Source organism: Terriglobia bacterium (genome assembly GCA_020073085.1).
Lineage (GTDB): Bacteria > Acidobacteriota > Terriglobia > JAIQFV01 > JAIQFV01 > JAIQFV01.
The window spans coordinates 115,343-163,259 of sequence record JAIQFV010000014.1 but is presented as its reverse complement, the minus strand read 5'-3'; the positions used below and the strand labels follow the sequence as shown (position 1 = coordinate 163,259).

The 47,917-nt window shown below is 55.5% G+C and carries 35 protein-coding genes; 4 read left to right on the top strand and 31 right to left on the bottom strand.

Annotation, left to right across the window (positions count from 1 at the left end; all coding sequences use genetic code 11):
- The 15 genes from tuf to LAO21_15595 form a co-directional block, all read right to left on the bottom strand.
- On the bottom strand, nt 1–130 hold a 130-nt coding region (gene tuf, locus LAO21_15665), incomplete at its 3' end, for an elongation factor Tu (GenBank protein MBZ5554154.1).
- 153 nt (nt 131–283) lie between these two features.
- Complete coding sequence (gene fusA, locus LAO21_15660) at nt 284–2,401, bottom strand: elongation factor G (protein ID MBZ5554153.1); 2,118 nt, start codon at nt 2,399–2,401, stop codon at nt 284–286.
- Between the two features lie 24 nt (nt 2,402–2,425).
- A complete protein-coding gene (gene rpsG, locus LAO21_15655; protein MBZ5554152.1) occupies nt 2,426–2,896 on the bottom strand; it encodes a 30S ribosomal protein S7 in 471 nt (156 codons plus the stop codon).
- A 144-nt stretch (nt 2,897–3,040) separates the two neighbouring features.
- Nucleotides 3,041–3,415: a 30S ribosomal protein S12 gene (gene rpsL / locus LAO21_15650; GenBank protein ID MBZ5554151.1), complete on the bottom strand. Its 375-nt coding sequence runs from the start codon at nt 3,413–3,415 to the stop codon at nt 3,041–3,043.
- A gap of 274 nt (nt 3,416–3,689) precedes the next feature.
- Nucleotides 3,690–4,247 (bottom strand): ribosome recycling factor, encoded by a 558-nt coding sequence (frr, locus tag LAO21_15645; GenBank protein MBZ5554150.1) that lies wholly within the window; start codon nt 4,245–4,247, stop codon nt 3,690–3,692.
- A gap of 23 nt (nt 4,248–4,270) precedes the next feature.
- Nucleotides 4,271–4,993 (bottom strand): UMP kinase, encoded by a 723-nt coding sequence (pyrH, locus tag LAO21_15640; protein ID MBZ5554149.1) that lies wholly within the window; start codon nt 4,991–4,993, stop codon nt 4,271–4,273.
- A 2-nt stretch (nt 4,994–4,995) separates the two neighbouring features.
- Nucleotides 4,996–5,931 (bottom strand): translation elongation factor Ts, encoded by a 936-nt coding sequence (tsf, locus tag LAO21_15635; protein ID MBZ5554148.1) that lies wholly within the window; start codon nt 5,929–5,931, stop codon nt 4,996–4,998.
- Nucleotides 5,932–6,275: 344 nt separating this feature from the next.
- Nucleotides 6,276–7,196: a 30S ribosomal protein S2 gene (gene rpsB, locus LAO21_15630; GenBank protein ID MBZ5554147.1), complete on the bottom strand. Its 921-nt coding sequence runs from the start codon at nt 7,194–7,196 to the stop codon at nt 6,276–6,278.
- A 198-nt stretch (nt 7,197–7,394) separates the two neighbouring features.
- Nucleotides 7,395–7,778, bottom strand: coding sequence for a 30S ribosomal protein S9 (rpsI, locus tag LAO21_15625; protein MBZ5554146.1), 384 nt, complete (start codon nt 7,776–7,778; stop codon nt 7,395–7,397).
- Nucleotides 7,779–7,834: 56 nt separating this feature from the next.
- Nucleotides 7,835–8,269 carry a 50S ribosomal protein L13 gene (gene rplM, locus LAO21_15620; GenBank protein MBZ5554145.1) on the bottom strand — a complete coding sequence of 145 codons (435 nt, stop codon included), beginning with the start codon at nt 8,267–8,269 and terminating at the stop codon, nt 7,835–7,837.
- A gap of 177 nt (nt 8,270–8,446) precedes the next feature.
- Nucleotides 8,447–9,163: a class I SAM-dependent methyltransferase gene (locus LAO21_15615; GenBank protein ID MBZ5554144.1), complete on the bottom strand. Its 717-nt coding sequence runs from the start codon at nt 9,161–9,163 to the stop codon at nt 8,447–8,449.
- Between the two features lie 54 nt (nt 9,164–9,217).
- Nucleotides 9,218–10,243: a glycosyltransferase family 2 protein gene (locus LAO21_15610; GenBank protein ID MBZ5554143.1), complete on the bottom strand. Its 1,026-nt coding sequence runs from the start codon at nt 10,241–10,243 to the stop codon at nt 9,218–9,220.
- 15 nt (nt 10,244–10,258) lie between these two features.
- Nucleotides 10,259–11,302, bottom strand: a complete 1,044-nt coding sequence (locus LAO21_15605) for a class I SAM-dependent methyltransferase (protein ID MBZ5554142.1) — start codon at nt 11,300–11,302, stop codon at nt 10,259–10,261.
- 199 nt (nt 11,303–11,501) lie between these two features.
- Nucleotides 11,502–12,563, bottom strand: coding sequence for a radical SAM protein (locus LAO21_15600; GenBank protein MBZ5554141.1), 1,062 nt, complete (start codon nt 12,561–12,563; stop codon nt 11,502–11,504).
- 4 nt (nt 12,564–12,567) lie between these two features.
- Nucleotides 12,568–13,989: a B12-binding domain-containing radical SAM protein gene (locus LAO21_15595; GenBank protein MBZ5554140.1), complete on the bottom strand. Its 1,422-nt coding sequence runs from the start codon at nt 13,987–13,989 to the stop codon at nt 12,568–12,570.
- A gap of 550 nt (nt 13,990–14,539) precedes the next feature.
- Here LAO21_15595 and LAO21_15590 point away from each other — a divergent pair.
- On the top strand, nt 14,540–16,384 hold the full coding sequence (locus LAO21_15590; GenBank protein MBZ5554139.1) for a tetratricopeptide repeat protein: 1,845 nt from the start codon (nt 14,540–14,542) through the stop codon (nt 16,382–16,384).
- Nucleotides 16,385–16,536: 152 nt separating this feature from the next.
- Here LAO21_15590 and LAO21_15585 read toward each other — a convergent pair whose 3' ends face one another.
- The 9 genes from LAO21_15585 to LAO21_15545 all read right to left on the bottom strand — a co-directional run bounded on the left by LAO21_15585 (nt 16,537) and on the right by LAO21_15545 (nt 31,241).
- On the bottom strand, nt 16,537–17,376 hold the full coding sequence (locus LAO21_15585; protein ID MBZ5554138.1) for a class I SAM-dependent methyltransferase: 840 nt from the start codon (nt 17,374–17,376) through the stop codon (nt 16,537–16,539).
- Complete coding sequence (locus LAO21_15580) at nt 17,373–18,386, bottom strand: NAD-dependent epimerase/dehydratase family protein (protein ID MBZ5554137.1); 1,014 nt, start codon at nt 18,384–18,386, stop codon at nt 17,373–17,375. The genes LAO21_15585 and LAO21_15580 overlap by 4 nt, the downstream gene beginning before the upstream one ends.
- Entirely contained in the window at nt 18,379–19,713 is a 1,335-nt protein-coding gene (locus tag LAO21_15575) for a hypothetical protein (GenBank protein ID MBZ5554136.1), read from the bottom strand. Before LAO21_15575 ends, LAO21_15580 begins: the two co-directional genes overlap by 8 nt.
- A 265-nt stretch (nt 19,714–19,978) precedes the next feature.
- Nucleotides 19,979–22,156 (bottom strand): glycosyltransferase family 39 protein, encoded by a 2,178-nt coding sequence (locus LAO21_15570; protein MBZ5554135.1) that lies wholly within the window; start codon nt 22,154–22,156, stop codon nt 19,979–19,981.
- Nucleotides 22,153–22,875: a glycosyltransferase family 2 protein gene (locus LAO21_15565; GenBank protein ID MBZ5554134.1), complete on the bottom strand. Its 723-nt coding sequence runs from the start codon at nt 22,873–22,875 to the stop codon at nt 22,153–22,155. The genes LAO21_15570 and LAO21_15565 overlap by 4 nt, the downstream gene beginning before the upstream one ends.
- A gap of 178 nt (nt 22,876–23,053) precedes the next feature.
- A complete protein-coding gene (locus LAO21_15560) occupies nt 23,054–24,802 on the bottom strand; it encodes a glycosyltransferase family 39 protein (protein MBZ5554133.1) in 1,749 nt (582 codons plus the stop codon).
- Between the two features lie 240 nt (nt 24,803–25,042).
- Entirely contained in the window at nt 25,043–26,881 is a 1,839-nt protein-coding gene (locus LAO21_15555) for a hypothetical protein (GenBank protein MBZ5554132.1), read from the bottom strand.
- Between the two features lie 275 nt (nt 26,882–27,156).
- A complete protein-coding gene (locus tag LAO21_15550; GenBank protein MBZ5554131.1) occupies nt 27,157–29,172 on the bottom strand; it encodes a glycosyltransferase family 39 protein in 2,016 nt (671 codons plus the stop codon).
- A gap of 92 nt (nt 29,173–29,264) precedes the next feature.
- A complete protein-coding gene (locus tag LAO21_15545; protein ID MBZ5554130.1) occupies nt 29,265–31,241 on the bottom strand; it encodes a hypothetical protein in 1,977 nt (658 codons plus the stop codon).
- Between the two features lie 453 nt (nt 31,242–31,694).
- Between LAO21_15545 and LAO21_15540 the strand changes: the two genes are divergently transcribed.
- The 3 genes from LAO21_15540 (at nt 31,695) to LAO21_15530 (ending at nt 37,416) form a co-directional block, all read left to right on the top strand.
- Nucleotides 31,695–33,512: a tetratricopeptide repeat protein gene (locus tag LAO21_15540; GenBank protein ID MBZ5554129.1), complete on the top strand. Its 1,818-nt coding sequence runs from the start codon at nt 31,695–31,697 to the stop codon at nt 33,510–33,512.
- Between the two features lie 16 nt (nt 33,513–33,528).
- Nucleotides 33,529–35,370 carry a tetratricopeptide repeat protein gene (locus LAO21_15535; GenBank protein MBZ5554128.1) on the top strand — a complete coding sequence of 614 codons (1,842 nt, stop codon included), beginning with the start codon at nt 33,529–33,531 and terminating at the stop codon, nt 35,368–35,370.
- A gap of 186 nt (nt 35,371–35,556) precedes the next feature.
- Entirely contained in the window at nt 35,557–37,416 is a 1,860-nt protein-coding gene (locus LAO21_15530; protein MBZ5554127.1) for a tetratricopeptide repeat protein, read from the top strand.
- A gap of 494 nt (nt 37,417–37,910) precedes the next feature.
- On the opposite strand, the gene LAO21_15525 is transcribed toward LAO21_15530, so the two are convergent.
- From LAO21_15525 to LAO21_15495, 7 genes are all read right to left on the bottom strand, one after another.
- The gene (locus LAO21_15525) at nt 37,911–38,639 is read right to left on the bottom strand and encodes a glycosyltransferase family 2 protein (GenBank protein ID MBZ5554126.1); all 729 of its coding nucleotides are present in this window, start codon (nt 38,637–38,639) and stop codon (nt 37,911–37,913) included.
- Between the two features lie 85 nt (nt 38,640–38,724).
- A complete protein-coding gene (locus tag LAO21_15520; protein ID MBZ5554125.1) occupies nt 38,725–39,768 on the bottom strand; it encodes an NAD-dependent epimerase/dehydratase family protein in 1,044 nt (347 codons plus the stop codon).
- A 274-nt stretch (nt 39,769–40,042) separates the two neighbouring features.
- Nucleotides 40,043–40,627, bottom strand: coding sequence for an N-acetyltransferase (locus tag LAO21_15515; protein MBZ5554124.1), 585 nt, complete (start codon nt 40,625–40,627; stop codon nt 40,043–40,045).
- Nucleotides 40,627–41,649, bottom strand: coding sequence for a Gfo/Idh/MocA family oxidoreductase (locus tag LAO21_15510; GenBank protein ID MBZ5554123.1), 1,023 nt, complete (start codon nt 41,647–41,649; stop codon nt 40,627–40,629). The genes LAO21_15515 and LAO21_15510 overlap by 1 nt, the downstream gene beginning before the upstream one ends.
- Nucleotides 41,650–42,128: 479 nt before the next feature.
- Nucleotides 42,129–44,693: an IPT/TIG domain-containing protein gene (locus LAO21_15505; protein MBZ5554122.1), complete on the bottom strand. Its 2,565-nt coding sequence runs from the start codon at nt 44,691–44,693 to the stop codon at nt 42,129–42,131.
- Nucleotides 44,694–45,115: 422 nt separating this feature from the next.
- A complete protein-coding gene (locus LAO21_15500) occupies nt 45,116–45,937 on the bottom strand; it encodes a DUF1573 domain-containing protein (protein ID MBZ5554121.1) in 822 nt (273 codons plus the stop codon).
- 290 nt (nt 45,938–46,227) lie between these two features.
- Nucleotides 46,228–47,862 carry a hypothetical protein gene (locus LAO21_15495; protein MBZ5554120.1) on the bottom strand — a complete coding sequence of 545 codons (1,635 nt, stop codon included), beginning with the start codon at nt 47,860–47,862 and terminating at the stop codon, nt 46,228–46,230.
- Nucleotides 47,863–47,917: the final 55 nt, after the last annotated feature.

The window sequence follows — 47,917 nt, the reverse complement described above, 5'->3', positions numbered from 1 at the left end:
GCACCTTCGGATTGTGCTTCTGCAGCACCTTCGTGATCGCCGAGGTCAACGTCGTCTTCCCGTGATCAATGTGCCCGATCGTCCCAATGTTCACGTGCGGCTTGGATCGATCAAATTTCTCCTTCGCCATGGCGGTCTCCTCATGAGAATTATCAATCTAATTTATTGCGCTGCGGACTTCCGGTCGCCAACGCTCCCGGCTTTCCCGCCGGCATTCTATGAACCGCTCAATCCCGGACGCCGAATCAAAAAAAAATCCCCACTCCACCGAGTTGGGAAAAGACTATCTGCGAACCGTCCGGCCGGTCACCTTGGCAATCACTTCCTCCGCCACCAGCTTGGGCGCCTCTTCGTAGCGGAGGAAATGCATGGAATAGGTGGCCCGCCCCTGGGTCCGTGAACGCAGGTCCGTGGCATAGCCAAACATATCCGACAGGGGAACCCGCGCGGTAATCACCTGAGAACCGGCACGCCGTTCCATCCGCTCAATATGCCCCCGGCGCGAATTGAGATCCCCGATCACGTCACCCATGTACTCCTCGGGCACGACGACCTCGACCTTCATGATCGGCTCCAGCAGAACGGGATGGGCGCGGGCGACACCGTCCTTGAAGGCCATCGAGCCGGCAATCTTGAAGGCGATTTCTGAAGAGTCGACTTCGTGGTAGCTGCCGTCATACAGGGTCACCTTGACATCCTGCATTTCGTAACCCGCCAACACACCCGTTTCCATCGCTTCGGCGATACCTTTCTCGACCGGATTGATGTATTCCCTGGGAATAGAACCCCCGACTACCTTATTCTCAAACACAAATCCTTCCCCCGGCATGGCGGGCTCGACATAAATTTTCACATGGCCGTACTGGCCCCGGCCGCCGGTCTGGCGAATAAATTTGCCTTCCGCCTCGGCTCGCTTGCGGATAGTCTCCCGATACGCCACCTGGGGTTTTCCCACATTGGCATCGACCTTGAACTCGCGCATCATGCGGTCGACGATGATTTCCAGGTGCAGCTCACCCATCCCCGCGATAATGGTTTGACCGGTTTCGGTATCCGTCTTGACGCGGAAGGTGGGATCTTCCTGCATCAGTTTTTGCAGCGCGAATCCCATCTTTTCCTGGTCTGCCTTGGATTTCGGCTCGATCGCCAGCGAGATCACCGGGGTCGGAAAATCCATCGCTTCCAGCACGATGGGATGCTCTTCAGCGCAAATCGTATCGCCGGTCAACACGTTCTTCAAACCCACCGCCGCCGCGATGTCCCCGGCAAACACTTCCTTGATCTCTTCGCGCTTGTTGGCATGCATCTTCAACAATCGCCCGATGCGCTCGCGTTTCTGTTTGGTCGAATTCCAAACGCCCTCCCCGGTGCTGAGTTTCCCGGAGTAGACGCGGAAGAAGGCCAGTTGCCCGACAAACGGATCAGTCATGATCTTGAACACCAGGGCTGAAAAGGGCTCGTCATCGCTGGCACGCCGGAGCGGCACTTCCTCGTCCTCCTTCGAAATGACGCCTTCCACGGGCGGAACATCCACGGGCGACGGCAGGTAGTCAATCACGGCATCCAGCAGTGGCTGCACCCCTTTATTCTTGAAGGCGGATCCACACAGGACCGGGACAAGCTTCAGCCCGATGGTGGACCGGCGAATCGACGATTTCAAATCTTCGGCACCAATCGGTTTCCCGTGAAGGTACTTCTCCAGCATGATGTCGTCGCACTCGCACACCGTCTCAATCAATTTCTCACGATGCGAAGCCACCGTCTCCGCGTAGGCGGACGGAATTTCTTTCATTTCGTAAGCCGCCCCGAGGGTTTCGTCTTTGTAGACGATGGCTTTCTGCTGAATCAGGTCAATGACGCCCTGAAACTTATCTTCTTTGCCGAGGGGGAGTTGGATGACGAGGGGGTTGGCATGAACCCGAGTCCGGATCATATCCACACAATTCTCAAAATCGGCGCCCACGCGGTCCATTTTGTTGACAAACACCAATCGGGGGACGCGGTATTTATCGGCCTGGCGCCACACCGTTTCCGTCTGGGGTTCGACACCCTCCACGGCGCCCAGCAGCGCAATGGCGCCATCCAGCACGCGGAGGCTGCGCTCGACTTCGGCGGTAAAATCGACGTGTCCCGGCGTATCGATGATATTGACCCGGTGTTCTTCAAACTGGTTTTGCGAACCCGACCAGAAGCAGGTTGTGGCGGCGGAAGTGATTGTGATCCCCCGCTCCTGTTCCTGCTCCATCCAATCCATCGTCGCGGTGCCTTCATGGACCTCACCGATCTTGTAATTGACGCCCGTGTAATAGAGAATCCGCTCGGTACACGTCGTCTTCCCCGCATCAATGTGTGCCATGATGCCGATGTTCCGGGTTCGCTCTAAGGGTGTGGTCCGATCCATTTCGTATCCTTGAAACCTTACTCTTTACCAGCGGTAATGGGCAAAAGCCTTATTGGCTTCTGCCATCCGGTGGGTATCGTCTTTCTTTTTAATGGCTCCGCCTCGGTTATTCGAGGCGTCCAGCAATTCATTCGCCAGGCGCTCCCGCATCGATTTTTCATTGCGGTCGCGCGCATAATTGATCAGCCAGCGGATGGAAAGCGATTGCTGCCGGCTCCGGTTGACCTCGACCGGCACCTGGTAGTTCGCACCCCCGACGCGGCGCGTCTTGACTTCCAAAACGGGCTTGACGTTCTCCACCGCTTTTTTAAAAACCTTCAGCGGGTCGTCGTTCGCCTTCTTCTTGATGAGATCCATCGCCGCGTAAAAAATCCCCTCGGCCACTGTCTTCTTGCCCTGACTCATCAGGGAATTGACAAATTTCGCTACCAGGGTGCTGTTGAAAATGGCATCGGGATCGACCTCCCGGCGGGCGACAACTCTCCTTCTCGGCATAGACTTATCCTCGCGCTTATTTCGTTCTCAGGACGATTTCGTTCCGAAAGGTTTTGCGGGGTCGAGGCAACCGCCTTCGGCAAACCCGCCGCAACTGCTTTCGTCGCGACCTGATCAAGTTGTGATCAAAGGGTGGTCTGGACTTTAGGCTTTCGGTCTTTTCGCGCCGTATTTGGAACGGCTCTGACGACGCTCGGCCACTCCCACCGAATCGAGCGTGCCACGAACGACGTGGTATCGAACACCGGGCAGATCTTTGACGCGTCCCCCGCGAATGAGGACAATCGAATGCTCTTGAAGATTGTGCCCAATGCCCGGAATGTAAGTGGTTACTTCAATGCCGTTGGTCAGTCGCACCCGGGCGACTTTCCTCAGAGCGGAATTGGGCTTCTTAGGCGTGGTCGTGTATACTCGCACGCACACTCCACGTTTCTGCGGACAGCCTTGCAACGCAGGACTACTGGTCTTGTACCGGGGTCGCCTGCGCCCCATCCTCACGAGTTGACTAAAAGTTGGCAAAGAATCCCTCGAACAATTCTGTTCCGAAAGTTATATACCACGCTACGCACTAGCGCGTTACCCACCACCTGACAAACCTTACGAGTCTATCGACAGACTCGCAAATTGTCAACCCTCTCCATCAAAAAAAAATGCGTGGGGCGCTTAAGAATCTTTCTGATGCCCCCCTTCGCCGATCGCAGGGCCCCTGTGCTGAAACCCGCCGCATTCCTTGGAGGGTGGGTGAAGCATGGACACCCCGGTTTCTTCCCTCCGGTTTCGGGCGGGCACGAACTCAGACTTCCATGATTTCTTTTTCTTTACCCTTCCCGAACCCCTCCAGTTTTTCGATGAACTGGTTCGTCACCTTTTGGATCTCGTCGAGGGTTTTTTTCTCATCGTCCTCGGAGATCGTTTTATCCTTCAGGGCCTTCTTCACCCGCTCGTTCTCGTCCCGCCGGATATTTCGGATCGCCGTGCGGTGATCCTCCAGAATCTTATGGAGATGTTTCACCAGTTCACGGCGCCGTTCTTCAGTGAGGGGCGGAATCGGAACCCGGATAATCTTGCCGTCGTTAACCGGATTCAATCCCAAGTCCGAGGAGCGGATGGATTTTTCAATCGCCCCGAGCTGCGAGATATCCCACGGCTGGACGGTAATCGAGGTGGGTTCCGGAACCCCCAGCGACGCCAGCTGGTTCAGCGGGGTGGGTGTGCCGTAATAGTCCACCTTGAGATGATCGATGAGTCCGACATTGGCCCGGCCGGTTCGAATAGCAGTCAAGGTGTGCTTGAAGTCTTCCACTGATTTTTCCATTCGCGCTTTGGTCTGTGCAAGGATGTCCTTGATCATAAGGAATTGACTCCGAAGCCCGTTTAGAGATGGACGGTGGTTCCCACCGTTGCCCCCATCACCGTTCTCTTGATGTTGCCCCGCTTGAGCAGATTAAAGACGATAATCGGCAACTTATTATCCATACACAACGAAATCGCCGTCGTATCCATGACGGCCAGCCCCTTCTTGAGGACGTCAATGTAGGAGATCTCACGGAACATCTTGGCACGGCGGTTCTTTAAAGGGTCGCTGTCGTAGATGCCGTCCACCCGGGTCGCCTTCAAGATCACCTCTGCCTTGATCTCCATGGCCCGCAAGGCGGCCGCTGTGTCGGTCGAGAAGTAAGGGTTCCCCGTTCCCGCGGCAAAGATCACCACGCGTCTTTTTTCCAAATGACGCAGGGCCCGCCGGCGAATGAAGGGTTCAGCTACCTCGCGCATCTCAATCGCCGACATGACTCGGGTAATGACGCCCACTTTTTCGAGGGCATCCTGGAGCGCAATTGCATTAATCATGGTTGCCAGCATCCCCATCACATCCCCGGAGACCCGGTCCATGCCCCGGGCGCTCGCCGCCACCCCCCGGAAAATGTTGCCGCCGCCGATCACGATACTCAATTCCACACCGAGTCTGTGGACCTCTTTGACCTGTTCCGCAATACTGGTCGCCACGAGCGGGTCAACCCCGTAACCCTGTCGGCCCATCAGGGCCTCCCCGCTCAATTTCAGCAGGACTCTCTTGTACTTGACTTGAGGGTTTCTCATATCTACTTTACCTGGGCCGCGACTTCCGCTGCGAAATCATCAGGGGGCTTTTCAATCCCTTCACCCGCCTTGAATCGGACGAAGCGACGGACTTCCACCGCTCCCCCCAGCGCAGGAGCCTTTTGGGTCAACCACTGCCCCAACGACATCCCGGGCTCCTTCACAAACGGTTGCTCCAACAGACACACCTCTCCATAAAATTTCGCGAGTTGACCTTCCACAATCTTTTCGACCACCGGGGCTGGTTTTCCGGGAGGAACCTTGGCCCGGGCAATGTCTTTTTCGCGCTCCAGAACCGATGAAGGCACATGCTGACGGCTGAGGTACTTGGGATCGGAGGCAGCCACATGCATGGCCACATCGTGAACCAGGCCCTGGAATGTCTCTCCCCCGGTGTTGGTCCCCCCTGCGGCCCCTAACTCGACGAGCACCCCGATCTTCCCTCCCGCGTGGATGTAAGTTCCCAGTGCGCCCTGACCGCTTAACTCCATTCGTTCAAAGCGGCGGATGGAAAGGTTCTCCTTGATCTGCAAAATTCTCTCCAGCAGGATTTCCTGGACGGTCTTTGTCTCTTCCGCATGGAACTTCTGTGAGAGCAAGTGATCCAGGGATTCTGCTTTTTGCTGCAAGAGATGCTCTCCCACTCGGGAGACAAAGTTCTTGAAGTCATCCGTGCGGGCTACAAAGTCGGTTTCACAATTTACTTCGACGATGACTCCGACCGGGTTCCCCTGGACGGAGGCAACCCGCACGTCGACCAGGCCTTCCGACGTGACGCGCCCTGCCTTCTTGGCGGCGCTGGCCAACCCCCGTTTGCGAAGGATGGTGATCGCCTCATCGATGTTGCCCTGGGCCTCCACCAGTGCCTTCTTGCATTCCATCATGCCGGCGCCGGTCCGTTCCCGCAGCTCCTTAACATCTTTCGCTGAAATCTCCATAAGCTTGATTAACCCTCCAGAAAAGCAGCAATCAACTATTAGCTGTCAGCCATCAGCAAACACCTTTTGGATATTCAGGTCAAAACAGTCGCTGACTTGTGTCCCCCGGCCGCGGCACGATACCGAATGTCTATTCAAACTGGCCGGAGGGTTCGCTTGCCGATAGCTGAAAGCTGACCGCTGATGGCTCCCTTACAAAAATAAACCTAAAAATTGTTCCCCTTCGGTAACGGCGAACAATTTTTAGGTTGGATGAATTCTTTAATTTGATTCACCCGGTGGCTCTCGATTTCACCATGATCAGGCAGGTGAATCTCGCGGTCACAGTCCCGTCCAAGACGGGATCAGCGAACCGTCGAAGATTGTGTCAAGGGTCGGGGCCTTCGTGGCCGGCGCTTGCGGCCTGCTTCGTCGAGTCCGCCGGTTCCCTCCGAACCTCCCGGGCCGACCGTGGGACTTTCACCCCCCGCCGTCGCAGTCTCCGTCTTCATAGCGGCTTCAGCCGGGACACCGACTTCACCCGTTCCATCCGTGGTGGCCTGCTCTTGAGCCACCTTTTCAGCTTCCGCCTCCTGGGCCAGACGGAATTGTTGCCCTTCGAGGATCGCATCGGCCACCTTCTGCGTGAACAGCCGAATGGCGCGAAGGGCGTCATCATTGCCCGGAATGATATAGTCGATAACATCCGGGTTGCAGTTGGTGTCGACGATGCTGAAAACCGGGATGGACAGCTTCCGGGCTTCCAAGATTGCAATCTCTTCCTTCCCGGAGTCAACCACAAAGAGGGCGTCGGGCAGCCGGGGCATATTCTTAATGCCGGAGAGATTCTTCTCCAATGCTAATCGTTCCCGTTCCAGTCTCGCTACTTCCTTCTTGGAGCGAAGTTCATAACTCCCGTCGGCCTTCATGGCCTCCAAATCCTTCAGCCGCTTGATGGACCGCTGAATGGTGGCAAAATTGGTCAACAAGCCCCCCAACCAGCGTTGATTCACGAAATACATGCCACAGCGCTGCGCTTCCTCCGCAATGGCATCCTGGGCCTGCCGCTTGGTTCCCACGTATAGAATAATCTTTCCCTGGGCCGCCAATTCGGTAATGGACTGCAGCGCTTCCTTGAACATCTTGAGCGTCTTTTGCAGATCAATGATGTAAATCCCGTTCCGCTCCCCGAAAATGTATTCCTTCATTTTCGGGTTCCAGCGTCTCGTTTGATGCCCGAAGTGAACGCCTGCCTCGAGCAGTTCCTTCATTGTGACTTGAATCAAGTATTCCTCTCTTCTCTGCTGGAAAATTCGGTGGACCGCAACCCGGCCCCCCCGCGGGGAGATTTACTGCTGCCGCATCCCTTTCCAGTCCCCCGGTCTGCGGCGTCGAATTCTAATGGTGAAGCGGACGTCCTCGTCCGCCAGAGGAGTTCATTCCCAGGGCAGACGAGGACGTCTGTCCCACAAGGTGCCTCGGAACTAACGCTTCGAATACTGGAACCGTTTCCGGGCGCCCTTCTGCCCGTACTTCTTTCGTTCCTTGATCCGCGCGTCCCGTGTCAGGAATCCGCCTTCCCGCAGTTTCTTTCGCAATTCGACGTTGAACTCGAGCAGGGCCCGCGAAATTCCCAATTGCACGGCGTCGGCCTGACCTGAAAGGCCGCCTCCCTGGACATTCACCAATACATCGAACTTCCCTGCCGTCTCAGTCGCTTGTAATGGCTGACTGATAATTTTGCGCAAGGTTTCGGTCTTGAAGTAGTCTTCAAATTTCAGGTCGTTGATCTTGAAGTGCCCCATACCCGGGCGCAAAAAAACACGGGCCACCGCCGTTTTGCGTTTGCCCGTTCCGTAATATTGCACCGTCGGTGTCGATAACTCTGTGGACAAATTCAAACTCCTTGAAAAGGGTGCAAACCCTATGGCTTGATGAGAAAGGGTTCCAGTTTCTGTGCCGAGTGCGGATGCGACGGAGCCGCATACACACGCAGCTTCTTCGCCATGGCCCGGCCCAGTTTTGATTTGGGTAACATCCCGGTAACGGCATCCTCCACGACGCGCGTCGGATGCTTGGCCAACTGGTCTTTCAACGAAATCGATTTCATTCCGCCGGGGTAACCCGAAAACCGATGATAGAATTTTTGGTCCAACTTTTTCCCGGTGATCTTCACCTTGTCTGCGTTGACAATGACCACATGGTCGCCACCGTCAAGGTACGGGACATAATTGGCCTTGGTCTTACCTATCAACAGCTTGGCAACGGTCGTGGCCAGACGACCCAACACTACCCCCCTGGCATCGATCAAATACCACTTGCTATTGATTTCTGAAGCCTTCGTAAAATGCGTTGACATCTCCTCACTCCGCGTAGCGCCTGTGGGCCAAAGTATCAAAATTATACGACAAGCTCTTCTTTGTCAAGCGCTAGCTTGCCATTCGGCTGAACCAACGCACGGTTTCAGTCGGGTCACCCGCAAAGAAAAACGCCGTCACCCCCGTCGATGGCCCTCACAAGAACCCGCAATGCGTCCCTAGCCCTCCCGGCTGGCCTCGCAAATATATCCCAATGTGAAATCCTTGCGTCGATCCAACCGGTCGGCAAAATAGAAGAGGATCGGAATCAAGAATCCCAGGAAGGGCGCCAACAGAAGGAAAATCACCCATTTCAGGCCGCCCTGGAAAAACGTCAGCAAATTGATGGATCGACGGGACATCAGCCAGAAAAAACCCCCAATGGCCTCAACCCGCTGGATGCGGAACCCGCTCTTCACCAGCAGATGTTCCAGCCCGTACCGTGTGAATCGGAAATAGTCGTACGGGGCCTGGTGAACTTCCCATTGATTCGGGACCACAATGAAGAATCGTCCGCCCGGTCGAAGGACACGCGCGGTCTCGCGCATCACCTCCTGGGGCTCCCGCACATGCTCCAGCACCACGATGCTGATCGCCGCATCGAACGCCGAGTTGGCGATCGGCAGTTTTTCCAAATCCCCCAGAATGTCCAATTGTGAATAATCCCAGGAGGAATCGCCGACGGAAATATCCAGGGCAACATACCGGTGTCGAAGAAAGGCCGAGGCATAACGGCACTGTCCTGCTCCGGCATCCAAAACATGCGAACGGTCGGGGAGGGTCGCCACAAAGGCTGCCAGTCGATCTGAGATCAGAGCCTCAAACGGATCGAGGGCGCGGAGCAGGGCACCCGGCAACCATCGTTCTGCAAGGCTGTGGAGGCGCGCATTCAACATATTTCCTCACACTCCAGTCCAGGCGGGGCGGCCCGGAAGCGCCGGACACCGGACCTATTCAAGAGCCAGCTCTTTTAGCCCGATCCGGAACTGGGACAACAACCGCCGGAGTTCCTCGTTCGATATCTTCTGCCGGCGCTTTACCTCCCCCCTTTTTCTCCACATCTGAGGCAGCCGCACGAGGGCCGACAGGTTGGCCCGAAGAATGGTCCACAACAAGCGGAGTATGGAATACTCCCGGGCGAAACTGCCGGCGGGTCCTTTGCGCAGGACGGAACCCATCATGCCAACGAAAAAACGGAGCCCGGCATAATACGGGTTCAGCAGCAGGATGGAGAGGGGAAAGAGCTTCACGGCCAGCCACACCCGGTTCCGTTCGACGTAAAAAATCTTTTCCGGGGAATAGGCCCCGAGGGTTTGGGAATGGCGATGGTAGACAACGGCTCGTGGAGAGTAGAGGGCGCGCCATCCGCCGAGCCGGGCCCGCAGCCCCAACTCCGCATCATCGCCATAGGCAAAGAAATCCTCATCAAACAGACCCACGGCATCAAAGACCGCCCGGCGATAGAGCGCGGCGCACCCATCCGGGAAAAGTGTTTCCTCTTCCTGGTCAAATTGCCCCCGGTCGGTCTGGCCCGTTCCACGGCCTCGATTCTGGCCATCCAGGTAAATAAGGTGTCCCACCTTGTCGATCACATCAGGCTGATCATGCTTCAGGATTTTTGAAGCACACATGCCGATGTCCCCGGCGCGCTGGATCGCCAGCGTCATCTCTTCCAGCCACGTTGGCTGCGCCTCGGCATCATTATTCAGCAGGGCCACGTATTCCGAGGCGGAAGCAAGGATGGCCTGATTCACCGCCCGGCAGAACCCGTGGTTACGCGAGTTCTTGATCAAGTAGGCGAACCCGCCAAATTCATTCTCCAACATCTCGAGGGACCCGTCGATCGAACCGTTGTCCACCACGATTACGTGAAAGTTCCTGTACGTCTGCCGCCGCAGGGAGAAGAGACACTCCCGCAACAAGTCGCGGCTGTTCCAGTTCACCACAATGACCGTCACGGACTTTTCATTTTCCATTCAAGCTGCCGGTTGTCACAAAGATTCAGGGTGGTGTTGAAGATGACGCGTGGAGGGCTTCGACGATCGCCGGGCCTCAACCATGAGGGTTGCCCCACGACCCGCCAGCGAATCGAAGAGCGCCACCGGAGTGGCTGCCACCAATAAAACAAAATAGACGAAATTCTTAAAAATGCCAAGGGCCGATGGCTCCCCGGCCGGACGCTTTCGCGAGGTCTTGCGGATGGCCCGGGCCAACGGGTCCAGTGAGGGAAAGGCGCTGGAGACCCACGCGGCGGCATCGTCGCGGAGCGAAAATCGCTTCTCCCTCTGGATTTCAAAACCTGTCTCCTGGAGCAAACGGATCAGTGCCCGGTCGCTGAAGTTGACGAGGTGTCTCGGGGGGTCCAACCCGTACCAATGGGGACCGAACAGGCGACATTGCCAGCTCCGGATATTGGGCACCTGCAACACAATCCGACCCCGCTCGACCAGTGCAGCCTCTGCCGCCCTCAAAAAGGCCCGGGGCTCCGGGACGTGCTCCAACACATGAAAACACGTGAGGAGTGAAAATCGTTTTCCCGGCCACGGAGCTTGAGTCAAATCCCCCACGCGGCAGTCCAGCTGGTACACCCGAATGGCGTGCGCCACAGCCTCCTCGGAGAAGTCGAGACCGCGCCCCAAGATTCCGCGACAGGAAAGCTCGTGCAGCAGGGTTCCGCCCGAACAACCGACGTCCAGGACATCAACCGCTTCACCTTCTTCCGAAACATGGCGGGCGGCCTCGAGGACAAATCGGACGTGATCCCGCAACACCAATCGACGGTACAACGACTCCAGTCGTTTTCCCAGGTTCGACAAGAAACCCGGCGCACGGCTCGTCTCGCTCCACCAGTACCCGGAAGGATAGTAAGCCCGCAACTCCTCCGCGGATGGGATGGGAGCCAGAAAAACAATTCCACAGGCCGTGCACTCCCGAAGCGAGAACACTTTCTCCGTGGTCTTCAGCAGGTAGTCGGTGCTGTAGGCAAAGAACCCAGTTTCCTCCGTTGAACAAAGCGGACACGCCTTTTCACTCATGAATTCGCCAGTGCCGGCCCACCAGACGTCCCCTTCTCTCAAAACTCAGTTCCATTCGGGACACAACAGGGTAAGCGCATGAAAATCTAGCCAAGCGTACTCGAAGGGCGGAACGAACGCAAGAGGCAGCGGATGAAAATGGAGGAAATGACAGCGGTTCGCGGGGCCGGAGGAGACGACAAGGAGGGGACGAACCGTCTCAACCGCGGATGTTGGCATCCACCTTGGGCGATTCGACGGCACGATGCTCAAACACGGAGATTTTAAAGAGCAGGGACAGCTTCTCGAAGACCGGGATCCATTTCCGAACGGCGAGGCTATTGATGACGAAGCTCCCCAGGATCACCGGCAGGCGCGGTTTCGGCGCATGGCAGTTGACGCAGTCGGGGTAAGCCTCAATCTTCAAGTCGAGATGAGCCTGCCGCAGACGCTGCATTTTTTCATTGTTCCAAATCTCGGCCAGCGGCTGCTGGTTGGCATTTCCGAGCGGCTCGCCACGCCACATGTAACAGCACGGAAATACATTGCCGTCATGATGAATGTAGACGGGCCCCTGCCAGAGGTAGTGACAGGGGTTCCGGCGTTTCAGGATTTCCCGGGGCCGCGGGATCCCTACCCCGTCAAACTGGAGTTCGTCTTCCTTGATCCGGACCTGGTCAACCCCCGGAAGATTCCACATTCTCCGGAATGCTTCCACCTCGCCCGCATTGTCCTTCAATCGAACCATCTGCACGATGGTGAAGATCTTGGATTGCTTCTCTTGCTTCATCCTCAGGAATTCCAGGATCTTGTCCCGCGTTTCTTCAAATTTCGCCCCTTTGCGGTACTTCTCGTAGCTCTCCTTGGTGGCGCCGTCAAAGGCAAAAATAATATAGTCCAGCCCCGAATCCAGAAGCTGCCGATTACGCTCGGGGTTATTGAGGGTCCCGTTGGTCGAGATGCCGATGCGGATACGGCGTTCGCGACAGAACCGGACCATCTCGAAAATGCGCTTGTTCAGCAGCGGCTCTCCCGCACCGTAAGGAACCGTGAATTCCAGGTAATCACGGGCCTCCTCAATCACCTTCTGGAAAAGCGGCATGGGGATGTCCACCGGCTCAAAATGAACCAGCTCGCGGGGACACATGGGACAGAAGAGATTGCACTTCCCGGTGGCCTCCAGAAGGACGTATTTGGGGCCGCCTCGAACCACGGTCTTTCGTCCCACATAACTCCAGAAGATCACCATCCGGTTCTTAATATGCGACAGGGATTGGTTCATAAAATCAGTTGATGCGCGAGGTCTTCGCCCCGCCGTAGGCCAGGAAATTCCGCTCAATGGCCCGCAAGTATTTCATGGAGGAGTTCACGTTCACCAGTTTCGGGATCATCCGGAGGTACCGGAACTTTGACAGGAAGAAGGACCGGTACGCCTTGCGCTGCAGTTTGCGCAATGTATGGTAGTCAAACTGTTCGGTCTTGATCAGCTGAAATTCCTCTCCGCCCCGGCTTACCAGGTCCGGGTCATAGAGACTCATCTCCATGACCTGCTTGTTCAATTCAGTCCCGGGATATGGCGTCGCGATGCTGAACAGGGCCTCATCGAGATCGAGCTGGCTGGCGTATTCAATGGTCTGCTGGATCTCCTCCAGGGTCTCGGTCGGAAAACCGAGCATGAAAAATCCGAGCGTGCGAATTCTGTGTTTGCGCATCCAGCGCAGCGCCTCCGCCGACTTATCCAGCTTCAGATTCTTCTTAATCATTTTTTGAATGCGCGGACTCGCGGACTCAATGGCGATGCAAATATAATGGGTCCCGCCTTCCGCCATCTTACGGACAAGTTCTTCATCAAACCGCTCCAGCCGCAGACCGTTCCCGAACTGGAAGTACACCCCCGGCAGATTCTCTCTAACCAGGTCGAAAATCTTCTTCGCCCGCTCCATATCCAGATTGAAAATATCGTCTTCCACCATGTATTCGCGGATGCCCCACCGGTCGTACAACAGCTTCAATTCGCCCAGCACGTTTTCGGGGCTTCGTCCGCGAAATGACTTGCCGAACAAATCGTGGCAGTAGGTGCACCGCCAGGGACACCCGCGGCTCGTGAAGACCTGCATGCAACGCTTGTGTTTGGTGGTTGCCCGCGCTGAACTGGCCGCAAAATACTGCTCCACCTCCAGAAGGTGGTAGGCCGGATAAGGCAAGCCGTCCAAGTCCTGGATGAGTTCCTGATCGGATGTCTGGACGATCTCGCCATTGCGTTTGAACGCCAAACCTCTTACATCGTCCAGGGAGCCTCCATCGGACAGCCTGGTGACCAGCTCCGAGAAAACGCTTTCTCCTTCGCCTTTGACCACAAAGTCACAGAAATCCTGGGAGAGGACCTCTGTAACCTTAATGGTGGCATGTTGCCCTCCAAAGACGACCGGGACCGCCGGGTCCGACTGTTTCACCATGCGGGCCGCGCGGGCCGCGGCCTCATATTCGACAGTCATGGCGGTGAGGCCGACCAGGTCGAACTTCTTCGTCTGCAACAGACTCTGCAACCGCCGGTCCGCCGCGTCCTGAGTTTTTTCGAGGGCCAGGTCCAGAATTTCGACCTTGTGGTTCAACCGCTCTGCCATTGCCCCGACCATGGTTAATCCAATGGGGATTCCGATCACCATGTCCATAAAGTCTGGCTTCGCGCGGAGCAATAATATCTTCATAACCCTCTTCCCACCCAGTTTCGCGGGGCTTCTCCCCCGGTTACGGCTCAGAGCTGTCCCGGAAAACTCAACCATACCGTAACCTATAGAAATTTTGCAAGTTAAATTCAGTAATCGGGCGCTGCTCAATGCCTCGACTCACATCAGAATCTTCCTCGATAAGGAACAATTCATCTCCGGGAAGGACTTTTCCCCCGTCAAGGGTCAAGTGCGCCTGCAGAACTCCCTTCTCTTCGCCGATCTTGAGACGAGGGTTTGGAAGAGGTGAGCGGAGGCACCCTCTTCGGCAACATCAATCAAATCCATACAAACCCAGGTTTGAATTTGGTCGAACCTCGACAAACGGGGATTTTGAGGTCGGGACGGGAATACCTGCGGCACCGGAGCGACGGAGCTTGAGAAAGCCGGAAAATCAAATCGCAAAAGCTGAAGACGGCGCCGCCCACGTCGTTTGCAAAAAGTGTTGCTTTAGTCCAAATTCTGTCGATATGATGAATTCAATTGGCTTCCTGGGATGGGGGGAGCTGTTTAACTGGAAAAGACCAAACGAATGAATGCAAGAACCCACTCGGCACACTTTAGAACACACAAGGACCGCTCCCACGGGGGAGTCTTGCTGAGACGATTTCTCCGCTGGGAATTGCTCATTATCCTTGCAGCCCTGGTTTGCGACTGGAACAGCTGGGGACATCAATTTGCAATGGATGACACGACCAAAATTGTCAATAATCTCTTCCTCCAGAATCCCAGAAATGTCCTCCGAATGTTCATATTGCCTTTTGATCCTGTTTTATTTTCCAAGGGCCATATGTACCGCCCCCTCACTTCACTTTCCCTGGGCTTAAATTGTTGGATCAACGGCCTGAACCCTGACGGGTTCCATGTTGTCAATCGCCTCCTGCATGTGATGATCTGCCTGGGAATTCTCTGGGTTCTTCGATCCCTGCTTTCAGATGTCACCGCCGCTTCCCTGACCGCGCTGCTATTCGCGGTTCATCCTATCCAGACTGAAGCCATCACCTACATTGACGGCCGCAGTGATGCCCTGGCGATGCTGTTCTTCGTCTTTGCATGGCTTTTTCATATTCGTGCCCGACGGTCGGCGGAAGGACGAAGAGGCTCCTTTGTGGTGGCGCTGATATTGTATTTGTTTGCCATGCTGTCCAAAGAGAATGGCGTGACGTGGATCGGTGTCATCCTGCTCACCGAATTTGTCTATTTTTCCAAAGGCAGCCTGGCGTCTCTCTGGGATCACCTGCGAACGGGGCTTTGGAAAGTTTTTGCAGGATATTTCTCCGCCATTTTCGTCTTCCTGGCGCTGCGTACCTTTGCCCTGCGAGAAATCCCACGAGGATACACCCTTCTGATCGACAACCCCCTGCTGCACGTCCCGCTGGTGGTCCGTGAACTGACCGCGCTCAAGGTCCTGTTTCAATCGATCGGGCAACTGGTCTGGCCCATGCATCTCTCGGCCGACTACTCCTACAATCAGATTCCGCTGATCACTCGATGGAGCAGTTCGGCAGGACTTGCCATGATAGCGCTTTCCCTGGTCCTGCTCCTCCTTCTGGCCTGGAGCTACTTTCGGGCGCCCAACGCCTTCTTCGGTTTGGCCTATTTCCTCACCACTTACTCCATCATCAGTAACCTCATCATCCGCATCGGGACAATTCGAGGGGATCGGCTCCTTTACATGCCTTCGCTCGGGATTCTCTTGATGGGGGGCGCCCTTCTTGCCGGACTGGATCGGCAGTTCCAGCGGCCCTCGTTCAAAAAGGCCTTCCGAATGACTGTAGCGGTGGCAGTGATACTGCTTGCGGTGCGGACGGTGCGGCGCAATAACGACTGGCGAGATGGGATGACCCTTGCGCTTCAAACGGTCCGCAGCTCTCCGAACAGTTCTAAGGCCCATCACTCTTTGGGCGTCGGTTACTTCGCCCGGAAGGAATATGGTCCCGCGCTGGAGCAATATCGGATTGCCGAGTCCATCTATGCGGACGATCCGATGCTTTTGAATGATCTCGGGATTGTCCTTTCACGACAGGGGAAGACGGAAGAGGCGATCCAATATTTTCGTCGAGCGGTCGACCTGGCCCCCATGTATCCGGTGATTCGGTTCAACTTCGCTTTGGCCCTTCGCACCCAGGGTGATTCCGCCGGTGCAAAGCTGCAGGACGAGGCGATCATCGCTTTTTATGATGACTTGATCCGAAGAGATCCCTCCAGTGCGGACCATCACTATTACAAGGCCAGTGCCCTCTATTTCCAGGGGCAGCTCAATGAAGCCCTCTCGGAGTACGAACAGACCCTCCGAATCGATCCTCACTATACCGACGCCCAGAAAAGCATCGACCTGATCAATCGAAAATTGGCCGCCCCTCCGGGGCCAAAGTGAGTCACCTTGGGAGTGCGAAGGCTTGCCTGCGCTTTGGTTTGGTACAGCTTGCTCCATCCTCGCCCTGCGAAAGCGGGAATACGCTTCCGGACTTCAAGGGAAGTAAGGATGGAAGGCGTGGGTCTCGAACATCGATGATGCCGAACGCTGTTCTATGATTCCTTTTCAACCACCAACGCCAACAGGTAACCGAAGAGTCCGGGCCATTCCCAGTGGGTCTCCAGGTAGTCAAACGGCCACAGGAGAAGGGGGGTGAGTTTATAGGCGGGGATGTTGCGGCGGAAGAAGAAGAGGTCGGCCATGCGGATGATCCCGGGAACCGTCAGGATACCGGCACGTCGGCAGACCTTGAATCCTGCCCTCTCCACCACCTGACGAAGCTCCTTGGAACTGAACGATTTCTCCGGGCTGTAGGGATACTTGTCGAAAAAATCCAGAACACTGACCATCAATGGCCGAAGAAAAATATTCCACTTGTGAGGGACGCCGACAATCGCCTTTCCCCCGACCCTGAGTGTGCGGTGCACCTCGCACAAAGCCTCATGGTACTCATCGATGTGCTCAATCGTCCCCATGGTGTACACCAGATCGAAGGAATCATCTTCGAAGGGAAGATTGCGAATATCGGCCTGAGACAAGTGGAGCGGGCCACCGTTCAGGACCGAATTCCCCAGGGCTCGACTGGTCGTCACGTAGCTGATGTCAATGCCGAAGGCTTGAGCGCCCTCAGACTTCATCCAATTGAGAATCCGGGTGTTCACGGCTTCATTCCAGAGATCAAGCTTCAAGACCCGTTTGCCTTTCAACGAGCCAAAGGAGCGCTGAATTAATGCGATTTCACATCGACGGTAATAAGCCGTCGATGAAGCGGGCAGGAGGTCAGGCATCGCACTGGCCAGCGTGTCCCATTGTTCGCGCTGCTCGCGGCGCTTCCTCAACTGAGCTTCCCAGTCCAAATCGAGAACTCCTTGTGGCACTTGAGCCTTGGTCATTGAACCTCACCCTTGATAAAGGAAATGGTTTTCAAAAGGCCACTCCGAATGGGGTTCCACTCATAACCCAAAACCCGGGCGGCTTTCTGAGAACTGTACTGCCATCCCGCCGTCAGCACCTTCACGGCACTCTCATATCCAGAACACCGCTCATGATTCAAGAGCCTGTCCAGCCACCGCGTGGAGGTGCGCGCCAGCCACGGCGGAATTGACAGGCACATCGGAGGTTTCCGTCCTGAGAGTGTCAAAATCATCTCATCAAACGCCCGGTGGGAGATGTCTTCCCCTCCGAGGATAAATATTTCTCCGTAGTTTCCAAGCTTTTCAGCCAAAAGCATACCGCGAATAACATCGTCCACAAAAACAAGATTCCTTTTCTGAACCCCACCCGCCACGACAACGTCACGACCGGAGCGAACTATCCGGCGGATGTGCGAGGTAATCTTATTTGGAGAGGACGGATGATCCGGGCCGAATACGATCGTGGGACAGAGCGTGACGAGGGGAAGCCCTTCGTTCACCATGACCCCTTGCATCGCACGCAGAGAACGCACCCTCGACGCGATATAGCAATCCCCCATCATGCCTTCACTGAGACCGCCTGCTTCACTGACAGGACTCCCGAAGGAGGGTCCAAATACAACCGCCGAGGACACGTACACGAATTTGCGCACGGCCACCTGCACGGATGCGCGTGCCAGCTTCAAACTCGCCATCTCGTTCACCTTTCGGAATAGCTCGGGCGGGGAACCCGGCCGACTCCTGACGGCTGCCAGATGAAAGATGGTGACTTCCTTTTCGAGGTAGGGCACGTAGGACCCGGGATCTTCCAAGTCGACCTGATAAATCTGAAGTACAGGGTTTTTCAAATCAGAAAGAGCTTCAGGCCGGCGGGAGAAGGCAATGACCTGCCTATTCATCTGCAATAGAGTCTGGATCAAACGCCGGCCGATGAACCCCGAAGCCCCGGTGACCAACGTCGGAGAGTACTGATTCCCATCATCAGGCACGCGGGGATCCCTCCCGGTCTTCCGGTATGGTCATGGGGCCTGTCAAATCCGAAAATTCCTCGCGGCGGCGGATCAACCGCATCGTTCCGTCCAGCTGAAGCAAATAGACTGCCGGACTCAGGCCTGCGTACCGACTGGCACGAGAGATGGTGTAAGCGCCGGCGTCGGCAAAGCAGAGGACATCGCCGACCTCGAGCCGAGGCAGCCGCCGCCTCAAGTCAAGGACGTCCATCGTATTCAAGGTGTTCCCAGAAAGATGATAGTATCGCAGTCGCTGCCTTTCCCCACCGACGAGCGGAAGAATCCTGCGCCTGAAGAACAGGACTGATTCGCCGAGATAATTGTGACTTGCATCAAGAAATGCCCAATCTTCTTCCAGCGCGTGGACGCGCGTCAAGAGGACTCCGGCATTACTCACAATGGATCGGCCAGGTTCGGCTGCCACCGCCGGCCGCGGGTCAAGCCCGGCTTTGTGAGACTCCTGAATGAATTGTCCAGCGAGGGCTCGACCAAATTGCTCCAGAGCCAGCGCGGGTTCTGACTCCTCCAACCGATCCCCCCACCGATCCCAAAACCTGGGAAGTCTTACCCGGTTCAAGGAATGCGAAGGAATTCCTCCACCGAAATTAATCTCCACGGGAGCAATGCTAAACCGGCTCCTTATCCTCAAGCAGATTTTGACGACCGTATGGATCAGGCCCTTAAAACTCGACGTCGATTCCTGCTGGGTCCCGCAGTAGAAATTGAGCGCGTGCAGTTTCAAGGACCGGGACCCGACAATTCGCTCCACCGCCGCATCGATTCCGCTCTCCTGAAACCCCAAACGGCGCGACAAGAGATTCAGAGGAGAGAGCCGCAGGAGAAACGAATCATTTCGGACCCGAAGGGAAATCCGGATTTCTTTTCCGAGCTTTGCCGCAACCTTTTCGAGTATCTCCAAATCCTCCTGCCGGTAGGCATGCACGAGGGTTATTCCCCCCTTCAACACGTCTTCCACTTCATGTTCCATCAGAACCGGCCGCTGATAGGCAATTCTTTCAGGGGTAAAGCCGCACTGCAAGGCCAGCTGAACCTCGGCGGGGTGAGAGGCCATGATCTGGCTTCCACAAGAGGCCAGCACCCTCAACACCCCCGCTTCGTTATTTGTTTTGGCGCAGTACCGAATGGCAGCCTGACCTCCAGGTTGTGAGAGACCGCGCTCCAGGGCGGCATAATTGGCGCGCAGTTGGGCCTCGCTGAAGAGAAAGAAGGGCGTCTCCGCCTCGTCGACCAAGTTCTTCAGCCGCCTCTCATCAATAAGCAAAATCCCGTCCTTGTACCTCAACATGAATGCTTGCCTCGTCTCAATCTGCGCGGCATTGGACCCTGGAACTCACTTCCGATGACGTCCGCCCCCACTGGATTCTTCGCCGCCCCTGGCCCGTCACGAACTCAGTCCGTGGGCCCCGGAAGAATGAGTTTGATCCCCTTCCGGCAAAATTCAAAAAGACTCTCTTGGTCTCTCCTTCAATCCATCAGAAAATACTACAGGGTCCTGAATGTCCGTATCCGCATTAATATCCTCACAGAATCGAGGCCGGCACAAGGGTCTCTTAATGGGGATCCGGGATCCACTGCAGATTCCACAGCGCAACTCCCGGACAAAGGCGTTCCGTGTCTGGGGCCCTCTTTATTTCGAAACTAAGTTGAACCCGCTGATCCTCAAAAGTACCCAGCTCGCAGGAAAACCGGACCGGTGGAACAGGCTCCTTCATTGCCGACCGTCGCGGACTGAGAATGACTTCCCGGCAAGGTGCTTCGGGTGAGGCATATCCAGGATGGACGGAAACGAGAAGCTCCACTTTGCACTGTGAGCCGGCTGTTGACGAGTCGTCAATCGCAGCTTCTCCAGTGAGCACGGATCCTTTGGGCACTATCACAGAGTAAGACAACCGTGCCCGGGAAGACAGGACAATAACAGTCCGCCGCACTCCCCCAATGGTCATCATCGTCTCATGAATTTCATTCCTTGGAAATGCTGAGGCGATTGCATCTTGCGAACCATAGGCAAAGACGTTGTATCTGTAAACTTCAATCTGATCCAGAGGCGCCAAAGAAATCGCGTATGGAAGAAGCCCGACGTTAGTCCCATGAAGACCCGCATGGGCGGCCGGGCCATAGGTGCGGATTGGAAACGAGGATGTTAACCTTCTGGAGTCAATCGTGGCCGACAGTTCCAAATCGGGAGTGAGGTCGTAACGGAGGAAACTGGCGGGCCGCACGAGCAAATCGTTCAGCCCCGGCTTCCCGAAATGGGCCTCCCCCCACGCCGTGCCGGGCAGCACACCGGGGAGAACAGGACTGTAGGCATTGACGAGGGGATGGCCGCCCACCCGCTCCATGTAATAACGCAACCCGGCCTCGCTTCCCACCCAAATTCTTCCGCCGGGCTGACTGTACTTCCCCGAGAACCACTGGGAGAACTCCCGATAGGAACCCACATACTGCGAGTCCGCATAGGCGATTCCAGCGGCCAAAAACCAGGTGGCAAAGGTTGTCACTCGAATGAAATTGTTCCATGGTCTCCCATCCCTCCGTGAAAACTCCTCGATACGCCTCATAAAACAAATTGCGAGGGGAGGGACCAGCGGGGCAACATATCTTGCTGCCGTAAATTCAGCCAGGAGAACCGTGTAAATCGCTACGCCTAATACCCACAAGACCAGGAGAAGATCGTTGGCCTGAGAGGAGTCATCGGAAACTAATCCTTTCAAGGCTTGAGCCAGGGCGCTTGTCATGAACCACAGCACCATCATCCCCGTGACGGCAAAAAGGAAGAACTCCGCCCGCTCAAACGGCGAATAGCCCGCTGGCAAGAAGAGGTTCGCAACCACCGCCAGCAACCCCACGATACAAGATTTCTTCCATCCGGCCGACCTCCCAAACACCCACAGCAGGGAAAGGCAAAAAATGGTCGTGGCACCAAGGGTGGACAACATCCCCAGAAATTTCTGTCTGAAGTACTCCAGGCCAAATATATTTGAGAGCGCGAGGTACTTTCCGCTCCGGGTGGCCGCGAAAAAACCATAATGGACATAGCCGGCATACCAGTACATTGCAAGAAAGACAATGGGTAAGGCAAGACACGCGAAGACTCTTGCGCGATGCTCCCCGCGAACCCGCGCGTAGACCGCCAGCAAAACGCTCATGAATATCGCCTGATAACTGATCAACGTTGCACAAATCAGGAGTATACCGGCCAGGAACAGTTTCCAGAACTTTCCATCGTCAAGGCCCGTCAGAAAGCTCAGGGCAGCAAAGAGCCAGAAGGCGGTCATCGGAAGATCCGGCATCAAGGTGGGAGAGAAGACCAGGACGGCCGGCGTCGCCATCATTAAAGCGGCGGCCCAGAATGGAGACTTCGTAAAACGACAGGCCAGGAGGTACCCCGCAACCGAGTAACCAAGAGGAAACACCAGAAATCCCAGACGCAACGGCCATTCCCCGCCATGAGGGGAAATGTCGAGGAGCAGGGCCAGATAATACGCCAGGCCGACCGGGTGTGTATGCCCGCTGAAGTTCAAAACCGGAATCCCAAACCAGAGGCCGTTTAAGTCCTGGGGAAACCAGAAATGAGTCGATACATTTCGCGCCAGGGTCAGGTAGGTATTCTCGTCCAGGTGAATGGCACGATGAAGGAAGGGCAGCGAACTCAAAAGGACCAGGAGGATCAGAAGGGTGAGGTCTCGCCATCTCTGATCTTTCCCGATTCGGAGGGATGATTCCTTCATGGGGCTGCTGTCTCGTTATCGGGTGACTTGAACCAGTGCCGTCGCCAGACCAACCACCGCTTCCGGAAGAGGTAGACCAGGTTCTCGATCCCATCTCTCCACGGTTGCAGTTTCTTCTCTCCCACCCGGGTGGAGTACTCAATATGGATTTCCTTGAAACCTATCTTGCGATGGGTAATCGCTTCGATCTTGATCTCTTCGGAAAACGGCATCCCATCGCTGTAGAGCTGCATGTATTCCAGCCCCCACTTATAGAATACCCACATCCCCGACTGAGAATCCCGCACCCACCGCCAGAACAGAGTGGAAAACACCAGTGAAAGGATGGAATTTCCGATATGGTGCTTCATCGACATGGACTGAGGATTGAGAATAGGAAAGCGGGAGGCGGATACAAAGCCGACCTTTTCACGAAGCAACGATTCAATCAAGTAGGAAATGGCGTCCACCGGATAGGAGTGGTCGCCGTCCAGGGTCACAATGACGTCACCCGCGGCGTGAAGGAGTCCCTTCTTGTATGCCCTTCCATAGCCACGCAGCTCCTCGGTGATTACTTTGGCCCCCATCGATTGCGCGACTTCCGCGGTCCGGTCGGTCGAAGAGTTATCGACGACCAGAACTTCATCGACAAACGCCGGGACATTGCTTAAGACCTTCCGGATGCCATCCTCTTCGTTTAGACAGGGAATGACCACAGTGATTTTCAGTCCCTTGTACATAAACCCCCAGTGGAACGGGCGGATTATACTACAGTGGTTGCACCGGCATCGGAAAAGGTCCATCCGGGAGCGGGAGCAGGTGAAATCCTCAGCTTCTGCTCCAGGAAGTCGGACACACCGGACCCCAGAACCTACGGCTCGCCTCTCGGCCTACCGCCGCATGACTCGAGAACCCTCCTCATGAAATCTGGAACACGAGCATCGAGTTTCCGAGGTTTGCTATAACGGGAAATCGTTTCATCCAATCAACACCCAGGGCCTTCTGTCGGGCCAACCAGTGTGCACTGACGGCATAAAACCCGTGGGGTGGAGCGGGGTTTGTTACGATGGCAGCCCATTCAAAACGAGTCGGACGGATACAGTGGATTCCATAATATTCGGGATTGTCAAACCTCGAAAATGAATAGAGCGTGACAGATGAGATACCGCGTTCATCCAGGACTTTTCTCAAAGACTTCAGCTCCTGGCCCCAGTCCACGTTGGAGTCATCCAACCAGTCCATGCCATGAGTAGGTCCTCCGACAAATTCGTTGAAGTAGGATAGATGATGTGGAAATGCCATCACGGACGATGCAACATGCCACCCCAGAAGAATCCAGAGCGTCCAGAAAGCTAGTTTCTTCGGGGCCAGGAGACTCAGAGCTCCGGCTGCATAGACCATGAGAAATGGAAAAACGGGAAGCAGGTAGCGCACCCCCAGTGGATCGGCAAGTGCCGAGACTGCCGCAAAATAAACGGCAGCCGGAAGGGTGAGAAAAGCAGCGGTTTTCCACTCTTGCTTCCAGTTCTTCACAAAAAGAGCACCCCGGAGCAAAACCAGAATGATGAAGGGAGACGTCGCTTTAACCAGGAACGCGGCAAGAAAGTAATACCACCAGCCCCCCTCTTTGAAGGTGCCATAAAAGTAATAAAGGAAATCGGGGCGATGGTTTTTGTTGACCTGCTCCATTCCCTTGTAATAGAGGGTGGGGTCGTGAGATCCCAAATAAGCACCCTGCACCACCAGAAGGCAAACGCCCACCAGGATGGTCAGGGCGAATAGTTTCGACCGATCTAATCGCAGAAATGACTTCCAGGATCCTTTTGGGAGGCGAAAAGACTCGTTCCTCTTCCGGGGTCTTCTTTGAGCTTTCGCATTCCGATGCTTCTGGGGATCTCCGGAGGTTGACGCCGCCACAGGGGCATTGGCTTTAGAATCGGCTCGGGGAAATACCCACAGAAGAATGAGTGCAACAGGAAAGAGGACGATTGCGCTGAATTTTGCAGCGAGGGCCGCTCCCATTGTCAGCGAACTCCAGTAGAGCGCTCGCCGGTCCCCCCGACATAAATGCCGCCATAAAAAATAAAAGGCGATTGTGAGGAAGGCGGTGACCCCGGCATCGGTGGTCACAAAATGAGAATGGGCGACGAGATTAGGCGAAAAAGCAAATAACCCCAAAGCGAATAACCCGGAAGTGCTTCCATAAAGCTGTTGAGCCCAACGAAAAACGAAGAATCCCAGGGTGGTGGAAATTAGAACAATCGGCAGGCGGCCCCAAAAAAGCAGGCGGTCCGCATCGTTGGAGTACAACAGATGCGATCCAAACTCTGACTGGTGGGGTGGAACACTCCACGCCGGGTCATTGAAATCGACCCGGGGACGGAGGGCCAGCAACGGGAGGGCACACAGCACCTTGAGGAGCGGAGGATGTTCCGGATTCAAACGAAAATCTCGTTTCAGCAGGTAGGTGAGGCCGGCCGGAAGGTGCACCACCTCATCACTCGTGCAACTCTCGCGACGCATCTCGTAGATGTTTTGCGCTGCAAAAAGCGTCAAGAGGAGGGCGGCCGCGACCCACACCTTGATGGAAACGGTCCGTGGGCCCGGCTCGGAATGCAACAAGGTTCCCGGCTGCCTGTCATTTTGGATTGGCGAATCCGATTTCATAAGGTCTTTCAAAAAAGCTTTTGACGCGCCCTCGATATCATGGCCGATTGTCCCCCATGATGACTCTGCTCGAAGCGCGTATCGTCCCGAAGAAATGGCAGCCTCGGACTGCACAAGAGACTCAGCAAGGAATGGCCTCGCGCATGGCTTCCGTTGAAATAAATCACACCAGCCCGCTTGGTCCGCTCAGCACGGGAGGAGCGATCGAGCCCGGCCCGCCAAGTTCATGAACAGAATTTTTCATGGGTGCGGTGTGGCAAGTTCCAGAAGGTGACGCTGAACCGCATTCCGATTCTCCTCGCTCGGCTGCAGCGTGAGGTAAATCCGAAATTGTTCCACGGCGGCGTCGCGAGATCCGATGGTCTCGTAGATCTGCGCCAGTTGCAGACGCACGGCCCGCTCCTGATCCCGATTCTGCTCCCCCTGTGACAGATACCGCCGCAGGGTCTCCACCCCCTCTCCCACCCTTCCCCGTTCCACCTGCAGCCGCGACAGCTTCAGCGCCGGACTGGCATAATTCGGCACCAACCTGACTGCTCGAGAGTAACACTCCAGGGCCCGCTCCTGATTGCCTTTTGCCGCTGCCCGGTCTCCCTGGCGTTCGATCGAGATTCCATACACGGGGTACGTAAAGATTTCCTCGCGCCGTTGATGCGTCAACGTTTCGTACAACCAAAAATGGGCTGACCCCAGCTGTGAACGAAAAAACGGATCATCCGACAACGTGAAATTCATCTCAATCGGAGGATACGACACCACCGGGGAGGTCAGCGTACCGTTTTCCAATGCTTCCAGGGAGAAGGGGATCCCGAAATACCTCAGCCTTAAAAGCCAGACGTGGCCCAGGATGGGGCTCAGGGCCGGGACATAGTTGGTTGCAGTGTATGGTCGAAACCAGCGTTTCCCATCGTGTTCCACATACAACTTCGGACTACGCCCTCGAATTTGCAGGGGAAGACGAATCGTGTTGGTGTCGACCGCGTTCAACCAGGTGAGAAAGTTGACTGAAACCCCGAGAAAGTTAACTAGAACCCCCAAAGTGACACAACTCACAAAAGCCGGGAACGAACCATGGATGGACCCAAGCAGCATGGAGGCACAAACTGTCAGGAGAGGGATGATGGGCATCAACAAGCGCGGGCCCCAGGACGCTCCCCCTTCCCACGCAAACCATTTTGCTATCAGAACGATCTGGATCAGGAACACCGCTGAAAAAAAAGTCAGTTCCCGGCGATTGCTCTTGCGGAGCTTCCAAAGAGACCATGGAACCAGAATACTCAGGGGCGCATAGAAGATGATCCCTTTGTTCGGACTAAGCAACAGGCCGTACAAGCCGCTCAACAAGGGCGTGTTGAATTTTGAATCGAGGCGTTCATAACCGGACGCGAAGATCGAGCCGAATCGATAGAGATTAAGAGCGGCGATCGCACCCCCCCAAACGATCATGGGAAGCAGAAACCACCCCAGGAGGCGACGCTTCGGCAGTCCGGGACCGGGAATGGCAATCCAGAAGTAAAGGATGTAAGCTGGAACTAGAATGACAAGTTGCTGTTTCGTTAGAACTGCAAACCCCAAGGTAAATCCTGCCGCAGCCACCCAGAGAGAGGAGCGTGGAAGGACTTTTGTTGCGTGCAAGAGGAACCAGAAGGCTGCAACCAGACAAAGAGCTTGCAAGGGTTCGCTGAAGTCGTACGACACGTAAGGCCATGCAGGGGTTGCAAAAGCGAACCCCACAGCTGCCCACCATTGCCATGCGGATCGAAAGCCCAGATCCTGCAGGCAGAGTGCCACCAGCAAGGCGGTCAGAGCCGTGACGATCATATTCATCATCGGAAAGAGGACGTTGCTTCTGCCCTCACCGAAGATCCTCTCCACCGGCGTCACCAGCAAGAGTGGAACCTGTTCCACCACCGAGAGTCCGAGGCCATATTTTCCATAATGGTCGGAGGCATCATCTAAGGCGGTTGGTTTCTGGACCGACTCGGGACTGATGCCTAGTTCTCCGAACTCGTGCAAGCTGACCGCCGTGTCGAACATCACCTGACCATCAGTGATCCAGTCGAAAGCCTTGTCGGTCATGGTGCAAAGGTAAACCAGGCAGATCAGGATAAAGAGAAGGATGTGTCGACGACGCGTGGGGCGGGGCGGACCTAGGGAACTCCCACCGGATTTCGCGGACTCTTGACTTGGACCGGTCCGCTTGGTGGCCGCAGCCGCCATTGGGGACCTTGGAGTCTGTCGTGATTTGGTTTTCGTGCTCATGAGGATCTGCAGGCGAATGGAAACTCCGGATTCGCCAAAGCGATTCTTTCGGCGGCAAACCGCTCCGACAATTTAGCACACTTCAAGATCGTTCAACGGTGGACCCCCGTGAGTTCGGCCATGTGCCGCTCGATGGCGGTCCGGTTCTCCTCGCTCGGCTGCAGTGTGAGATAGCTCTGAAACTGGTCGAGCGCCGCCTCCCGGTATCCCGCCTTTTCGTAGATCCGTGCCAGCTGCAGTCGCACCGCCCGTTCCTGATCCTGATTCCGGTCTCCCCGGGAAAGGTACCGCCGCAGGGTCTCCACCCCCTCTCCCACCCTCCCCCGTTCCACCTGCAGCCGCGACAGCTTCAACGCCGGACTGGCGTAATTCGGCACCAGTTCCGCCGCCCGCGCGTAACATTCCACAGCCCGCTCTCCATCCCCCTTCGCCACCGCCCGGTCCCCTTGCCGCTCAATCGAAATCCCATACACCGGATAGGTGAAAATCTCCTCTCGGGGCTGATGAGTCACCGTCTCATAAAGCCAGAAATGCGGCGACCGAAGGTGGGATTGAAAAAAAGGGTCTTTGATCAACCCCAAGTTGATCTCTATCGGCGGATACGAGACCATCGGTGTCGACCCGTCATTCGTTCCGTTCAGTCTGAAAGGAATTCCCCTGTAACGCAATCGAAGGAGCCATGCATGTCCCAGAATTGGGCTCAGGACCGGGACAAAGTTAGTCGCGAGGTAGGGACGGAACCATCGTTTTCCATCATGCTCAATATACTCTCGGGTTGGCCTCCCGCGAGTCTCCAGAGGAAGACGGATGCGATTTGTGTCCACGGCGTTCAACCACACCAGAAAATTCATTGACACCCCAAGGAGGTTAATGATGATTCCAGCAGCCACACAGCCGACAAAGGCATGGAAAGACCATCGCACCGAATCCAGAAGCATGGCCGCACACACTACCATCAGAGGGATCACTGACATCAGCAGGCGGGGACCCCAGGATGCCCCTCCCTCCCAGGAGTACCATTTCGAGATCAACAGGATATGCAGAGCAAAAACCGACGCAAAATATGCCAATTCAATGCGGTACTGGCGGCGCATCTTCCAAAGGGACCAGGGAACCAGGACAGTGAGGGGTGCATAAAAGACGATCCCTTTGTTGGGGCCAATCAAAAGACCGTACAAGCCGGTCAGGATGGGTGTGCTGAATTTCATCCCGATATCGCCGTAGCCGGAAGCGAAAATGGAGCCGAACCGATGGTGATTGAGCGCGGCAATCGCCACTCCCCAAATGCCCAGGGTAATCATGAACCATCCGAAACTGCGCTGCCTCTGCTTCCTGCCTCCGACCAAGCACATCCAGAGGTAGAGGGCATAGGCGGGAATCAGAATCACGAGCTGCTGCTTTGAGAGGACGGCGAATCCAAGCGCGAATCCAACCAACGCTGGATAGAGGAAAGAGGGCTGTCTGGCTTCTTTCACTCGAAGTGAAAACCAGAAGGCTGCAATCAGACAAAGAGCCTGCAGAGGTTCGCTGAAGTCGTACGACACATAAGGCCATGCAGGAGTCGCAAAAGCGAACCCCAGGGCTGCCCACCATTGCGTTCTGGATCGAAAGCCCATCTCCTGAAGGCACAGTGCCACCAGCAAGGCCGTCAGGGCGGTGAGGAGCATATTCATCATCGGAAAGAGGACATTGCTCCTCCCCTCGCCGAAGAGCTTCTCGACCGGCGTCACCAACATGAGCGGAACCTGTTCCACCACCGAGAACCCGAGCCCGTATTTGCCATAATAATCCGTCGTTCCCCCTCCCTCACTCAGGTCCTGGACCGCTTCCGTACTGATTCCCAGCTCTCCAAACTCGTGTAAACTGACCGCCGTGTCGAACATCACCTGGCCATCGCCAATCCAGTCGAAGGCTCTGTCGGTCAGGGTGCAAAGGTAAACCAGGCAGATCAGAATGAAGAGATGGACGTGTCGATGACGTTTGGGGTGGGGCGTGCCTGTGGAACTCCCAACTGATTTCGCGGACTCCTGGCTCGGATCTGTCCGCTCAGTGACTGCAGCCTCTGCTTTGGACCTCGGAGTTCGTCGTGATTTGGTTTTCGTGCTCATGAGGATCTGCAGACGGTCGGAAATTCCTGGTCCGCCACCTCGAGTCTTACGGCAGCAAACCGCTGAGACAATTTAGCACACTTCAAGATCGTTCAGGGGTGGGCCCTAGAGAGCTCGGCAATGTGCCGCTCGATGGCGGTCCGGTTCTCTTCGCTCGGCTGCAGTGTGAGATAGCTCCGGTACTGCTCGAGTGCCGCCTCCCGGTATCCCGCTTTCTCGTAGATCTGCGCCAGCTGCAATCGCACCGCCCGTTCCTGGTCCTGATTCCGGTCTCCCCGCGACAGATACCGCCGCAGGGTTTCCACCCCCTCTCCCACCCTTCCCCGTTCCACCTGCAGCCGCGACAGCTTCAGCGCCGGACTGGCGTAATTCGGCACCAGCTCCGCCCCCCGCGCGTAACATTCCACAGCCCGCTCCCCATCCCCCTTCGCCACCGCCCGGTCCCCTTGCCGCTCAATCGAAATCCCGTACACCGGATAGGTGAAAATCTCCTCCCTCGGCTGGCCCGTCACCGTCTCATAAAGCCAAAAATGCGCCGACCGAAGGTGAGAAAGCGCGAACTCATTTTTAAGTAACGCAAAGTCAATTTCGACCGGAGGAAAGCTGACTTTCGGCAAGGGGCCTGAAGAGGAAGAAGTAAGTGTGTTTAAGGAAAACGGCACTCCAAAATAGCGCAGACGTAGCAGCCACGCATGCCCCCGTATAGGACTCAATGCCGGGATGTACCACATGGCAAAAGGAGGTCGAACCCAACGCTTACCGTCGTGCTCGACGAAGGCATAGGCCGAGCGACCCCGAAGGTTGAGGGGGAGCCGGATCTGGTTCGCGCCGACCGCATTGACCCAGACCAAGAAATTTACCAGGACTCCGAGCAGGTTGATCGCGGCTCCGACCCCTGCGAGGGAGATGAACACGGGCAGGGTCCAGTGCGAGGACTCAATCACCATCGCCGCACTGACCGCGAGGAGCGGAATCATCGGCATCAGCAGACGAGGCCCCCATGAAATTCCACCCTCCCACGACCACCACATCGAGTTTGTCACCACAATAACCGCGAAGACGGTGACAAATAAGAAGACCTCCCGGTAAAAAGTCTTGCGGAACTTCCACAGTGCCCAAAGTACCAGAATCGAGAGGGGAGCATAGAAAATGAGACCTTTGCTTGGGCTGAGGAGCAAACCGAACAGTCCCGTCAACAGTGGGGTAGTGAATCTCTTCGTTTCTCCTCCATACCCGAACTCAAAGATAGATCCGAAACGATGAACATTAAGAGCGGCCAGGGTGACTCCCCACAGGAGCAGGGGCGTCAGAAACCATGCACACTGCCGAAGCCGCTTCAGCGGGGCCCCTCCCAAAGACATCCATAGGTAGATGGCGTACCAGGGGATCACGATGAGCAGCAGCGCTTTGGTGAAGACGGCATATCCCAGGGCAAAACCGCCCATCGCCACATGAATTGGAGAGGGAGGATGATTTCTCGTCGCGTGGAGGATGAACCAAAAAGCCGCGACCAAACAGAGGGCCTGCAGGGGCTCGCTGAAATCATAGGATGTGTATGGCCACGCTGGAGTGCCAAAGGCAAATCCAAGGGCGCCCAGGGAACAGGTCCGGAAGCGGAAACCCAAATCGCGAAGACACAGAGCAACAAGGAGCGCCGAAAGGGCGGTAATCAGCATGTTCATCAAAGGAAACAGAACATTGCTTCGCCCCTCTCCGAAGATTTTTTCCACGGGGGAAACGAACCACAGGGGGATCTGTTCGACGAAGGAGAGGCCCAGACCGTACTTTCCATAGTAATCGGTCGTCCCACTCATCCCGGTGTTGGCATCCACCTCGGCTGGACTGATTCCAAATTCCCCGAATTCGTGCAGGCTGACTGCCGTATCGAACATGACCTGCCCGTCGCTGATCCAGTCAAACGCCGTATCCGTTATCGTGGCGAGGTACACCACACCAATTAGGAGGAACAGCACGACATAATTTCGGTAAATGCCCTCCCGGGCCTCTCCTTTGGAATGACTCCTGTTCTGACGGAGCCCGACCGGGCTCCATTTGCGTCTCTCAGGCATGGCCACCTTTCGGCCTTTAAATTGGTTCGCTCATAACCCCCAAATACCCAGGACCCTGCGGTACTCAGGAGGCCGGTTCGGTCGAACTTCAGTGGAGGGAACGGGCAAAAAAATAGTGTGCATGACGACTCAAAGGAACTCAAGCAGATTCTAAGTAACCAGAGAGACCCGATTTAGTGCGAACGTCCCCAGAATGTGCGAGGCAGATGGCTCAAGTTCTGTTTTATCAAATTGAACCCTGGAATTCCCAGGCCTGCACAAAGACAAGACAACAAAAATACCGATCTTCCGCCCTTGCTCCGCTCAACCTGAGTCCGGGGAATTCAAGTGGCGTGATTGATTTCTGCAGCAGACCGGCAAAAACCTGTTGCGCCTATCTTAAATGCACCCGTATGATCAGTTCGATTCATTCAGTAAAGCCCGCATGAGACCCTGGCTCAACAGAGCAAGTGGATGAGAATTCAAACTGCCCCGGAAAGCCGTAAGACTCGCAGGTCCAAACCCTCCAGAACCATCATCCCTGATGGCCTCCGCCGCTGGGAATGGCTCATCATTCTGGCAGCGCTTGCTTGCGACTGGAATAGTTGGGGCCACCAGTTTGTCGTGGACGACCTGAGCCGGATTGTCGGGAATCCCCTTATCCGGGGCTTTGGCCATATCCATGAAATTTTCTTTTCTCCCTATAATTTGATGTATGGAATGCCGAGCGGACTGTATCGCCCGCTGACCACATTGAGCTTCGCTCTCAACTATGGGATTCACGGACTGAATCCGGACGGGTTTCACGCCGTGAACCGGCTGTTGCACGTGCTGACAAGCCTGGGGGCTTTCTGGATCCTTCGTCGATTAATTCCAGATTCCTCGGTGGCCATCATCACCGCCCTGCTGTTTGCAGTCCACCCTATCCAGACCGAGGCCATCACTTACATAAGCGGACGCAGCGACTGCCTGGTGCTGTTTCTTTTTGTTTTCTGCTGGCTGTTTTTTATCCGTGCTCGAAGTACCGGATTGTCGCGTCCATATACAGGGTCCCTGGTTTTTTACTTCCTAGCCTTGCTTTCGAAGGAGAGTGCCATCACCTGGCTGGGGGTGGCTCTGTTGACCGAATTCGTGTTTTTTTCCCAGAGTCAACTCAAGACCTTCTGGCTTCATCTGCGGGAACACTTCGTCAAATTGTACGCCGGCTATCTGTTCGTCAGCGCTGCCTATCTTGCAATGCGATTTTCTGCATTGAAGGGGATCTCAAGGGTGGAGGTCACCTTTTTGGACAACCCGCTGGCCCATGCGACGGTGATTGACCGTGTATTGACGGCTCTGAAGATCTTGTTCGAGTCCCTCGGGGTGCTGCTCTGGCCCATCCACCTTTCGGCCGATCATTCCTACAATCAAATTCCGTTGATCCAGCAGGTCCGGAGTTTGACTGCGCTGGCGGTGCTGGTCATGACTGCGGCTTCGCTCGCTGTCCTGGCGTGGTGCTATCGCCGCGCCCCCTCCCTTTTCTTTGCCCTGGGTTATTTCCTCACAACCTACTCGCTGGTCAGTAATCTGTTTATTCCCATTGGGACGATCCGGGCGGACCGTCTGCTCTATATGCCCTCGCTGGGAATCTTCCTGCTGGGAGGAATTGCCTATGCCCGGGCCATCGCCTCGCTCAAGGGACCCGCTGCAAAGAATACTCTACGGGTTGTTGCTGCGACTGTTCTCGTTTTGTTGGTCGCAGGAACGGTCTCGAGGAATCGGATCTGGCATGATGAATTCACTCTTTATGCCCAGACCGTCCAGGACGCGCCCCAAAGTGCCAAGGCCCATAACAACCTGGGGGCCCAGTACCTCTCACGCGGCGAAATGGACCTGGCCCTCGAACAATTCAAAATCGCTGAAGCCATCAAACCGGACTATCCCGACTTGCTCAATAACCTCGGGAGCCTTTTCAGCCGGGAAGGACATTCAGAGGAGGCATTCGCTTATTTGAACCGCGCCGTTTCTCTCTCCCCACTAAATCCGGCGATTCGCAACAATTTCGGGCTAGCGCTGAAGGCACAAGGTCATGTGGCGGAGGCCCTCGCGCAATATGACCTCGTCATCCAACAATACCCTTCCAATGCCGACGCCCATTTCAACAAAGCCAATGCCCTGGTGGCCCAAAACAGATTTTCGGAGGCGATCTCCGAATACAGCCGGACCTTGGAGATTGACCCCACCTACACGCTGGCCAGAAATAATCTGAACCTTTTGCTTCAAAAGACGACTCCGGTTCTTCAGCACCCTTGAATCCGCTAAAGCGACCATGAAAGAAAAGATTGCCAAGTCAAAGTCCCGAGGCAAACCAGGGAAAGAGCAATCCACCCCCTTCGGAGATCGGATCCTTCATGGACCCTGGATTATCTTGGCTGCCGCTCTCCTCTGTGATGTGAACAGTTGGGGGCACCATTTTGTGATGGATGACATGGATTACATCGTTCGCAACCCGGTCATCCACAGTCCCGCCTCCATCCTTCAGATTTTCACCGCTCCATTCGTGCATTTCCCGAATGTGACGCTGGACCTGTATCGACCTCTGACGGCCCTCACGCTAGCGATCAACTACTGGATCAGCGGCCCCCAACCCGACAGCTTTCATCTCTTCAATCGCCTGCTTCATGTGCTCACTAGCCTGGGCATCTTCTGGGTTGTGCGCCGACTGATGCCACAGCGGCCGGCGGTCGCATTCCTGACGGGCCTGTTGTTCGCCGTCCACCCGGTCCAGACCGAAGCCATCACCTACATCAGTGGCCGGGCCGATGCCCTGGCGATGCTCCTTTTCGTTTTCGCCTGGCTTGTTTTTATCCGGATGCGAGCAACGCCTTATCGCCTGCGCCTTTACGTGATCTCAGTTATTCTTTATTTCCTCGCATTATTATCCAAGGAGAGCGCCATTACCTGGCTGGGTATCGTGTTGCTCACGCAGTGGGTTTATTTTTCACAGAGGAAGGTCAAAGACTTCTTCGAGCATCTGCGGCAGGATTTTTGGAGAGTCTACGCCGGTTACATCGCTGCAACTCTGGTGTACGTCGCCCTTCGTTTTTCTGCCTTCCGGGGGATCTCCATCACTCCCACGAAATTTCTGGTTAACCCCCTGGTCACGGCGGGCTTTTCCGGTCGCCTGCTGACTTCCTTGAAGATTTTCTTCGTGTCCATTGGACAGCTCATCCTGCCCGTCCATTTTTCTCCCGACTATTCGTTCAACCAAATTCCGGTTCTGGACCACTGGACGAATGGGGCCTCGCTGGCGGTTCTCTTCCTGACAGCGGCATTTCTGGTCCTCCTGGGTTGGAGCCACAAACGATCTCCCGACATTTTCTTCTGCCTGGGATATTTCACCGTTACGTATTCCGTTGTCAGCAACCTGATCGTAGTGATCGGCACGATTCGTGCGGACCGCTTGCTCTATATGCCGGCTTTCGGATTCTGTCTCTTAGGAGGGTTGGGGTTGGCTTACCTGGAGGAGACCGCACGCCCGACAGTGTGGAAAAACCCTGTCCGCGCGGCGGCGCTTGTGGTCCTCCTGCTTCTCGCGGGCAGAACCGTGATTCGCAATCGTGATTGGCGGGATCAATTTACTCTGTACCTCAAGGCCATCCGTTACTCGCCCGATAGCGTGAAGATGCACGGCTATCTGGGTGAGCAATACTTCGCCCGGAACCAGCTTGCTGAGGCCGGAGAACATTACCGCTTTGCACTTTCCATTTACCCCGACCAACCCGACTTGCTTAATGATTTGGGGGCCCTCCTGTCGCGTCAGGGGAAATCCGAAGAGGCCATTCAGTGTCTTCGGCGCGCCCTGGTGCTCGGCCCGAACGACCCGGAACTGGCTCGTACCAATCTCGGCCTGACCCTCCAGGCCCGGGGCAACCTCACGGAGGCCATCCAGCAATTTGATCAGATCATTCAACAAGACCCCTTCAGTTCGGGGGCCCATTTTAATAAGGGCAATGCCCTCTACCTGGCGGGGAGGGTGAACGAAGCGATCAACGAATATGGCCGGGCCCTGGAGATCGATCCTCGCAACGCAGGAGCCCAGAAGAATCTGAACCTGGCTTTGCAGAAACAGACCCCGCCGCCATCCCCTCGGGAGAGAACTCCACGCTAACCCTGAGGTGCTCTCCTGACCAAGCAGAGGCTGGGTTTTCTTATTAAATTGCAGGGTCCATTCTGTTCCATTATCATGACGCTCTCTGAGGGCAGTATGAGGACAAGCGACGTCACTCTCCAGAAATGATGCTCTCCCCCACAGGTGGCAGGGCGGCGAAGAGACTGAATACTCTTATTTGATCCCATGAAACAAAAAGCCCGTTCCTCTGCGCCTCAGCCGACCAACAAACTCACCACTCGACCGACCCTGGTCCAAAGATTCTCCCGTCCAGAATGGCTCATCATCCTGGCAGCTACTGTCTGCGATCTGAACAGCTGGGGACACCAATTCCTGATGGACGACTTATCCTACATTGTGCTGAACAAAACCCTTCAGAACCCCAGCCAGGTTCTTCAAATCTTTACTTCCCCCTTCTCTCACGCCCAGGCGGGTTTGTATCGCCCCCTTACCGCATTGACCCTGGCCATCAATGTTTGGATCGGTGGTCTTCACCCTGATGGGTTTCACCTGGTTAACCGTCTCCTCCACATCCTGATCTGTTTGTGCTTTTTCTGGACTGCTCGCCTGCTGATTCCCAAGCCCTTATGGGCGGCCCCCTTTTCGACTCTCCTCTTCGCTGTCCACCCGGCTCAGGTGGAGGCGATTACCTACATCACCGGTCGCTCGGACGCCCTTGTTACTTTGTTCTTCATTGCAGCCTTATACTATTTCACCCGGCTGCGTCTCTCCGAACACTGGGCGATTAGGCCCTACGTCCTTTCGATGGTTTTTTACTCTCTTGCGCTACTCTCGAAAGAGTCCGCAATAACCTGGGTTGGAGTCGCACTCCTGGCAGAGTTCGTTTTTTTCTCACGCAGCGATCCAAGGGAATTTGTCAAACAGTTGCGCCGTCAATTCAAGACCGTCTATGCCGGGTACCTCTTGGCGAGTCTGACTTTCATTGGAATTGCATTCAGCGTTTTGAAGTCGGTCGGGGCAGCAACCATCCCTTATCAGGACAATCCTTTGGCGCACGCTGCAATTTCCGTCCGCCTTATGACCGCCTTGAAGGTCTTGTTTCAAAACCTCGGTCTCTTTTTCTGGCCGAGGTCCTTCTCCAGTGATTACTCTTTCGACCAGATCCCGCTCCTCACACGCTGGAACAGTGCCGCTGCGCTGACTGTTCTCGCCCTGGCCGTTGCCTTCACAGCTATCTTGATTTGGAGTTATAAACGGGCACCGAGCCTTTTCTTTGGCCTCGGTTTTTTCGGGATAACTTATTCACTGGTCAGCAACATTGTCATTCCTATTGGCACGATCCGAGCCGACCGCTTGATGTACCTCCCGGCAGTGGGATTGTGCCTCCCCATCGGGATGGCGTTGGCCAGAGTGCATGAAGCCGTTCATGGAAAGATCACCCGGGCAGTTTTCTGGGGTCTCTTTGGAGTACTTCTGGTCGTCCTGACCGCTCGGACTATTTTCCGGAACCGCGACTGGGCCGATGCTCTAACTCTGTCAATACACGACATTCAAGTTTCACCGAGGAGTGGAAAACTGCAGAACAACCTCGGAGCTCTTTACTTTCAAACCAACCAGTACTCCCTCGCCATGGAACACTATCGAATTGCGGAATCCATCATGCCCGACTCTCCTTCATTGCTCACTAATATTGGAATCAGCTTGAAACAGCAAGGTCAGATCGACGAGGCTGTCACTTACCTCCGGCGCGCCGTTTCCCTGGCCCCGCAAGACACACGCGCGCGCAATGTCCTCGGCGTCGCGTCACAAAAGCAGGGAGATCTCTCGGGTGCAATCGAGGCGTTCGACACGGTTCTCGAGCAGGACCCCGGGAATGCAGACGCCCACTTTGGCCGTGCCTATGTTCTCCACAAACAGGGGAAGACGGATGCCGCAATCCGAGAGTACCTTCGAACTCTCGAGATCGATCCTTCCAATCAAGGGGCAAGGAATAATCTGAATCTGCTTCTGCAGAACCCCCCTGAGCCCAACTCGCCTCAAAACCTACCCGCCAACCCGGGTCCTAGACAGCCGCCGAATCAGTAATCAATGGACATGAATCGCAAAAGGACATCTCCCATACGAGTGCTTGGCTTTCTCTTGTACCCAACCCGTGAGCATTGAATCTCAAATTCAACAGCACCCCGATTCATCGGGGTGACTACGAACCCGGAAAACCGAATGGAAACCGTTTCAACGGTTTAGGGAGGGCGCTCAAGCCAGCTTTGGAAAAGAGAGAAGTTCCTGGCCTCCTTAATGAGGCTCGCACCAACGAAAGGAAACCGATGAATCGGTTAAAGAGCAGGGAGGGGGGAATGGCGCCCACCCCGATAAATCGGGGTGCTTTTAGAATCCTACCGCAAAAGAGTCTTCTCCGTCACAGGCTTCGATTAAGAAGGGGATTGGGGGGCTCCTGGTTTCGTTGTGGAACGCAAGAAATGCGACAAGGGATTAAAAACTCATTTCCCACAGGCATTCCCGGACGAATCTTGAGTTTCTTAGTCTAGAGGCAAAGGAAAGGTAATCGAGGCTCGAAATTGTCACCGTTTCACGCCGAGAGCGAGATACAGCGCGGGCCGAAAAATCCGCCACCAGTCGACGATCGCGCGCATCTTGGTATAGGCCAGGCGGTCACCTTTCTGCGGATACTCGATCGTCACGGGCACTTCGATCACTTTATGCCGAAGACGCACCGCCTTGAAAAGCAGATAGGGTTCGAGCTCGTAGCGGTCAAGCCAGTCCTGCCAAAGATCAATCCGGCGGTCCTCGAACAAGGAGAGACGCATCGCCCGGAACCCGCTGGAGGCGTCCGTAATGCGATGGCCGAGGAGAAGCGAAAACAACCCCGTGTAGGCGCGCGTCCCAATCCGCCTCTTCAACGGCATTCGGACAAAGTCACCGCCCGCGGTATAGCGCGACCCCTGCACGAGTTCGGCCTCTCCCTTCAGCAAGGGGGCCAGCAGCCTCGGGATCTGCTGGGGCGGGGTCTTTCCACCTCCGGACACGATCACCACAATGTCATAGCCCTCTTTGAGGGCGAAATCAATTCCACTCCGGATGGCGGCGCCGACGCCACGGTTCTGATCATGACGGAGGACGGTGGCGCCTGCAGCCCTGGCTCGTTCGGCCGTATCATCGGATGACCCGTCATCCACCACGACAACGGCTTCCGCAACATCCCGCGGAATCGCGCTGACAACCCGCGTGATTCGTTCCCCCTCATTCCATGCCGGCGCAACGCAGAGCACGCGCATTGTTTGTTCTGTCATTGAGTTCCAAGTTCAAAGTTCCAAGTTCAAAGTTCCTGGCCCAAAGTCCAAATTCAAGACGCCAAGAGTAGCAATCAGATCTTCTTCATTTCTTTCCGACTTCTGACTTCCGACCTCTGGCTTTGGGATTCCGGCGTCTGGTTTCTGGCTTCCGGCTTCCGGCCTCCGGCCTCTTGTTCTCCTGCAGCCATTGATAGGTGCGCCGCAGCCCCTGTTCCAGAGTCACGGAGGGAATCCAGCGGAGATCACGGCGAATCTTTTCGATATTCAGCACACGGCGGCGGATATTGTCGATGTCGCGCCGGTCCACAAAATCCAGCGCGACGCGATTACCGGTCACCTCGATGATCAGGCGGGCCAGTTGGTTGATTGACGCTTCATGCCCCGTGGCCACGTTGTACACCTGGCCTTCGGCTTTCGGTGAAAGCACCGCCAACAAGGTTGCCTCCGTCACGTCCTCCACAAAAGTGAAGTCGCGTGTCTGCTGGCCATCCCCGTGGACATGCAGGGGCTCACCGGCCATCGCCGATTCGAAGAACTTCGCCACCACCCCGCAATAGGGATTGTCAGGGCGCTGGGCGATGCCGTAAACATTGGAATAGCGGACCACCGCGGCGGAAGTGCCATAACTCTCATAAAAGGCCTTGCAATAATTCTCGCCGGCAAACTTGGAGACGGAGTAGGGCGTCAGCATATTCGCGGAATCTTCCTCGTTGATCGGAAGGTATCGGGGGTTCCCATAAATGGATGCCGACGATGCATAAACCATGCGGCGGATGCCGGCCTCCCGTACCGCCATGAGCACGTTGAGGGTCCCGCCGATGTTCACCTCAAAATCCTCCCTCGGGTTGCGCATCGAAACGATGATGTTGCGGGCCGCTTCGTGGATCACCAGGTCGGAGGCTTTGACCACACGGCGAACGAGATCGAAATCGGTCACACTGCCGCGCACGACCTCAAGCTTGGGATGACCGATGGGAAGATTGTCCTCCTTCCCGGTATAAAAGTCGTCAAGAACAATCACCGACGCTCCGGTGCTCAACAACCTCCGGACGATGTTGCATCCGACAAACCCGGCGCCCCCTGTCACGAGGACGCGTTGATCTTTGAATCGGTCAAGGTCAGCCATGGTGCTCCTTTGGTAGGATTCAGGGATGTCCCACACGAACTGAAATCAGAAGTCGGAGGTCAGAGGTCGGATGTCGGAAGGAAGGTGCGGGTGTCGGGGCCAACATGAAGATTAGACTGTAGAATTCCGTCGGTCCCGGAGCAGATTACAAGGTGAGCGTTCTTATCTGACTTCTGATATCTGACTTCCGACTTCACCCAATATTGATTACATCCAACGACCAATTGCTTCTCACACCTGACACCCAGCACCTGACACCTTCCTACCGAACTTGTTACCCTTCTACGGGCCGCACGATTACACCTCGCATCACGTACCGTGTCTGACAGCTCGGACAGCCCGACTCCCCCTCCGTCGCGTCCGCCTTCAACGACAGCTTGATTCCGCATTGGCACATCCACCCTCGGATCCGGGCAGGATTCCCATAGACCAGGGCGTACTCCGGGATATCCTTTGACACGACGGCGCCGGCACCTACAAAGCAGTACCGGCCCAAGGTGACGCCGCAGAGAATGGTCGCATTGGCGCCAATCGAAGCACCCCGCTTGACCAGGGTAGTCTGATATTCACCTCGCCGCGACACATGACTGCGAGGGTTGATGACGTTGGTAAAGACCATGGAGGGGCCCAGGAAAGCGTCGTCTTCAATGACCACCCCGGTATAGAGAGACACATTATTCTGGATCTTTACGTTGTTTCCGATGGTGACATCCGAAGCCACATGCACGTTTTGTCCCAGGTTGCAGTTCTTCCCGATTCGGGCGCGGGGCATGACATGACAAAAGTGCCAGATCTTCGTGCCGCTGCCGATTTCGGCCCCTTCATCCACAAAAGAGGACGGATGAACGAAATAATCCATCAGCGTTGCACCCCCGCTTCAATCTCGTCGAGCCTCACGGGTTCACCCATTCGCTCCAGGGAGTGATGGCTTGCCTCAAGCACTTTCAACACCTTCAGGGCACTCACCCCGTCCGTTAATGGCCGGCTTCTGTCTCGAATACAATCCAGGAAATGTTCGCACTCAAGCCGGAGGGGCTCCGATTCCTCGAGAAACAGGGTCGTCTCCGCCGTCTGGCGCGGGACCGGCAAACCTAACTTCCACTCAATTCCCTTGTCATAGATTCTCAATTTGCCCTCGCGCACCGTGTCGTCAAACACCGCCATCTTACGTTCCCCGATGATCACGAGCTTCTGTTCCTTGTAAGGATGCAGCCAGCTGACAAAAATATGCGCCTTGATTCCGTCTTCAAAAAGAAGTGTGGTCACCGTGACATCGGCAATACCCGACTGAAGGTAACTGCCTCCATGCGCGCTCACTGCCGCGGGCTCTCGACCGACCAGGCTCAGAATAACGGAAATATCGTGGGGAGCAAAGCTCCACAGGATGTTCTCTTCTTGTCTTACCTTCCCGAGATTCAACCGATTGGAGTAGAGATACCAGATCCGGCCCAATTCACCCCGGTGGACGATTGCTTTTAGTAGTTTCACCGCCGGATGATACTCAAGGATGTGACCCACCATCAGCATAGCGCCCTTCGACTCTGCCAGGGCAACCAATTCCTGTCCTTCCGAGTAGTGGAGGGAGAGCGGCTTTTCGACAAAAACATCCTTCCCTTTCAAGAGGGCTTCGCGTGCGTGTGAATAATGAGCCACCGCGGGGGTGGCGATCACCACGCCGCGAATGTGCTCATCCTCCAGGACCTCCTCGAACCGGGGAGTGATCTTTACATCGGGATAGAGCTTCGACTGCGCCTCCAAAGCGACGTCATTTGTATCAGAGATCCAGCGGAGCATGCGAAGCTGCGCAAAGTTTCTCGCAAGATTCTTGCCCCAGTAACCACAACCGACAACCGCAATGTTCGCATTTGGCATGGATGGCATCGTTTTCCTTGGGTCCAAAGCCGTCTCTATTCGAAGATCAAGTTCCCACTCACTGTTGAATCAGAAGCCCGGCTTTCGATAATTCTCTTGAGGACTCACGAAATATCATGACTCCGCATTATGCGTGGCAAGGCCGCGAACATCGGGGCCAAATAAAACAATACATCATCTCAATACAAACCAATGTGGTCAAGCACGAGAGTTTCCTGCACGCCATAGTGAGGGACCGGCCATATCCTATCCCTCGCATGCTCGGCGTGAATCTTAATCACTTCCAGCGCCTGACCATTTGAGAGCTAGGGCCCAAGCCGAGAATCTCCAATCCCACCGCCCTGATATCCGTCCGCGTTCCAGCGGTCACAAAAAAAGGCGCTCCCGTTCTTATCAATGCAACGAGAGCGCCCTCAAAAACTCAATACGCTTCATCATTAGGGCACAGACGAATCCCCATGGAACGCCGCATGCCCTCCAACGCACCGCTACGGCAAGGCAATGAACGCCAGGGTGCCGGAGCCCTGGTTCGTCACGAGAGCCAGGTTGGCATTGGGACTAATCGCAACGCCGGTGGGGTTATTCCCTCCGGTCGAAAGTGTTGCCGTGACGGCCTTGCTTGTCAGATCAATCACCGAGATCGAGCCATCAAGGTTGTTGGTCACGACGGCCCGATTACGCGTCGTATCCACCGCCGCGTAATTCGGGCTGGATCCAACGGTGACCGTCCCCACCACTGTCAGCGTGTTCAGGTTAACAATGGACACCGTGTTATCGCCGCTGTTTGCGACCACGGCCAGGCCCGTGCCGGGATTCACGGCGATTCCTTGCGGGCTGCGTCCCACGGCAATCGTGGTCTTTTGGGTCTGTGTGAGCAAATCGAAGATGACGAGCTTCCCTTCGGAAAAATCCGAAATCAAGGCCCAGTCCACAGTGGGAGAGGGGTTGTATATCGCCACGTCATACGGTGTGCTCACGAGAAATGAAACAGTTTGCCCTGTGGCAAAGTTTAACACGCCCACATGCAGCGAATTGTCCGTAATTACGGCATTGCCATTGGCCGAATCGACCGCCAGATTGAACGGGCGTCCTCCCAGGCTGCTCACATCGATCAGGGCCTGGAAGGTTCGCGCGTCAAGGTTGAGAACACTCAGGTTCCTCGTTGGAGTCAATCCGGGGAAATTGGCAACAAAAGCCTGCCGGCCAAAAATAGCGATTCCCAGGGGATTCTCGGCAGCAACGGAGATCGTGGTGAGTACAGACGCGCTCGCGATATCCACAAAGGTGACGGCGTTGGTTGCACCTGAGGAAATCGATCCAGGGTTACTATCGGTCACGAGGGCCTGATTAAGAACCGGGTCGATGGCCACCTTGGCGGGAGCGGCTCCGACGGGTATGGTGCGAAGGGCGAGAGGGAGCAAAACGGTGAAGTTCACAGCATTGCTGGTCAATCCACTCGTGGTCACCGTCAACGGCCCTGTGGTTGCCCCCCCCGGTACAGCGACTGCAATCTGTGTCCCGGTGGCGGAGAGGAGTGAGGCTGCTTGGACGCCATTGAACCGGACGATGTTGTTAGACGTATTGATCGGATCAAAGTTGGTTCCGGCAATGGTCACACGTTCTCCCACGTGGGCAGAAGTCGGATCGACACTGGTGATGGTCGGCGGCTGGGTCGCAATCTGATTCGACACCTGGAAGGACATCGGATTTGATAGGTTGTCGTTGAACAGACTGTTTCTCGGGTTTACAAAGGTCACAAAGAAGCTTCCAACCTGTCCCAATAGATCCGACGTCAAGGTCATAATGGCTTTCGTGGAACTGACCACCTGCAAGGCAGGGTTCGTGAAGGTGGTTGCCGACGCTCCGAACCGAACTGCGGCGCCCTCCTGAACTGTTCCGAAGTTCGCCCCATTGATGGTCACATTCGTTGTGTCGGAGCCGGCCAACACAGCCGGCGGGTCGAGCGAATTTATGACCGGCACTGCAAACCCTGCGGTGGCGGTGAAATTGACACTGTTGCTCGATCCCCCGTTCGCGGTGACCACGACGGGCACCGTTTGGGCGGGAAGGCCCGGGGGAACGGTGACTACCAGCGTGGTGGCCGTTCCGCTCACGACCAGCGCATTGACGCCGTTGAAGGTCACATGGTTGCTGGCAATATTGTTGGTATCAAAACTCGCTCCGGTGATGGTGACCGTGGTGTCTGTACTGCCCGAAGTAGGAGAGATGCTGAGGATGGTGGGAACCAGCGCCGTTCCAGCGAATAGCGGGACGGTGGTCAGCTGGCCCCGATCCTGCCTCAAAAACGTTCCGATGATGTTCCCACTTGCCGAGACGGCCAGGGTGCCCACCGTGCCTCCCACGTTCGCAAACGGTGGAAACTGTTCCAGGAACTGCGCAATGTGTTGAAGGGGAGCAAGAGAAAAGGTAAATGGGCTGAGTGTGACCAGCCCATCGGGCCCCGTGACCTGGAGGGTGACCTGCACCGTCGCGGTTGAAGATGGATTCGCCAATGCGATGCCTGTATTCACGGTGGAGGACTTCTCCAGGAAACCTGTTAGAGAGGAGATGGCAGGCGAGTTCCCTACCCCCGTCTGAGACAGAAGATTCCCCACGCTGTCCAGTTGTTGAAATACGACATTGCCATTCAATTTAGAGGACGTGGAAGTCACCTGGACCCAGCCTGCCTGTACCGACTGGGAGCCCGTCGTGACAACGGCTTTCACACCCCGCGCGGGAATTGAAACACTGAATACCCCAGGTGAAGTGGGCGTCAAGGCATTACCGGTCTGAGAGTCTTTGAGACCCAGATTGAAAGGCGCTCCGTTGTCCTGAAATATACTGAGGGTTCCCGTCACCCCCTGGTCTGACGCATTGAACAATTGGAGAATTGTCTGGAACGGTGAGCCCGAGCCGCCGTGGACGATGTCCGCAAAATAGACGGTATTCTGAGTCTGAGCCGGTGTGAGGACCGCCCAAGCCAAGCATGCGAAAGCGATGCACGTCACCCTTGTCCAGCGATGAGACTTTGAATGCAAATTTCTTAGGTGCATTGGAAACCCATACCCTTTCAATTCATTGAGATCTGTTTTCACGAAAACTGCAGTAACACTTGGGGACTGACACTTTCCGCGCATTGACTTCGAAACTCCTTATAAAGTTAGTGTCTGTCCCATTACGATTGAATCGCTTCTTGTCCTTTTCTAGTAGGTTAGTGCCCGGAATTCCCGAGGGCAAGACACTGTGGAACAAGGAGTTCGAGCTGAGAGAACGTGCTTTACGGATTATTGCGAGGAATTACTTGACGTTTATTGAAGAACAAAGAAATCCAGGGACTGACACCTTACTCACATTGGCCTCGGAACCGCTTAAATTTAGGTGTCTGTCCCTTTCTTTGTCCCTTTCTTTCATTAGTTTCGAATTCGAAATTGCTCTAAAGTCGGGGGCTGTCCCTTCTTATCCCTCATCGCGTATCTTACGGTTTCGGCGCCTTCGACTCTGTGACGGTGCCCACAAAACGGAGACTAAAAGACTGGCCATTACTGAAGTAAAGCTCGACGGCTTGGTCCACCTTCTGAGGGGTCAAGGCATTCTGCCACCGCGCTTCGATCTTTCCTTTTGTCCCCGGCGCAAAGAAGGAGGCGTCGGAATGGGCCACCACTCCAGCGCACTGTGAAGGGGTAACGAGCTGTCCCTGGCAGGGCGAAGCCAAGCGGACCAGTCTCAGGGTCCGCTTCCCCCGGTTCTCAAATGAAAAAACATGTTGAAGCGAGGCGCTGGCCGTCACGGCCCCGAAATCGTAAGTTGTGGAATCAAAGACGATGTCGTTTGGAGGCGGCGGCTGGGAAGGGGTCGGACCGGACCGGAAAAGGGAGGGACCCTCTCCCTCCTGGCCCGCAGGCTGTTTGTTCTGTGCGAATTGAAGGTACCAATCCCCCTTTTCATAAACCCATTGATTTTCGAGCGTCCAAACGAGAGGTGTCGCCGACGTCGGAAAAGTCCGCGTGATGTGTGTCCTTACCACGGCGGACTTGGAATCCGAGCCAAACTGCACGGACTCAATCTTAAACTCCTTGATCTCGTATCGTCGAACATTGGCGAAAGCCTGGCGATCTCCCTCCCGGACCAGAAGATTCACTTTTTCGGTCTCACCCCGGGACCAAGCCGTCCAAAACTCGGTCACCCGGGCGCGGAGTTGCGTTTCCAGGGGATTGTCCCCGGCGCGAATTACGGGGGCCAGGAAAAAAACGAGAAAGAAGCTCAACACGCCTATAAGGAGCAACAGATTTTTTTTCATTGTGGAAAAGTGTTATCCCATAAATTCAACCGCAAAGCGCGCAAAGGTCGAGATAGGGGAAGACACCTTACTCCCGCCGACTTCGAGTTTCCTTTCGTATCGGCCCCCGTCCTTTATCATCATCGCACAAGGTCAACTGACCCGTCCAGCGATCCCTGCCTGAAGAACTCTGCGCCCTCTGCGAACTCGGCGGTGAAACTCTTCTGTTACCGGAGTTCCACCGTCTCAAAAAAATAGGGGTAGCCCGTAGGCTACCCCTCGAATTGTATTGCTGAGATGTACCTTAAGAACTAGCGGTGGGCCCTCTTCTGACCCAAGGATTCGCCAGCACCTTCCTGCCTGTTGAAGTTCTGAGGATCGGCAGAGCGGGGTCCGGCCACGTTGACATCCGGGAGAATCAAGCAGTCGTAACCATGTGAGAAGGTCGAGAACTGCTGATCCGCGATAATGGCTTCCGCGTGAGCGAATTGGAAGTCGCACTGGATGATGCTATAGCCCTGGAATCCAGCGCCCACACCCGCGGTGAACTTGGCATCAAACACCGCGCTGGTGCCGCTTGTAACCAACGGAGTCGTGAAGACCGGCTTCGTTGTGCTGTTGATGTTGGCGCTAGTGCCGCCCGAACCAAACAGGAACATACGGCACACACCCGTCTGCGGAGTGGCACCAAAATCTCCGAAGATGTCCGTGCTGGTGTTGGCGATGGCAAGACCCGTGTCATAGCCGCCACCGGGCACTGCACCGGTTGCTGTCGAAATGAACTTACAGAGTAAATTCGTAACGCAATTCGCCAGCGATCCGATCGGATCCGGAGGAGTATTCTGGAGATTCTTTACGAAGCTCAGAATGTTGGCTGAAGTCACGGTGGTGTTGAAGGTGCCGGACTTATTCGGACCCAGAGTCACCTGTCCTGTAATCGTCGAGAGCACGGGAGGAGCAGGAATATCAGACGTCGGGCAGAACTCGAAGAATAGTCTTATCTGTTCTGAGATGTTGATATCGTCATTCGTAACCGCGAAGGTGAAGGTAGTGCTCGCGGGGGTTGTCGCTGAGGTGTTTTCGAAAGTAGTCGCCCCCACAGCCGTTAGCGACAAATTGCCCACGATATCGGAAGAACCATTGAAGAGCACTTCGACTCCGGGAGGAACCCCGGCAATCGTGACGATCAACTGCGTCCCATTGGTGGCCAGTTTCGGCGGTCCATTGGTGGCTCCGACTCCGCTCGGCGTGTGCTGGATGTCGTTCTCATCGGTGACCGTAGTCAAGGCCGAGGGGAACTTCTCCGTGATGTCGATGGAATCGGTTTGGCAGAAGCCCGGCTCGCAAGCCAAAATAGGATCTGCCGGGGAGACGTCAACCCTGATTTCATCCAATACGAAGGCCACCGGGAACGTCGTCACGTTGTCGATCTGGAAGGCGTTCGGTGGGATCGCAATGATGGTGCCATTGACGGAGGTGGCAGGCGGCAAGCTCGCACCCGCAATGTTCGCACGAATTCCCATGATGCGGATGATGTCGCCTGTTGCAGCCGTGCCGGACACCTGCACGGTAATGCTATTGGTGAGTACCGTGTTCAAGGATACGGTTCCAATAACGATCGTAGTGGTCGCGGGTTCACTCTCCACGTGAGCTGCGCGGGCGTTGACCGCCTGGGCACTCGCGTTGGTGAAAAGGTTGGAGGAGTTGGCGTTCACAAGACCCGCCACCGGGGCATAAATGACTGAAAATGTGGAATTGGTTGGAAATGTTCCAGCCACGTCGCATGTCAGCGTCAGGTCACCGAGAACTTCCGTCTGACCGTGCTGACGAACCACTGTCTGCGTGCCGCTAAGGACGAAGTGCGGTACCTGTTGGGCAAACAGGGTTGCGCCCGTCAGCAGGAACGTGAGGGCAAGCGCAACTAGAGTTAATTTTCTTAAGGACATCTCGTTTCTCCTTTTGTTTAATATGGGCAATTGATCCGCCCTCCTATCCAAACTG

What these genes read in the sequence shown, in the direction of transcription:
- fusA (MBZ5554153.1), bottom strand. Translation starts at nt 2,401, where the DNA reads ATGGATCGGACCACACCCTTAGAGCGAACCCGGAACATCGGCATCATG.
- rpsG (MBZ5554152.1), bottom strand. Translation starts at nt 2,896, where the DNA reads ATGCCGAGAAGGAGAGTTGTCGCCCGCCGGGAGGTCGATCCCGATGCC.
- frr (MBZ5554150.1), bottom strand. Translation starts at nt 4,247, where the DNA reads ATGATCAAGGACATCCTTGCACAGACCAAAGCGCGAATGGAAAAATCA.
- pyrH (MBZ5554149.1), bottom strand. Translation starts at nt 4,993, where the DNA reads ATGAGAAACCCTCAAGTCAAGTACAAGAGAGTCCTGCTGAAATTGAGC.
- tsf (MBZ5554148.1), bottom strand. Translation starts at nt 5,931, where the DNA reads ATGGAGATTTCAGCGAAAGATGTTAAGGAGCTGCGGGAACGGACCGGC.
- rplM (MBZ5554145.1), bottom strand. Translation starts at nt 8,269, where the DNA reads ATGTCAACGCATTTTACGAAGGCTTCAGAAATCAATAGCAAGTGGTAT.
- LAO21_15615 (MBZ5554144.1), bottom strand. Translation starts at nt 9,163, where the DNA reads ATGTTGAATGCGCGCCTCCACAGCCTTGCAGAACGATGGTTGCCGGGT.
- LAO21_15610 (MBZ5554143.1), bottom strand. Translation starts at nt 10,243, where the DNA reads ATGGAAAATGAAAAGTCCGTGACGGTCATTGTGGTGAACTGGAACAGC.
- LAO21_15605 (MBZ5554142.1), bottom strand. Translation starts at nt 11,302, where the DNA reads ATGAGTGAAAAGGCGTGTCCGCTTTGTTCAACGGAGGAAACTGGGTTC.
- LAO21_15600 (MBZ5554141.1), bottom strand. Translation starts at nt 12,563, where the DNA reads ATGAACCAATCCCTGTCGCATATTAAGAACCGGATGGTGATCTTCTGG.
- LAO21_15595 (MBZ5554140.1), bottom strand. Translation starts at nt 13,989, where the DNA reads ATGAAGATATTATTGCTCCGCGCGAAGCCAGACTTTATGGACATGGTG.
- LAO21_15590 (MBZ5554139.1), top strand. Translation starts at nt 14,540, where the DNA reads ATGAATGCAAGAACCCACTCGGCACACTTTAGAACACACAAGGACCGC.
- LAO21_15585 (MBZ5554138.1), bottom strand. Translation starts at nt 17,376, where the DNA reads ATGACCAAGGCTCAAGTGCCACAAGGAGTTCTCGATTTGGACTGGGAA.
- LAO21_15575 (MBZ5554136.1), bottom strand. Translation starts at nt 19,713, where the DNA reads ATGTTGAGGTACAAGGACGGGATTTTGCTTATTGATGAGAGGCGGCTG.
- LAO21_15570 (MBZ5554135.1), bottom strand. Translation starts at nt 22,156, where the DNA reads ATGAAGGAATCATCCCTCCGAATCGGGAAAGATCAGAGATGGCGAGAC.
- LAO21_15565 (MBZ5554134.1), bottom strand. Translation starts at nt 22,875, where the DNA reads ATGTACAAGGGACTGAAAATCACTGTGGTCATTCCCTGTCTAAACGAA.
- LAO21_15560 (MBZ5554133.1), bottom strand. Translation starts at nt 24,802, where the DNA reads ATGAAATCGGATTCGCCAATCCAAAATGACAGGCAGCCGGGAACCTTG.
- LAO21_15555 (MBZ5554132.1), bottom strand. Translation starts at nt 26,881, where the DNA reads ATGACCGACAAGGCTTTCGACTGGATCACTGATGGTCAGGTGATGTTC.
- LAO21_15550 (MBZ5554131.1), bottom strand. Translation starts at nt 29,172, where the DNA reads ATGAGCACGAAAACCAAATCACGACGAACTCCGAGGTCCAAAGCAGAG.
- LAO21_15545 (MBZ5554130.1), bottom strand. Translation starts at nt 31,241, where the DNA reads ATGCCTGAGAGACGCAAATGGAGCCCGGTCGGGCTCCGTCAGAACAGG.
- LAO21_15540 (MBZ5554129.1), top strand. Translation starts at nt 31,695, where the DNA reads ATGAGAATTCAAACTGCCCCGGAAAGCCGTAAGACTCGCAGGTCCAAA.
- LAO21_15535 (MBZ5554128.1), top strand. Translation starts at nt 33,529, where the DNA reads ATGAAAGAAAAGATTGCCAAGTCAAAGTCCCGAGGCAAACCAGGGAAA.
- LAO21_15530 (MBZ5554127.1), top strand. Translation starts at nt 35,557, where the DNA reads ATGAAACAAAAAGCCCGTTCCTCTGCGCCTCAGCCGACCAACAAACTC.
- LAO21_15525 (MBZ5554126.1), bottom strand. Translation starts at nt 38,639, where the DNA reads ATGACAGAACAAACAATGCGCGTGCTCTGCGTTGCGCCGGCATGGAAT.
- LAO21_15520 (MBZ5554125.1), bottom strand. Translation starts at nt 39,768, where the DNA reads ATGGCTGACCTTGACCGATTCAAAGATCAACGCGTCCTCGTGACAGGG.
- LAO21_15515 (MBZ5554124.1), bottom strand. Translation starts at nt 40,627, where the DNA reads ATGGATTATTTCGTTCATCCGTCCTCTTTTGTGGATGAAGGGGCCGAA.
- LAO21_15510 (MBZ5554123.1), bottom strand. Translation starts at nt 41,649, where the DNA reads ATGCCATCCATGCCAAATGCGAACATTGCGGTTGTCGGTTGTGGTTAC.
- LAO21_15505 (MBZ5554122.1), bottom strand. Translation starts at nt 44,693, where the DNA reads ATGCACCTAAGAAATTTGCATTCAAAGTCTCATCGCTGGACAAGGGTG.
- LAO21_15500 (MBZ5554121.1), bottom strand. Translation starts at nt 45,937, where the DNA reads ATGAAAAAAAATCTGTTGCTCCTTATAGGCGTGTTGAGCTTCTTTCTC.
- LAO21_15495 (MBZ5554120.1), bottom strand. Translation starts at nt 47,862, where the DNA reads ATGTCCTTAAGAAAATTAACTCTAGTTGCGCTTGCCCTCACGTTCCTG.